At 35.7% G+C, this 42,504-nt stretch carries 29 protein-coding genes and 3 pseudogenes; 7 read left to right on the top strand and 25 right to left on the bottom strand.

The features are described from left to right. Nucleotides 1-1,083: 1,083 nt before the first annotated feature. The 3 genes from F6K54_RS07505 to F6K54_RS07495 all read right to left on the bottom strand — a co-directional run bounded on the left by F6K54_RS07505 (nucleotide 1,084) and on the right by F6K54_RS07495 (nucleotide 4,904). Complete coding sequence (locus tag F6K54_RS07505; protein WP_293076100.1) at nucleotides 1,084-1,392, bottom strand: hypothetical protein; 309 nt, start codon at nucleotides 1,390-1,392, stop codon at nucleotides 1,084-1,086. Nucleotides 1,393-2,070: 678 nt separating this feature from the next. Further along, nucleotides 2,071-3,471, bottom strand: coding sequence for a serine hydrolase (locus F6K54_RS07500; protein WP_293076098.1), 1,401 nt, complete (start codon nucleotides 3,469-3,471; stop codon nucleotides 2,071-2,073). A gap of 743 nt (nucleotides 3,472-4,214) precedes the next feature. Beyond that, nucleotides 4,215-4,904 (bottom strand): RNA methyltransferase, encoded by a 690-nt coding sequence (locus tag F6K54_RS07495; protein ID WP_375341957.1) that lies wholly within the window; start codon nucleotides 4,902-4,904, stop codon nucleotides 4,215-4,217. On the opposite strand from F6K54_RS07495, the gene F6K54_RS07490 reads away from it, so the two are divergent. Continuing rightward, complete coding sequence (locus F6K54_RS07490) at nucleotides 4,882-5,052, top strand: hypothetical protein (protein WP_293076104.1); 171 nt, start codon at nucleotides 4,882-4,884, stop codon at nucleotides 5,050-5,052. The genes F6K54_RS07495 and F6K54_RS07490 overlap by 23 nt on opposite strands. Before the next feature lie 441 nt (nucleotides 5,053-5,493). Here F6K54_RS07490 and F6K54_RS07485 read toward each other — a convergent pair whose 3' ends face one another. The 5 genes from F6K54_RS07485 to F6K54_RS07465 form a co-directional block, all read right to left on the bottom strand. Continuing rightward, entirely contained in the window at nucleotides 5,494-6,270 is a 777-nt protein-coding gene (locus tag F6K54_RS07485) for an amino acid ABC transporter ATP-binding protein (RefSeq protein ID WP_293076096.1), read from the bottom strand. A gap of 95 nt (nucleotides 6,271-6,365) precedes the next feature. Continuing rightward, nucleotides 6,366-7,631: a transposase gene (locus tag F6K54_RS07480; protein WP_293076094.1), complete on the bottom strand. Its 1,266-nt coding sequence runs from the start codon at nucleotides 7,629-7,631 to the stop codon at nucleotides 6,366-6,368. Nucleotides 7,632-7,716: 85 nt separating this feature from the next. Further along, nucleotides 7,717-8,928: an amino acid ABC transporter permease gene (locus tag F6K54_RS07475; RefSeq protein WP_293076092.1), complete on the bottom strand. Its 1,212-nt coding sequence runs from the start codon at nucleotides 8,926-8,928 to the stop codon at nucleotides 7,717-7,719. 518 nt (nucleotides 8,929-9,446) lie between these two features. Further along, entirely contained in the window at nucleotides 9,447-9,623 is a 177-nt protein-coding gene (locus F6K54_RS07470; protein ID WP_293076091.1) for a hypothetical protein, read from the bottom strand. Between the two features lie 323 nt (nucleotides 9,624-9,946). Further along, entirely contained in the window at nucleotides 9,947-11,113 is a 1,167-nt protein-coding gene (locus F6K54_RS07465) for an amino acid ABC transporter permease (RefSeq protein ID WP_293076089.1), read from the bottom strand. 768 nt (nucleotides 11,114-11,881) lie between these two features. Here F6K54_RS07465 and F6K54_RS07460 point away from each other — a divergent pair. The 3 genes and pseudogenes from F6K54_RS07460 to F6K54_RS07450 all read left to right on the top strand — a co-directional run. After that, nucleotides 11,882-12,284 (top strand): annotated as a pseudogene (locus F6K54_RS07460) (IS5 family transposase); the annotation flags it as partial. 936 nt (nucleotides 12,285-13,220) lie between these two features. Further along, nucleotides 13,221-13,583: pseudogene (locus tag F6K54_RS07455) on the top strand (transposase); the annotation flags it as partial. 53 nt (nucleotides 13,584-13,636) lie between these two features. Further along, the gene (locus F6K54_RS07450; RefSeq protein ID WP_293076087.1) at nucleotides 13,637-14,035 is read left to right on the top strand and encodes an IS200/IS605 family accessory protein TnpB-related protein; all 399 of its coding nucleotides are present in this window, start codon (nucleotides 13,637-13,639) and stop codon (nucleotides 14,033-14,035) included. 384 nt (nucleotides 14,036-14,419) lie between these two features. Here the strand turns inward: F6K54_RS07450 and F6K54_RS07445 are convergent, their stop codons facing one another. The 17 genes from F6K54_RS07445 to F6K54_RS07365 form a co-directional block, all read right to left on the bottom strand. Then, nucleotides 14,420-15,457 carry an amino acid ABC transporter substrate-binding protein gene (locus tag F6K54_RS07445; protein WP_293076085.1) on the bottom strand — a complete coding sequence of 346 codons (1,038 nt, stop codon included), beginning with the start codon at nucleotides 15,455-15,457 and terminating at the stop codon, nucleotides 14,420-14,422. A 375-nt stretch (nucleotides 15,458-15,832) separates the two neighbouring features. Next, complete coding sequence (locus tag F6K54_RS07440; protein WP_293076083.1) at nucleotides 15,833-16,069, bottom strand: hypothetical protein; 237 nt, start codon at nucleotides 16,067-16,069, stop codon at nucleotides 15,833-15,835. 462 nt (nucleotides 16,070-16,531) lie between these two features. After that, nucleotides 16,532-17,242 carry an HAD family phosphatase gene (locus tag F6K54_RS07435; RefSeq protein ID WP_293076081.1) on the bottom strand — a complete coding sequence of 237 codons (711 nt, stop codon included), beginning with the start codon at nucleotides 17,240-17,242 and terminating at the stop codon, nucleotides 16,532-16,534. Nucleotides 17,243-19,002: 1,760 nt separating this feature from the next. Then, a complete protein-coding gene (locus tag F6K54_RS07430) occupies nucleotides 19,003-19,725 on the bottom strand; it encodes a TVP38/TMEM64 family protein (protein ID WP_293076079.1) in 723 nt (240 codons plus the stop codon). Nucleotides 19,726-20,299: 574 nt separating this feature from the next. Next, nucleotides 20,300-21,103, bottom strand: a complete 804-nt coding sequence (locus tag F6K54_RS07425) for a DUF928 domain-containing protein (protein WP_293076077.1) — start codon at nucleotides 21,101-21,103, stop codon at nucleotides 20,300-20,302. Nucleotides 21,104-22,078: 975 nt separating this feature from the next. Then, the gene (locus F6K54_RS07420; RefSeq protein ID WP_293076075.1) at nucleotides 22,079-24,007 is read right to left on the bottom strand and encodes an adenylate/guanylate cyclase domain-containing protein; all 1,929 of its coding nucleotides are present in this window, start codon (nucleotides 24,005-24,007) and stop codon (nucleotides 22,079-22,081) included. 193 nt (nucleotides 24,008-24,200) lie between these two features. After that, nucleotides 24,201-24,641 carry a pentapeptide repeat-containing protein gene (locus F6K54_RS07415; RefSeq protein WP_293076073.1) on the bottom strand — a complete coding sequence of 147 codons (441 nt, stop codon included), beginning with the start codon at nucleotides 24,639-24,641 and terminating at the stop codon, nucleotides 24,201-24,203. A 1,092-nt stretch (nucleotides 24,642-25,733) separates the two neighbouring features. Then, on the bottom strand, nucleotides 25,734-26,063 hold the full coding sequence (locus F6K54_RS07410; protein WP_293076071.1) for a helix-turn-helix transcriptional regulator: 330 nt from the start codon (nucleotides 26,061-26,063) through the stop codon (nucleotides 25,734-25,736). A gap of 328 nt (nucleotides 26,064-26,391) precedes the next feature. Then, on the bottom strand, nucleotides 26,392-27,378 hold the full coding sequence (gene arsS, locus F6K54_RS07405) for an arsenosugar biosynthesis radical SAM (seleno)protein ArsS (protein ID WP_293076069.1): 987 nt from the start codon (nucleotides 27,376-27,378) through the stop codon (nucleotides 26,392-26,394). A gap of 1,639 nt (nucleotides 27,379-29,017) precedes the next feature. Continuing rightward, nucleotides 29,018-29,479 (bottom strand): DUF2267 domain-containing protein, encoded by a 462-nt coding sequence (locus F6K54_RS07400; RefSeq protein ID WP_293076067.1) that lies wholly within the window; start codon nucleotides 29,477-29,479, stop codon nucleotides 29,018-29,020. Between the two features lie 488 nt (nucleotides 29,480-29,967). After that, entirely contained in the window at nucleotides 29,968-30,216 is a 249-nt protein-coding gene (locus tag F6K54_RS07395) for a hypothetical protein (RefSeq protein WP_293076066.1), read from the bottom strand. Between the two features lie 933 nt (nucleotides 30,217-31,149). Next, entirely contained in the window at nucleotides 31,150-31,284 is a 135-nt protein-coding gene (locus F6K54_RS07390) for a hypothetical protein (protein WP_293076065.1), read from the bottom strand. A 304-nt stretch (nucleotides 31,285-31,588) separates the two neighbouring features. Next, nucleotides 31,589-32,785 carry a methyltransferase domain-containing protein gene (locus F6K54_RS07385; RefSeq protein WP_293076064.1) on the bottom strand — a complete coding sequence of 399 codons (1,197 nt, stop codon included), beginning with the start codon at nucleotides 32,783-32,785 and terminating at the stop codon, nucleotides 31,589-31,591. 1,074 nt (nucleotides 32,786-33,859) lie between these two features. Continuing rightward, entirely contained in the window at nucleotides 33,860-35,242 is a 1,383-nt protein-coding gene (locus F6K54_RS07380) for a hypothetical protein (protein WP_293076063.1), read from the bottom strand. Nucleotides 35,243-35,388: 146 nt separating this feature from the next. Then, complete coding sequence (locus F6K54_RS07375; RefSeq protein WP_293076062.1) at nucleotides 35,389-35,862, bottom strand: hypothetical protein; 474 nt, start codon at nucleotides 35,860-35,862, stop codon at nucleotides 35,389-35,391. After that, nucleotides 35,859-36,383, bottom strand: coding sequence for a DUF3368 domain-containing protein (locus F6K54_RS07370; protein WP_293076061.1), 525 nt, complete (start codon nucleotides 36,381-36,383; stop codon nucleotides 35,859-35,861). The genes F6K54_RS07375 and F6K54_RS07370 overlap by 4 nt, the downstream gene beginning before the upstream one ends. A gap of 168 nt (nucleotides 36,384-36,551) precedes the next feature. Then, entirely contained in the window at nucleotides 36,552-36,797 is a 246-nt protein-coding gene (locus F6K54_RS07365; protein WP_293076060.1) for a UPF0175 family protein, read from the bottom strand. 65 nt (nucleotides 36,798-36,862) lie between these two features. Here F6K54_RS07365 and F6K54_RS07360 point away from each other — a divergent pair, with 65 nt between their 5' ends. The 3 genes and pseudogenes from F6K54_RS07360 to F6K54_RS07350 all read left to right on the top strand — a co-directional run bounded on the left by F6K54_RS07360 (nucleotide 36,863) and on the right by F6K54_RS07350 (nucleotide 42,000). Next, entirely contained in the window at nucleotides 36,863-37,084 is a 222-nt protein-coding gene (locus F6K54_RS07360; protein WP_293076059.1) for a hypothetical protein, read from the top strand. Between the two features lie 116 nt (nucleotides 37,085-37,200). Continuing rightward, nucleotides 37,201-37,302 (top strand): annotated as a pseudogene (locus tag F6K54_RS07355) (nucleotidyltransferase family protein); the annotation flags it as partial. A gap of 90 nt (nucleotides 37,303-37,392) precedes the next feature. Beyond that, nucleotides 37,393-42,000, top strand: a complete 4,608-nt coding sequence (locus tag F6K54_RS07350) for a caspase family protein (protein ID WP_293076058.1) — start codon at nucleotides 37,393-37,395, stop codon at nucleotides 41,998-42,000. The last annotated feature ends 504 nt before the right edge of the window (nucleotides 42,001-42,504 follow it).

The raw sequence follows: 42,504 nt of genomic DNA, 5'->3' as shown, positions 1-42,504 counted from the left end.
TAGACTTGGGCCTGGGATAATTTTTCCTTTGTATGTCTTCTACAACCCCTGATTCCTCTTGACTCTTGAGTTTTCACTACTCCCTACTCCCTACTCCCTACTCCCTGTCGAGCGCAAAAAGACTTTTTCAGCAAACCCTAATTATTTAATTATTAATTATTCGGTAATATCAAATCCTCTTGAATACTTATTATTATAATGGGGAGAGATAGAGAGATGGGGAGGTTAAATATTAAAGTGTGGATAGAATTATCAACATATATTGTATAACTGGATTCTATATTAATTTAGCAGTTCTAAATTAATTACCGAAAAGCGACGTTGAAAGCCCCCGTGTTTTAACCGGGGGATGAAAACAAGCGAGTCGTTTAGACTAGACAACTTTAGTTGTCCTGTGCTATTATCTGGATATACAAAAGTCAGCAGAAAGCTAGGTTTATACTTAAGCCGACTGTGTAAGGGCACTTTGACTTGTCCCCAAATAATATATCTTTGGTCAGAATCATGAGAAACGAAGTAACAAGGATTTATCCTGTTGTGTAGTATCAACTTAGAATCCCCTCGGCAAAAGCTGCGGGGAGTAGTCAAAGAGATTTAGACAGATACGTGATGTGCCACTTTCTACGAAATAATCAAGGTTTCTGGATCTTTAGCAGAAAGTCTAGTTCTCAAAACTCCCTAAATCTCGTCGGTTGAAAAAAGTTGCACACGGCGTACAGATAGATATAAGCAGGACTTACGCATAACCGCCATATATAGTAGGGGCGAATGTCATTCGCTCCTTATGGATAGCGTATTGTCTAATAATTTGCGTAAGTCCTGATAAGAACTAATATCATGTTCCCCCTCCAGGGGAGCTACGCTAACGGATAATCAGTTATAAAAACCTTATCTCTTTGAACCAATATTCCCTTTTGCCTTCTGCCTTCTGCCCTCTGCTTTCTTTATCTCCAAAATATTAAGTATTTAACCGAACATGATATAACCTATCAAAACAGCGATCGCTCTATCTTTATGTTCTGGAAAATAAGCGATCGCCAAAGTTTTAAAAAGAAAATGGTAATATTGAATATCAATACCAACTCAAGCCAAACGCATCTTTCTTGCTAACTTGAGGTTATGTATCCAAGGCTGATGAGATAATTCTGTAACTGCTTCTGCTGAAAGCCTGGCTGTAAAAGTACACCGCTGATGATTTAGCCCTCTAACCCCTAGTTCTTTTAAAAAACTCGCCTCTTTTTTATTTGGAACTTCCGTTGTGCGAACAAACACTTCAACTGGCTGTTTATGCGATCCAGGCATTTTATTCAGGACATTTACTAAGCCTGGATCTAACTTCCGATATTCCATCATGTTTTCCATTTTTCCATCACACTCCTTGAGTTTTTTCAATTATTAATTAGTTTTAACTACTTATCTTCTGCCCTATTAATCTTTATTAGGACCTATTTTTGGCAATTTACTTAAACTTTGGCTTGATTATTATATCCGTAGTTTAGCATTTTAATTTTGCTTGGTCAATAATTTTAGCTACTCTTAAAAATAGTTAATCAATGTCAAGCTAGCTTTGACTAAGAGATATAGTACTATTCCAATTCTGACGACAAGTTACTTGAGTCGAAAAGGAACATACACAAAGAGAGAGAATGTTGACCTTTCCCCGGCTTAAAAGCACGGGGATTCCCAACTGTTGCTACAATATGGGCATTAGCAACATATCGTAGCTTTTTTAGTTTTGGTTTCCCAGATATAAAACCTGGTAGCAAGGGTCAAAACTTGCCTACAGACCTTGACTAGGTTTAGACCTAATTGTGCCTCTACTTTACGGAGTATATTCGCTGCACCATTTAAGGGGGCTTTTAACGTCCCGCTAGTTCTTTTGTAAAATATCCTAACCTGTATTCACAGTGTTCTACTTAGTTTTTATACTAAATTTCCTAAATAATTCCATAATATTAATTTAAGCAGGACTTACGCAAAGGCACTATTTATAGAGTGTAAATTCTATTGGACAATAGTTTTAAGCGCTATATATAGCGTATCTGCGTAAATCCTATTAATAACAAACAACTACTGCTCTGAAGATTCAAGATATTGATAAGTTTTTTTAGATACATCACGAATCAAGTTTATGGCTGTTTGTTCCTCATCTGGACGCTTCACAAGTACAGCTAATAAATAGCGTTTGCCATTGAGTAAGTCAATCATACCCACATCTGCTAATACAGACTTTAGGTTGCCTGTTTTGTGAGCAATAATACTACCCCTATCTATACCCCGAGGTAACAATGAATCATTTTTAGTCCTCTCCATAATTCTAAACAAGCGATCGCGAGACTTTAGAGATACCAACCCCCCTTGATTTACCTGTGAAATTAAATCGATCAAATCCTTGGGACTTGTTGTATTAGTGCCAGAGAGGTCTGGTAAGGAGTCATTAATAATAGTATTCTTCAAACCCCAACTCTGAAATAACTGATTCAAAACTTCAGATCCGCCAAGTGCTTCAATCAACATATTGGTTGCAGTATTATCGCTAATCACGATCATTTTTGTCGCTGTTTGCAAAGCCGTATATTTAGTACCTGGTCTGCGGAACTGCATATCTCCCGAACCCTCAGCTACATGAGATTCCTCCATTGTCAACATATCATCTAGCTTGATGCGGCCTTGATCCACAGCTTGAAAAAAAGCTACTAAGATTGGCACTTTAATCGTACTAGCTGCTGCAATAGCAACATTTCCATTAATATCTAGATAAGCACCAGTATCAACATCAATCAGAAATATTCCTGGCGTGAGTTTTGGATATTCTGCGATGACTGTATCTAGCTCTGTTTTCAAAGCTGTAATTTCTCTAGTTTGTTGTACTGCTAAAGGTACAATGGATGGTGATTTCCATTCTTGATTTGATTCTACATCTGCTGCTTGAGAAAGGAGACTAGAACTACTTCCAGGCTTCAACATTGATAACAATGTTCCACTAATTACCGCTATTCCCATACCCAAAATTAACATCCGAGTTGCGTACAACACTACAGAAGAAGACAAAGAGCGTTTACGACTTGTGAGTGGGGACTTTTGTTGCAGTGGTGGCTGAGAAATAAAAGATTGAGCTTTTTCTGGCCGTTTTTGGGGTCGAGTAGATGGTTTGGGTTGTTGTTCTGCAATGGACCTTAATCTAGCCAGTTCGTCTCTTCGGCTACGTTTAGCTCTGTGAGATTGAAATTTAGGAATTTCTGTTTTTAGTGCTCTAGATGCAACAAATTTCTTTTTTGGGGGGACTGGCCTTAAATGAGGTTCCTCAGAGGGTGGCAGAGGAAATTTAGCTACATTGCGCCTTCTTTTTAGGGGTAGCTGGGGTTGCACGGGATGATTCTGTCTACTACTAGATTGCTTCGATTGAGAGTCTGGCCTAGTAGGGGATGATACTACTGAAAGAATTGATGGACTAGGAAATCTCTGAACCACTCCAAACACCTTAATTTATAACTATAATTTTGTTTATCGAACAGAAGTAAATCAAAATCAACAAAAATTGACTATTTCTGCATAAAAATTTATTGGACTTTCAGTTTTGTAAGAGGTATATTTATTTATTCCATTTCACAAAAATAAAAAGTCATATCAGGAACAAACAATCGAGCAAAAAATTTCAATACTAAGAGAAAATACAGATAATTATTTGATTTCTCATAGGTTGTGACATGATTAATATTATTAATAATATTGACTTAGATGGGTTAGTACTAAAAAACTAACTTCATCAAGTATTAACTTTGCTCGATCGCCTATGATTTAGGTAAGTTATCTATATCTATTACTTTAGCGCAAGTAGTAACTATTTTTACCTATTCTAGACAAAAAAACACTTTACAGATAAATCCAGAAGATTTTTACAAGCTTCTGTAACTTGGACTCAGATATTTCCATTCAGCCATTTATATATGAACAGAATACCCAGGAAAAATAGATTAATTAGGGTTTGCTGATTAATTATCAAAGCATTGCCAAATAAAGGCTAAAGCATTTTTTGGGTCGAAAAAAGTTAAAGCTTTTAGGTTGCTCAAGTTCAAAAAGGAGTGCATTTTCAGGAAACAAGGGCGAAAAAATTAAGGGGCAATTCTTTCTCCTATCTCCTCTATAGTTCCCCGTTCCTCCTGTCTCCTGTCTCCTGTCTCCTACCTTCACCCATAAGACTTTTTCAGCAAACCCTAATTATCATTTTCACAATGACTAGAAAGTGCCCAATTCGTTTGCCTAATCATTCCGCGTAACATTGCTACTTCTTCAGTAGAGGGATAGGCACGGTTGAATAGACGACGAATTTTTTCCATCCTACTAGATGCTGTATGGGGATAAAGATAACCTATTTTCAGTAGCAGGGTTTCTAGATCCTGATAATATGCTTCTATTAAATCTATTGGAGCTTCTAAGTTAGGAGCGGGGATGGGTGGACTATCCTGATTTTGTTGGTCGTTCAGTGCTATGGTTTGCAACTGATATAGCTCATAACAACAGATAGCTACTGCTTGAGCTAGATTTAGTGAAGGATAGGTATCATCTGATGGAATACGGACAAATCTTTGGGCATAGTTTAATTCTACATTAGTTAAGCCTCGGTCTTCTCTTCCAAATATTAAGGCTGCTGGATATCCTAATAGCCAAGGTAGGGTATGTCGGGGGTTTTCTAGCTGGGTGGGTAATGAACGGTCTAGGGATGTTGTGGCGATCGCTCTTTGACATCCTTTTAGTGCTTCAGGTAATGTTTGAACTATGGTGGCTGTTTCTAAGATTTCTGGGGCATGAACTGCCATTTTTCTGGCTTCTAGTCCATGGGGGTCGCATTGAGGATTAACTAAAACTAGGTGATGGAAGCCCATGTTTTTCATAATCCGGGCTATAGAACCAACATTTAGTGGTCCGGCTGGCTCTACTAATACTATTCTTATTTGTGTTGATTGTTGTTTAGGCATTAAGGGAAGAAGGAAGAGGGAAGAAGGAAGAGGGAAAAATATTGCTTTGTCTGAGTTTGACAGCGCAATTGATTGATATTTGGTTTTTGCTCTGTTTTTTTAGTTGAATAAAAAGTCATGTGTAGGGGCGAACGCACCCCAATATATAATTCTTCTCTTAGATTATCACGATTTTTTCTGAAATACAACCCTCATCTTTTTTTGCGCTTCAGAAAATGAACAGGGAACAAGGAAAAAGGAAAATCTAGCGTTATCTAAGTTTGACAGCGCAATTGATTATATTTGGTTGTGGCTCTGTTTTTTTTAGTTGAATAAAAAGTCATGCGTAGGGGCGAACACACCCCAATATATAATTCTATTCTCAGATTATCACCATTTTTTCCGAGATACAACCCTTATATTTTTTGAGCTTCATAAAATGAAATTGATGATTAAATCAAATCCATTCCATTTCTTCTGCGCTTCTGAAGGCGAGAGTGCTAAAAGGCATATTTTCTCAATTCCAGCTTTTTGAAACCTACAAAATCTGTGACAAAAATTGGCGCGTGCGCTCTTCCTTCGGGTTTTGAAAAAATTCTTCTGGGGTCGCCTCCTCTACCAATAACCCATCAGCCATTAACACGATCCGGTCTGCCACCTCCCTGGCAAACCCTACTTCGTGAGTCACAACCACCATTGTCATTCCCGAATCTGCTAAATTTCGCATTACATCCAAAACTTCTCGCACCATCTCTGGATCTAATGCAGAAGTCGGTTCATCAAACAACATAATTTTTGGCTGCATAGCTAAAGCACGGGCGATCGCCACCCTTTGCTGCTGACCGCCAGAAAGTTGACCGGGAAATTTTTTTGCCTGTTCCAAAATACCCACTCTTTCCAAAAGTTGCATTGCCACTTCTTCCGCTTTAACTTTTGGCCATCGACGCACCCATATTGGGGCTAAGGTAACATTTTGCAAAACTGTGAGATGTGGAAATAAATTAAACTGCTGAAATACCATTCCTACATCTCGCCTAATTGCCTCAATATTTTTCAAGTCGTGGGATAAACTGATGTCATCAATAATAATGCTACCTTTTTGATATTCTTCTAAAGCATTAAAAGTACGGATAAAAGTAGATTTACCTGAGCCACTTGGCCCCATAATTACTACTACTTCTCCACGTTTTACTGTGAGACTTACTCCACGGAGGACGTGAAAATTATTGCTGTACCACTTTTGAACATCTCTAGCAACTATTGCTAAATCAGAATTTATTTGTGCTTCAGTTTGTTTGGTTTTTGTTTCTGTCATAGAAGGGAATAGGGAATAGGGAACAGGGAACAGTAGGAAAAATATTTCCCTGTCTAAAGAGCATTATCAGTGTGACATCCTCTCGACGCTGACCTCTAGGAGGTACAGCGCGAGCTTCCAACATCGCTGTTAGACATTGCTGCCCTGCGCCACTTGTCTAGACAAAAAGTCCCCGACAGCCCGACTTGACAGCCCATTTCTTGCCCCCAGAGTCCCTGGGTACTAAGTTGCTCATAACCTCGGTTACATATTTCCTGTGCTGAAGCTACGTCTCTATCAGCCTCATATTTGCATTCTGGACAGCTATGCCATCTATTAGAGAGTTCTTTTCTGACTAGACTACGGCAGTTTGGGCAAGTTTGAGAAGTACCTTTGTGGTCTACTTGAGCAACGTATACTCCCCGCTGTTTCCCAACATAAAATAAAATACTCCTAAACTGTCCAAAACCTGCATCAACAGTATGTTTGCCCAAGAAACCTTTAGCCATGGTTCTAAAATCTATGTCTTCAACGAAGATAGTCTCAGCCATGTTGCATAATTGATGGGCTAATTTGAACTGATAGTCTTTGCGTCTGAATGCAATATGATTATGCTGTTTCTCTACTTTAATCCTGGCTTTCTCGTAGTTAGCAGAACGTTTCTTTTTCTTAGACAATCTGCGTTGTAGCACTTTCAGCCGACTATGCTCTGTCTGGAAAAATTTTCGTCCAGGTTCTACGAAGCCATCACTGGTCGCCAGGTATTTATCCAGTCCTACATCTACCCCGACGAAATGCCTGTGGGGTAGGGGTTCTGGAATAGAAATATCAGATTGAATAGTAATTACAGCGAACCACCCCATTGCCTTCTTTAGTATCCTGACCTGCTTGACAATAAAACCTTCAGGTATTGGACGATGCAAGTTGATTTGGACTTTTCCTAATTTAGGGAGTTTGAGAAGCCATCCTGTAATCGGATTGACTTTAAATTGAGGAAACAACATGGACTTCATTTGTCCGTACTTTTTGAAGCGAGGAAATCCATAACCTCTGTTCTGGAAAAAGTCCCAAGCATCGTGCAATCTTCGGATAGTTGTCTGCAATACCTGAGAAGGAACTGCAGCTAGTCGCGGAAACTCTTTCTTAGCCTTGGGGAGATTGTTTTGCTGTTGCTGATATCCAGGGAATGGGTAATCAGCATTCATAATATACTCACTGTCCAAACTACACTTATCTATTGGACATTTTCTGGAAGCAATCCAATCCTTAAGTTCTCTAAGAGCATAGTTATAGGCACTACGACAAGTTTTGAGCCATTCATTCAATAACTCGACTTGTTTTTGGTCGGGATAAATTCGATAAGTGTAGTTGAGTAGGATCATAGTTTGAACTATACCACAAAGCGCAATTGCTGTAAATGCTGATTTGAAGGGATCGATAGATAACTTTTGACTACTTTTGTTTTTGTTAATGATCGGTATTTAATGTTTTTTCTAACTGCCGACTACCAATTGACATGGCATAACAAATAATCCAAAAAAGTATGCCGTTAAATAAATAAACTTCTGCATAATCTCCTAAAAATTGTGGTTGAGCTAAGATTGAACGACTCATGCGTAACAATTCTGATAATCCGACAATTGATAATAAAGTTGTATCCTGAAATAGACTAATAAACTGACCTACAATTGACGGAATAGCAACTTTTAATGCTTGAGGTAACACAATTAATCCTAATACTAATGGAGTGTTGAAACCTAATGCTTTGGCTGCTTCTGTTTGACCTCTAGGTACAGACTGTAAACCACCTCTAATATTTTCTGCTAGGTAAGCTGAACTAAATAAAGTTAATCCTAATATTGCTCGTAAAATTCTATCTGGTCGCATTCCATCTGGTAGAAATAGGGGAATCATAATTTGCCCCATAAATAAGATTGAGATTAAAGGTAGTCCTCGGATAATTTCAATATAACCAATAGAAAATATTTTTATTACTGGTAATTTACTTTGTCTGCCTAAAGCTAATAAAATTCCTAGAGGAAAAGATAGAAAAATGCTAACTATAGCCATTAGTATAGTTAACATTAAACCTCCCCAGTCATTTGTAGGTACAGATTTTAAACCTAATCCTCCTCCGATTAACCAGATAGTTAAGATAAAGGCTATAAACCAAATAAAAGATATAGATTTACCTATATTTGGATTTTTTTTGCTTAATTTTTTTCCTACCCAAGCAGTACTAATAACTAAAATAACTGTTCCTATTAGTAATAGTTTGAATGGGGTTGTTACTGGAATCAATAACAATATGGCAGGTATAACAGCTAGAAAAATTAATACTGGTTGGGAAAATAATGTGGCTGAATTTCTGGCAATAATTCCCCAAGAAAAACCAGATAAACTAGAAATTATACCAACTATTAACCAGATGCGCCAATATTGGTCTTTAGGATATCTACCTACCATTAATAATGGCAAGTTAACTTTGATTACTTCCCATTCTGCTTGAGTTATTGCCCAGGAGATAAAACCTGTTATTCCCTTGGTAATAATGCTGAGTAAGATGATAGTTAATAAGGTGTTGTACCAGGTACTAAAAAAGTTTTGTTTTAGCCATTCTATAGGGTTATTTTCCTGAAATGGGGGTGCTGATAATTTATGAGTATTAATTGTTTTCATATAATTAGGGTATACCGAATAATGAATAATTAATAATTAATAATTAATAATTAGGGCTTGCTGATTAAATATAGAAGCATTGAATGATATTGGTTTTAGGGTTTTGAGGTATCAAAAAGTGCGAACTTTTGGACTACTGAGGTTCAAAAATTGAGCATTTTTGGCTCTATGATGATAGAAAAATCATTTTTACTCTTTTTGTGGCCAACTCCTCTTTCACTCCTATCTCTCTTAACTCCTAACTACTCCCTACTCCCTACCTCTACAAAAAGACTTTTTCAGCAAACCCTAATTAAGAGTTGATAGTTAATAATTATTAATTCAACAATTCACGCCTTGAAGCCTTCCCTTGGATAGGGGACAAAATAAAAAAAATCATTTTAGTCAATCCTATCCATTTTAATAAGAAGTAATTATTAATTATTAATTGTTAATTGTTAATTGCTGAACGATCGAATCTCAAAGCATTGACTGATATTGGCTAAAGCCTTTTTAGGGTTGAAAAAACTGCCTGGTTTTCAGTCCAAAATCTTCAAGGGGAATGGAGGAGTTAGGGAGATGGGAGGATTTTTCGGTAGTGGTGCATTGCCATTATTATTGTGAGGTAAGGAGAGTTCAATAATTGATAATTGATAATTGATAATTAGGGCTTGCTGATTAAATCTAAAAGTCTTTATAGATAAAGGTTTTAGCATTTTTAAGTATCAAAAAGTGCGAAGTTTTAAGTGGTAATAGTTCAAAATTTAGGATTTTGGTCAAGATTTGGGCAGAAAAATTAAGGGGCAATTCTTACTCCTACCTCCTCGCTCATTCCCCGTTTCTCCTGTCTCCTACTCCTACTAAAAGACTTTTTCAGCAGACCCTAATTACCTCTTCCTTTTAGAGAGAGGATTGAATAAAAGGAAAATTTTTTCTTGTTTCTCCTTTAAAGGAAAGGCTTTAAACCTTAATTATTCGGTAATAATTAATAATTAATTATTAATTATTAATTATTAATTATTAATTATTAATTGTTTTGTTATCTTTCTTTGAGTTGAACGCTTTTATTTAAGAAATTCATAGACAATGAAATTATCAAATTTATAGAAAGGTAAACTGCCATAATGAGGATAAATACTTCTACTGGACGACCTGTTTGATTATAAGTAGTATTAGCAACGGAATATAAATCTGGATAACCAATAGCTATTGCTAAACTAGAGTTTTTTGCTAAGTTCATATATTGGCTATTTAATGGTGGAATCATTACCCTTAATGCTTGGGGAAAAATCACCAATCTCATTACTAAACTTGATTTTAATCCTAAAGACCTTGCTGCTTCCCATTGTCCTTTTGGCACTGCTTGAATACCGGAACGAACAATTTCAGCAATAAATGCACCTGTATAAAATACTAATCCTACCAGTAAAGCTGACAGTTCTAATGTTAAATTTAATCCCCCTTCTGTTGCTCCTGTTTCTGTTGCTGTAGGTGCTTGCCAACCTAGAGCAAATATAACAATTAATAATTCGATAATTCCAATACTAATTACAGCGATAAGTTGAGGTTGACCAGAGGTAGCTTTTTCCGTCATTAACTTATTGCGCCACTGCCAAATAAATATAGTAGCGATCGCTCCCACAACTAATACTATTAACCATAACCAGACATTCTGAGTATTTTCCGGCCAAGGAATAGATATTCCTCGTTTACTCATAAATATTGGTCCTGGTAATTCTAATTTTTCTTCTGGTTTAGGGAGAGTGAAAAAAACTGCAAAATACCAGAAAAACAACTGTAATAGTAGAGGGGTATTTCTAACAACTTCTACATAAACTCGATTCAAATTTCGCAGCAACCAGTTTTCGGAAAAGCTAGTAATTCCTGCTAATATTCCGACTATTGTTGTGAAGAAAATTCCCAAAATCATTACTCGCAGGGAATTAATAAAACCTGCTAATAATACTTGAGTATAGGGGTCTTTTGCTTTGTAGGGAATAAGACTTTCACTAATACTAAATCCAGCTTCGTTTCCTAGAAAACTAAATCCAAATTTTGTACCTTGTTGTACTAAATTACGGTTAAGATTGCTAATCATTATAGCTACAACCGCAACAAAAATTACTATAGCAATAACTTGTAAGGCAATGCGCCAAAATCTTTCATCTCGCCATAGTGGAATTTTTTGATTTTCCTCGTCAATCATTTCAGTTATCAGTTATCAGTTATCAGTTATCAGTTATCAGTTATCAGTACCTCTAATACCAATTTGATAAATGTTTGTTACAAATGGTAGGGACGTTGCATGCAACGTCCCTGCGAAATAAGGAAGAAGGGATAAATATTTAAAAAAAATGGAAAAACGATATAAATAACTATCTAAAATGAACTAGACTCGCTATTTTTAAGCATATCTGATCGAGGTCTACCTTTTTGTAGCATTCTTTTTTCAAATTGGTATAATACCAATTCCTAAAAGTAACGCTATACTTGGGTAAGAGCTGATTTATAAAGTAAATCTTAAGACGCTGAATCACCTGCTATAACTAGCTTACAGGATTTTTGTCAATTAAATTCCTAATTGCTAAAAGCTAGGTAATATAAGACTTTGGGCGAAGTTTATAAATCAGCTCTAAGACTTCAGTTATTAATTAATCAAAACAGGTAGAGTTACTTTTTTGCTAATAATAGCCCAGTTAATGTTAATTGTTTAGGACTTACGCAGATACGCTATATATAGTACCCATAACTATTGTCCAATAGTTAAATGACACTATACATAGTGTCGTTGCTTAAGTCCTGTTGTTCTTACTTTTTACTTCTCCCTGTGCGGATGTTGAATGCAACGTCCCTACCCACTCCCCTAGTTCCCCTCCTGGGAGGGGGAGGGGCGAGGGGTGGGTCCCCTGCTCAATAGAGGTATAGTATGCTTAATGAAGAATAATTACAGGAATAACAAAAAAGGACTCTTTCAATGACCAGACGTTATGGCTTGCGGGACGATCAATGGGAACGGATTCAAAATTTACTACCAGGGCGCGAAGGGACCGCAGGAAGGACAGCATGCATACAATCGCCTCTTTGTGGAAGCTGTTTTATACAGATATAGAGCAGGAATTCCTTGGAGAGACTTACCAGGAAGATTTGGGGACTTCCGGGTTATCCATACCCGTTTTAGTCGTTGGAGCCACTCAGGGGTTTGGGAAACAGTATTTCATGCTTTAGCTGAGGATGCAGATAATGAATATGCCATGATCGATTCCACTATTGTTCGTGCTCATCAGCATAGTGCAGGAGCGAAAGAAAGTAGTGCACAACAGGAACATATTGGCCGTAGCAAAGGAGGATTGAGTACAAAAATACATGGAGTAGTAGAGTGCGACTCGTTCCTATTAGGAGCCTCTAGCAACTAGAGGGGTATGAATAGGGCAAATACGAGGCCACAGCGGAAGAGCCTGCAATAAGCGAGGCCACCAAAGAAGAGCCTGTTAGATAACTGAGTTACGGATGCTGGTGAGAATCCAGCCCGTTAGGGGACAACGGACTCCCGACCTGGCCACGCCGAGTCAGACCTTTTCACTGACAGAGCGAAGCTGGCATCAGGCCCCAACCAGAGCGTATAGTGATAGGCACACTGGGGGTAATGGGGAGACGGCATGGGTACATTACGGAATGTCCTGAAAAAGCGTCTTACCCCACGGCAAGGAGTCACTCCAAAAATCTCCTGACCGCACACGAGCATTCCCGCGTTAAATTCTACTGTTAGACGCATCCCTGGGGATCGTGTAGGCGAAATGGACAGCCCTAAACCGTCATCACAATCTGTAACTCGGAACGAGGAAAAACGATACGCAAGTCTGACCAAAGCAGGTTAGTTGGTCCGTAGGAGGAAAGCTCGGAAACCTTGCTATCGGGTAGGATGGGGGAACGAAATTACCCCCGGCAATCTAGAAACCACAAAGGAAGGGTGATGAAGCTTAGACACCTGAGAGTGAAGCACCCAACCTATGCGTACAGGGTAAAAACCTTTAGCCTGAAATTGCCCAGGCGAAAGTCGAGTGCAAGACGACACAGAGGTAAGTAACTCCAAGGCGGTAGGCTAAAGGCACTCCCTGACTGAGACGGTGGAAGATTAGGATCAGCTAAACCTTGACCTGGTTTAGTCCTAGTCAACGGATTTTGTCTCTAACTGAGATGTTACCACAGATTGCTAGGAGCCGTGATGCGGTGAAAGTCGCACGTCCGGTTCTGAAGTAGAGGTGCGGAGGATAATACCTCCCATCGACTATAACTGCTCTGGGTAATCCCACTAATTTTTTTTAACTCCAGGCCAAGCCAGTGACTTAGATGGAGCAGATGTTTTACTACCGATGGTAGAAGCTGAAGCAGTTTTGGCTGATAAAGCTTATGATGCTCACGATAGAGTGATTGAGCCTTTAACTCACAGAGGAATAGAAGTAGTAATTCCCCCGAAAAAAAACCGAAAAGAACTCCGTAACTACGATGAGATATTGTACAAAGCACGTCATCTGATCGAAAATTTTTTCGCCAAACTTAAACAGTATCGAGCGTTGGCGGAGCCTAGCGGCAGCTATATCGCTACTAGATACGATAAACGTTCGGTTAACTTCCTGGGAGGGATTTATTTGGTAGCCTCAGTCATTTTATTAGCATAGCGATCGCCATTGACGTAGACCATACAATACCAATTTTGTCAATTTTTTAATTGATGACACGCCCTAGCAGGTATATTATTAATCGTCTGATCGTAAATCAGATAGGAATTTTAGTAATAGGAAATAATCCTAACTGGAAACAAGGCATAAATCTTGGTCGAAAAAATAATCAAAATTTTGTTCAAATTCCTTTTTTTAAGTTAATTGAACAACTAAAATACAAAGGCAAATTAGTAGGCATAAAAGTAATAATTAATGAAGAAAGTTATACATCAAAAGCTAGTTTTTTAGACTGGGACGACTTACCAGTTTATCAAAAAGGTGTAAAACACAGATTTAGTGGTAAACGAGTCAAAAGAGGACTTTATAAAGCTTCAAATGGTGTCAAATACAATGCTGATGTCAATGGAAGTTTAAACACCGATGCGAAAAGTAGTCCCAAACGCTTTTAGCAATGGGATAGAGGGTGTTGTAGTTCACCCCATTAAGGTAACACTTAATTAAAACACTTGTCTAGGAATATTTTTCTATAGATTTAGTAACTATAACTAAGATTTATCGGAGGTTATCCTATCACAACGTCCTTCTGCTTTTTTCTTCTTCCTTCTACGATAAAAAGTTTTTTTCTTTTTTTCCTTGGTAGGGCGACATCCCGTGGGACATTAGAAAAGTTTTAAATCTTAATTATTCGGTAAAGACTTTCTGTGGAACATCCCTACATTATTTTTTTTCACTCCTTCCTCCTTCCTTCTTCCTTCTTCCTTCTAGTATAAAGATTTGGGAAAAAGTGTAGATTAATTCCCAAATCTTTAATCGTTTTTTACGGCTATTAATTTTTAACGGAATGGAGGAGAATAAAGTAATCCACCATTTGTCCATAAATTATTTTGACCGCGAGGTAACTTAAATTGAGATTGTTCTCCTAAGTTACGGCCATAAATTTCACCATAGTTGCCTACTTGCTTAATAACTCTATAAGCAAAATCATTACTCAAACCCAAACCTTCGCCCAGGTCTCCCTCTACTCCTAAAAACCGTTTGATTGTAGGGTCCTCAGAATTTTGCTTTAGGTCATCTACATTTGCTTGGGTAATACCTAACTCTTCTGCTTCTATCAAAGCGTAAGTTACCCACTTAACCACGTCAAACCAAGCTGAATCATTATTTTTCGTCACAGGACCCAAAGGTTCCTTGGACATAGTAACATCTAGAATGGTATGAGTACCTGGATTAGGTAAAGTACTACGACGACCCAATAACTGAGATTTATCAGAAGTCATTCCATCACAACGCCCTTCTGCATAAGCAGCATAAGCTGGATCTGCTTGTTGAAATGTTAAAGTCTCAGCTTCGATGTTTCGTTTACGGAGATTGTCTGTTAAGTTTAGTTCTGTTGTTGTACCTGCTTCGACACAAATTGATTTGCCTTGCAAACCCTCTAAAGAATTAATCCCACTATCAGTACGAACCATCATCCCTTGACCATCATAAAATGTTGTGGGGGCAAACTCTAGACCTACAGTGGTATCTCGACTTACTGTCCAAGTAGTGTTTCGAGAAAGCATATCTACTTCTCCACCATTAAGAGCTGTGAAACGCTCAGTTGAATCTAGGTTACGATATTCCACAGCATTTGGATCATTAAATAAAGCTGCTGCTACTGCCTTGCAGATATCCACATCTATCCCTGAGTAATTGCCATTTTGGTCTACAAAGCTAAATCCTGGTATAGCTCCTTCTACCCCACAGTTTAATTGACCACGCTCTTTGACTATATCTAGACGGCTGGTGGCTTGTTGACTTTCTTCTTCACAGGCTGTTAATGGTAGTACCATCAACACAGTTGCTATTAACAGAGATAAGGACTTTTTCATAGTTAATTATGATTTTTTTGATCTGGGAAAAATAACCTATTCAAAAGTACCATAAGGTTTAACTTGGCGATCGCTTCTGGAGGACTTCAAGCAAATACTTTCGACATTTAGCAGGGAACAGGCAACAGGCAACAGGCAAAAGTTGGAAAAACATTTTCTAGTCTAAGATTTGTCATTAGTCTATGCCCTAAGCAATTATTTCTTAGCTATAGTCATTCCAGTTTAAGATTGAGACCAGGGTTTCTTACCTTGAAAGAGTTTCAGCTAAAAAGGTGTTCCAGTCTTATTCAGAATGACTATATATTTAGCTAAATAGTTTCTACTTATATTTGACATTATTTGAATATATAAGACTATATTTCTGTAGAACTTTGACTATACCGATGGTGAAGGTTCGCTGCCCAAACGTTCTTCAGCTAAATCCCTAATTAAAGATAGCCGAGACTGGATATATTCGTTAATTAAATCTGCTTCCCTGCCATTTAGGGAATTTCTAGTTTTCAACTGTTTGATTAACCACTGAACCAGGGTCGCATCATCTAGAGATATTAAGGTTGTAGCTTGGGAGTTTTCTATTAAAGACCAAACCTGACGCAACATTGTGGGAGTCATAGAATCTCCTTATTAGTATAAATAATCATCTTTTTGGCAGATTGGTACAGGCTAGTTAGTAATCTGGACGTAGCCCAAAGCACATATATTCCCAATCTTATGCTTTCTTAACTATTCTTTTATATTTAATTAAATAGTAACTGAAATCTACTAATATCAGAGGCAGTTCAACACAATAAGTTACAATTATTACCAATCTCTTTACAAACCGATGTTGTTCTTTACTTATTTTTGATGGGACTCAAAAGGTTTCATGGCTATTTGATCGGAACGAAAATTAAAGTTAAGTTGATTGACATATTTTTGGGCGAAGTTAGTGATATTTCGTCTAAAAAAACAGTATTCTTCTATACAAATATCTAAGAATTATAGGACTTACGCAGATACCCTATATATAGTACTCAAAACTATTGTCCAATAGTTACTGGACCCTATAAATAGTGCCTTTGCGTAAGTCCTGAATTAATAAGAATTAATTTGTTGATAAATTTTTTGTATTCTGTCCAATTCAAGGTCGGATAGATAATCTACACACCAGTTGGCCAAACGCTGGAGCATATGAAAAGGATAAGTATGGGCGACACCAACTACAGACATTCCTGCGAGTTTAGCTGCTTCAATTCCGGCAAAAGTATCTTCTATTACTAAACATTCTGAAGGATGTAGATTCATGTCTGGATATTGTTGATTTAGAATATTTACTGCCAACAAATAAGCATCGGGTTTTGGCTTACTAGCTTTTACATCATCTCCAGCAATAATTGTCTTAAAAAAATCAATTAAATTAGCTTTATTTAAGACTAATTCTACTTCGGATCGAAGAGCGCCACTAACTACAGCCATTTTCAGATTAGCTTGAGCGACCTGAGAAATAAAATCTATCGTATCTGAATAAATTGGCAACTCTTCAAGACTTTCTAATTGTTGTTGATAAGCTAGAGCTTTACGTTTAATTAGCTGGTCTAAATATCCTTCATTAATATATCTACCTCTTTCTGTAAGTATTCCTTCTAAACAAGCACTATCGCTTCTTCCTAAACAGAATTGGTTGTATTCTCCTGGTCTAAGTAACAAATTTTCATCAATTAATACTTGTTCTATTAATTTTTCATGGAGAAATTCATCATTAATAATTACACCATTAAAATCGAATAAAATAGCTTTGAGAGTCATTTCAGTTATCAGTTATCAGTTATCAGTTATAGCAATTATCATATTAGTGAGGTACGCGCATTCGTTTGTTTTAGGGAGTAGGGAGTAGGGAGTAGGGAGTAGTAATTCGAGAAACAGGGGATAGAAAAAAAGAAAAACAACTGTATCTCACGCTTTTTGAGAAACGCTATATCAGTTATCAGTACCGACTGCTGAAGTTTACTTTCTCTTAGTCGATTATATTGCTCCAAAAACTCCCCATCCCTCGACCGCTTTTCATCCCCTTGTAAAGTAGAGCGACAGCTCGCGCCACATCAAGAAATAGTATTTACCGAATAATTAAGGTAAAAATCCTCTTCTTTAAAGGAGAAACAAGCTGTCGAGGGATGGCGAGGTCTCTTCGCCATATCCAATCAACCAAGAGAGAAAAAATTTTCCTTTTATTCAATCCTCTTCCTTTTAGGGCTATGCTTTATAAACATCTTTACTTAACATAAAACTTGACAAAAATATCATTTGATGAATTAGAGTCTGAAAGCTCCTAGTGTCGTTACGATCGCAACGACAAAAAACAACTTTTAGGAGTACACAAGTTAGTCAATTTGTCAAAGCTTGTAAAACCAACAAAATGCTCGTAAGCTTTTGATAATAGGCATTATCCACTTTTGTAAAGAATTTTGCTTATAATGGATAGCTTTTAGGGAGAGGTAATTATCAATTATCAATTATTGAACCTATTCTTTGGTCATAAATTATAGCGATTTATAATTCAATTAATTAGGGTTTGCGCTCAAAAGTCTGATGGTGATGATAGGCAACAGCTCCGAAAGGCAACAGGCAACAGTTGAGACTATCTACTACGGCCAAATTTTCTGATAGTCAGGGGAAAAATATTAGCATTTTTAGACTAATTGAGCCAAAAAATGCTACAACTTATATTAGTCAATGCTTTGATATTTAATCAGCAAGCTCTAAGTATTTATACTATATAAATGATCTTCATTTACCGAAAAATTGTGGTCTAAAGTCTCCCCTTTTAAGCCCACATTCCGCACTTCAATTTGTAACCCACATTCCGCACGTCAATTTGTAACATTAAAAGTAGTATGTAATTTCTATTATTGGTAAATATTTATATAGTATAAATTACTTCTCAAAAGTCAAATTCTCAGTTAAATATTAAGCATAAATACTTACTGAATTATTGATTCCTATTGACCACTATAATTTTCTTATTACTTCTTACTTCTTATCTTATTACTTCTTACTTATTACTTCTTACTTCTTACTTATTACTTCTTACTTCTTACTTTTGACTTATATTTTTATGCTACGTTTTGTCGTGCGGAATGTATGTTTAAGGGGATAAAAAAAAGAACATATTCCTTATGTCAAGCCTCTTGCTTCAACTAGAGGTACTGATAACTGATAACTGAAATGACCTTGATCGGGAGCCAAATTCTCAGTTAAATATTAATAATAAATAGGGCTTGCTGATTAAATATCAAAGCATTGACTGATATTGGTATTGGCCTTTTTAGGTCTTGAAAAAGTACAAGGTTTTCGTCTTCCGGCAGCTCAAAAAGGAGCGGATTTTGGACTGACTATGGCAGAAAAATTAAGGGATAATTCTTCCTACTGCCTCCTCTACATTCCCCATTTCTCCTGTCCCCCTCCTGGGAGGGGCGAGGGGTGGGTTGTCTCCTGTCTCCTACCCCAGTAAAAAAACTTTCCATACGCAAACCCTAAATACTTACTGAATCGTTGACTCCTATTGACAACTATAATTTCTTTTGTAGAGCTTTTTTAGCAATTTTTGTCACATAAAGAGTTACTGCAACTGTAGCTATTAAACCTACTCCATAAAGAATCCATTCTTCTTTAGTGCGCGTTCTTCCTTCTGTGCCCAAAGTTGCTAAACTGCTAGCTAGGGAACCAAGATATACATACATTACTGTTCCTGGCATCATCCCAATCCAAGAAGCGAAAAAATAATCTGGTAAAGATACTTGGGTTAGGCCAAAAGCATAGTTGAGTAGGTTAAAAGGAAAAATAGGAGATAAGCGAGTTAGTCCAACGATTTTCCATCCCTCGTCAGCTACTGCTTCATCAATGGCCTTAAAGTTTTCATTTCCTTCTATCTGCTGAGAAACCCAACCTCGCGCCAGATAGCGACCTACTAGGAAGGCACAAGTTGCACCAATAGTGGAAGCAACAGAAACGTAGATAGAACCGAAAATCGGGCCGAATAAAAAACCTGCGCCCAAGGTTAGTAGTGAGCCTGGAAGGAATAAAACTGTGGCCAGGATATAAATAATGATAAAAGCTATGGGACCCCAAGGGCCAAGAGTTTTGATCCAATCTAAGGCATCGATCAAGAGTTGTTGAGCGTTAAATTTATGAGCAATAACAAGGAGAGTTGCAACTACAAAAACTATTAAGAGTGGTTTGAGTAGCTTGTTTAATTTTGGCTTTTTTTTTGTTTCTTGTTCTAGGTTATTCATCTATATACAGAGTTTACAATAATCGTTGGTATTAATTTATATGATACTTGTATATAGAGGTACAAACCTTGATTTTAATCGTAGTCTTATCAGATTTTTATCTAATTTTCATTTAACATCGATTATGACTACGGAGTGTTTTGGGATGATTTTTTTGAGTGTTTATTAGGCATCTTTGATACTTATGTTTAACTTAGTTGCTTGATTCATAGAGATGCTTGATAAACATTTAAAATTGAATGACTGTTAGAAAAAGGTTTTAATTAAATTTAGATGTGATACCTAGTTTTCTAACAGATATTTTTCTAGTAATTCCAAAATATTTATCCTTATCCATACCTGATACTAATTACCAAAAGTAATACTATACTTAGGTGGCGCTTCAATATATTAAGTAAATAATATGAGAAAAATCACCTTTTTGATAATTAGAACCCTAGAGCGCATTAATTATTATGATGTCTACTTCTACCCTAATCCCCTACTCAATAAAATGTAGAAAAGTTTTTGAGAAATGGTATTATTTGTTGAGTTATTGGGTTATCTGACTAATTAGAACTATGGAATTAATTTGCTAATTAGTTGAATTTAATGGCTCTGTAGCTACATCATTTAAACCTACTGAATTGAGCAGATTTTGCCATTCTGATTTAAGTTTTTTATCGTTTGGATTAGAACTAATTTTTTCTGCTAAGGCATCCAGTTTTTCGTGCCATATACCTGTGTCCGAATAAATTAACCAGCGGTCGCTCTCTGATTTTTGCTGTAGTTCTTGTGTCAAATTTGGGTTGGGATTAACTCTTTTAATTGAGCTTTGAACAACAGTTCCATAACCACTTCCTTCGCAGCTTAAAGAGAATGTCAAGTTATAATTTTCGCCTACTTTTAATTCTGGTTGATTTTTGGGAATTTTAATAGGTATAATGCCCTGACTATTTGACACTGGTATTAGCTTTTCATAAACTATTTTTTGACTAGAGTCTTTCAAGATAAATTCTCCAGCTATAGCTGTGTTTTCTGGCACATACATATAAATTGTTGGATGTGAGGCTAAGGTTACTAGGGTTAATTCTTGTCTTTGATTTATCTTGGGAATTAGAGGAGTTAGAGGTTTTTGATTTTCATCTATACAATTATCTTGTCCTCGCGATCCTCCACCATAAGTACCTGTTGAACCGCCTTCGACTCTAGGAGTAATATTTGCTAAGGTATTTTTCAAAATACCTAGAGTAGTATCTGCTTTACCATTAGTTGAACTAGCAGAGTTAGTAGGATTTGCCGATGTACTGCTGGGAAAAGAAGTAGTAAATAATCCTAAAACTAATGTCAAAACCATAGTTTTGAGAGTAATAGAAAAACGGAAATTTTGTAGATACATATTCTGAATTCCTTTTTTGTTTTGGGTAAATGTTTTAATTACTTAATTACTATTATAGTTTATCTATTTATGAATTGTATCAGTAGCTATTGCAAGAAGGTATAATACCAATTTTAAAAAAGAGGGATAAAAAGACTTTATAGAAGATGTCCCTTTGGCTAATAAGATAAGTTATAAACTAAGAAATGGCATCGAAGCTATTTATTCTGACTCCTGACTTCTCCTCCTGGGAGCAGTTAGGGGTGGGTTGACTCCTAAGAAATACCCTAGCTATTTGTAGTAAACATTTATTAATTTTTTATAATGGAGGAACCAGAAGGGAATAAAGCTTGTAGGTAAGCATTCAGCCGTCAGCCAGCCTCCTACCAGAGGAACTGCGGACTTCAGCTATCAGCTATTGCTTTTAGTTTAGGATAAAAGCAATATTTAATTGTCTTACTACAAAAGTTGACTCCCTTGTCCTTAAAGTCTATTTCAATTTAGACACTGTCCTTAAGGAGAGAGTCTTGTTGCTGATAGCTAACAGCTAATAGCTGAATACTTACGCTTGTAGAATCAACTTTTTAACATGATTTTAACTGATTATTGAAGTAGGTAAGTGAAATTAAATCTAAAATTTCCGAAGCGAGGTATGTTTGCAGAGTAAGCCAGGAAAATAATCCCATAGTTACGATTGCTTTCCTCACAACTTGCTCCCAAATATTCCTAGTTCGGATGCAGTATATTACATTTATTTCTACTCATATACTTACTTATGCAATTCTGCACTAGAGTGTTGATCAATAGACATCTCCAGAAAAGAGGGAATTGTTATAACTCCTGAATTCTGTTTGCGAAGCATGACCGGAAATTCTGACTCCTACCCTTACCACTCATACTTTATTCAGCAAGCCCTAATATATTTTTTTGGTTGTAGAAAAATAGCAACATTGATAAGGAGTGAAAATTTTAAATTATTTGTTGTTTATGGTTAATTTAAAAATAGTTTTTCCCAGTAACTAAGTATACATTTACTGGTATTTTTTTTCCTTTTAAATTTAAATCCCCCCAGGGTTCTACTGAAAATCTTTTATCTAAATATTCCAAAGTTTCCTGAGCAATCAAAATGCGACAAATTCCTGGATGACGTTCTTTATCAAAACTTTCTAAGCGAGAAGCAATATTGACACCATCCCCAATTACTCCATATTCTAAGCGATTTTTTCCACCTAAACTACCAACTGTGACAGTTCCAGTATAAATTCCTACACGCATTTTTAATTCTGGAGAATTTTGTTGTTGCCATTTTTGATTTAATTGTGATAGATGTTGACTCATTGCTAAAGCACAATTAACTGCATTTTGTGCATCTATAGCAATCTCTTCAACGCTGGTACGAGGTACTGGTATTCCAAATACTGCCATAACTCCATCTCCAGTAAATTTGTTGACTATTCCGTGATGATTTATGACAATATCTGTCATGGCACTCAGATATTCATTCAACCAATTCATTAAAGCTTCTGAAGTTTTTTTTTCAGAGATAGTACTAAAGTTTTTTAGGTCAGTAAATAAAATTGTTGCTGTAACTGTTTTTGGAGGTAAAATTCCACTATTAATCAGATATGAACGTTCTTGCCAAAGAGCATGAGCAATCTCTGGAGAAGTTTGTTGACCTAATAATTTCATCACCATATTTTGTTGTTGCCATGATTCCTGAATTTTGTAGACTATTACTACCCCACTTGTCATAACTATTCCTAATATTGGTGCTACTACAGGTATCCATCCCATATTGATAAAAATGCCATAACTAATAGCTACTAAAACTCCTAAAACTAGATAATTAACTAGCAGCAAAATTAAAGGTCGTCTGATATACCAAGCAATACTACCACCAACCATTGACCAACTGAAAATCCATAGTATTTCCGTTGATTCATCCCAGTACCAAAATAGCTTTTGCTCGTCAAGAACTGCACTAATAATTTGACTGGTAGCTTGGGCATGAATTTCTACTCCTGACATCTTTGACTTTAACAAGTCTAACTGAGCAAAACTGTAAGGAGTAAAAGAAAAGTCGTTGCTACTAGGAGCCGTATTACCAATTATCACAATTTTGTTTTTAACTAATTCGGGGTCAAAATTACCTAATAAAACATCTTTGATTGTAATTTTTGGAGCTATAGATTGAGAATTACGATAATTAATTAAAATTGGATATCCTTGAGCGTCGATGTGTTGATATCCTCCAGAGTTTGGTTGTAATTTTTTAAATATTGCGTCACCTAATTGGTATTCGTTATTTTCAGTTATCTGAGGAATTATTTCATATTTTTGGAGATAAGCGAGGGCTAAATGTAAAGCAAACGCTACCATTGTTTCTTCATCATTATTAATAAATAATGAATAGCGACGAACTACACCATCTGGATCAAGAGGAATATTATTAAAGCCTATTCTTTCCTTTGGGATACTAGGAGGTGGCGGTATTGTACTCACAGATCGATCGCCAATAAAAGTAATACCAAAAACATTTGGTTTCTGTAGCTGTTCTACTAATTTTGTATAACCAGGATATTTAGGAACATCTCGGTATAAATCTACACCTATTACTTTTGGTTGATGCTCTTGTAGAGAGGCTAAAACATCTGCTAAATTTCTATCGGATATTGGCCACTGTCCTAAATGCTGTATATCTTCTTCAGTAAGCTCTACTATTAATAATCTGGGGTCAGAAACTTCATCAGGCCCCAGACGCACCATCCCATCAAATACAAATAGCTCTAGTCGCTGTAATGCTCCTAAGTACCTGAAAAATAATAAACTCAGAATTGCTCCACCAGAAACTAAAATTACTGATATTGGTATTCTGTAAGAATGGACTTTTTTATATATCCACTTAACAAAATGTATAGGATGCATAATTTTGAAGGCCATTCATCCTGATTAGATTTAGGATGAAGCAAGTATTCTCCACACTCTTGCTCAAATTAAACAAAAACAAGCATGAGAATTACTAAACTTCAGATACATTAAGCCCGACAATTCCCGGCAAAAGTAGGGAAAACCATTCATAGCAACGTGACAGCAGAACCATCCACGCACCTAATTTCACTTACTCATGTCTTGCGCCATCTGGCATAATTGCACCACTGAGGAGTGCCCCTTCTATACTAGCTCCTTCAAGGTTTGCTCCTCCTAAATTGGCACCTTCTAGATTTGCTCCTGCTAAATTGGCACCTTCCAAGTAAGCTCCTCCTAAGTTCGCTCCTCCTAAGTAAGCTCCTTCTAAATTGGCACCTTCCAAGTAAGCTCCTCCTAAGTTCGCTCCTCCTAAGTAAGCTCCTCCTAAGTAAGCTCCTCCTAGGTTAGCTCCTCCTAGGTTAGCTCCTCCTAACTTTGCTCCTGCTAGGTTAGCTACTGGTAATTTTGCTTCTCCAAGATTGGCCCCTCCTAGATTTACGCCTCCAAGTCTGGCTCCTTCTAGGTAACAATTTGGACATTCGCGAGTTTCGAGTAAAAGTCTAATGTTTCGTTCTATTTGTTGGTTAGTCATTTCAGTTATCAGTTAACAGTTATCATTTATTAGTACCTGCTCCTGGAATAGGGAGGCTTGAAAATATAGCAATGTGCGCTGGCATATTTACAAATTACAGGAGGTGTCCAATAGCTAAAATCTTATATGATTCCTACGGAATGCTTACGCAAACGGTTTTTTATTCCCCCTGTTGCCTGGGCACAGTACTATACTGAATTTTCTTTTCTGTTGGTCAATTGGATATGGCGTTCCTTTTAGGACTGTAGGAAAAGAAAACCTGTTCTTATAGAGCTGCTCCGCCGTCTCATCCCACCCTACGGGAAGTTCCAAACTTTTTATCCCTTTGTAAAGCGACAGCTCGTGGCGCAGCTAAGGGGATGCTATTGACCAGAAAATCAGGTCATTATTTGGAATAATAAAACCCACATTCCGCACGACAAAATGTAGCATAAAAATCTAAGTCAAAATTCAAAAATTAAAAGTTAAAAGTCAAAAGTAAGAAGAAAATTATAGTGGTCAATAGAAGTCAAGGATTTAGTAAGTATTTATGCTTAATATTTAACTGGGAATTTGACTCCCGATCAAGGTAAATGAAAACAATTTATATAGTATAAATACCTAAGCAAGCTACGGATTTTATACTAATTTTCATGTTACAAATTGAAGTGCGGAATGTGGAATAAAATATAATCTAGCTATCTATACTTATAGTGCTATATTGACTACTCCAACGTCGCTTTTCGGTAATTTCATTTGAGCTGCTTCGGTCGTGAAAACCTATTCCCTTTTCCCTGTTAAGTGTTCCCTACTATGGGCAAAAAGTCTATATCTTTTTCAACTGATGTCTAATTTTTATTCTTAGAGCGTAGAATCATCAATGATGAGAATCCCCCATTGCGTTACTGTGATTTGATGCCGGGAGTATGTCAAGCATGAGACTTAGTATAGACTATGGGAAACAATAAAATAGAGAAAAGGTAAAAATAGGATAGGATAGAGTGTTTTTTGGTTGTTAATTGTTAATTGTTAATTGTTAATTAAACGGATAATGATATTAGTATTGCTATGATTTTCAGACCGGATACAAAGTATTTTTACCAGGTATTGCGGTTAACCATTATTGGCACAAGGGTTAGCTGCTAAAGGGCTAAATTTTTTATATTCTGATAGGTACTTTTCTAAATTTTCAAATTGAGATAAATTAAGACTGTAATATATCCAACGACCATCCTGGCGACTTTTAACTAAAGAAGCTTCTTTGAGATTTTTGAGATGAAAAGACAATTTGGACTGAGAAACTTGGAGGCGATCGCATATATCACATACACATAGCTCTTGTTTAAGCAACAGTTCTAATATTTTAATTCTTAATGGGTCAGAAAGTGCCTGAAAGCTTGCTGCCATAGAGATAGGGGATAAGTTTAGTGATGTTTCTAGCATTTATTTATGTCAATTTTTGTCAATAAGTAATACATATTATAGCTCATTTATATCCCACGTTCCGCACGACAAACATACTACAACAGTATTTTTTACGAAGAAGGTGGATTACAGCCTCTGTTATTAACAAGAACTGTCAATAGTCTATGTAATATGTATTTTTACTTATAAAATTTATGGTTATTGCCAGACAAGGTTTTCGACGGCTAGCCTGAAATACTACATTTTGACGTGCGGAATGTAGGTTATATATGACCATAATTTGAAATTCAGAAAATTTAACACCTTGAAATTAATCCTCAAGCTACTATTCAAGGGTTAGTTTAAACTAGATTAATGATCCACTACAACTAGAGCCACAACCTGCTGTACAGCCGTAACAATAATTTGCTGTCTGCACTTGTTCAATTATGTCTAAACTATTAGCTTCTAATAACTTAGCTACTGTGATTTTTTCAATTTTGTTAGTTTGAGCTGGGATATTTTCCATCTGATTAAAGTCACAGTCATAGACATTACCTAAATAATCAATTGATAATTCATTTCGACACATTAAATTTTCTACAGTCTCAGAATTAAAATTCGACTCTAAAAAATCTAGATAAGGCTGATATATTTTTCTATTTTGCAGATATAGTTTAGTTCTACCTATGGGTAAATTAGTAATTGTAAATAGTTGGTTAAAGTTGATGTTAAAATTTTCTTTTAAATATTTTTTATAGTCTTCTTCTAGATTTTTTTGATTAGGAGGAAGGGTGAATTGATTTTTACTTGGAACGGGAGGATTATAAACTAAATCTAAGACCAGATTTGGATTTTTTCCATATCCTAGTTTGTTTAACCATTGCAATGCTTTAATTGATTGACTATAAACGCCATAACCGCGCATTTTATCGACATTATCTTCTAAATAACAAGGCAATGATGCGACAATTTTCAGTTGATTTTCAGCACAATATTCTGGAATATCTGCAAATCCTTTGACAAAATAAATCGTTAAGTTAGAACGAACAATTACTTCTTTTTTATTTGTTCTAGCAGCTTTAACTAATTGTTTAAATCCATAATTCATTTCCGGCGCACCGCCAGTTAAGTCAACTGTTTGAATTTGAGGAAATTTATTAATTAGTTCAATTAATTGTTCGCAGATTTCTGGGGAAAGTTCTTCTGTTCGTTTTGGGCTCGCTTCGACATGACAATGGGTACAGGCAAGATTACAACGTTTGCCAAGATTAATTTGTAAAACAGTAATTTTTTTCTTGGTTAGGGTTTTATTAAGTTTGGCTTTGAAAGGTTTAAAAGCTGTATTAACCATTTTTAGAAGTTGATAATAATAATTATACTTTTAGCGAAAAATTTTGGTCTAAAGCTTCCCTTTTTAAGGAGATAAAAAAGAGAATATTCCTGATGTCAATCCCAATGCTTTCCTACAGAATGCTGCACAAACAGCTAGAAGTACTGATAACTGATAACTGAAATGACCAGTAAATAAATTTGTACCAGGGTAAGAATTTTGGGCGATCGCTCCACTTGTATTAGTATTTGATTTAATAGTTGAATTAGAGTTAAGGAAATAACCAGTAGTTATTCCTCAACTTAGATATAGCAGTATAGCAGTAATGGCAAATTTATGAAAATAGTGATGTTTGATAAAAATCAATACATTTAATTTTGAATTTAATTATTCATTAAAGACATTTATCATTAAATCTAAGTAAACTGAATCTAACCTGAGAAATAATTAAGAAATAGGCGAGGAACTATAAGTATCTGTACTTTAAGTTAGGGAGTCAAGAGTCGGCATCAAAGCAAATTATTGAATAGTTTTGCAGGTAATTTTGTCGAATAATTCAAGGTTTTAAACCTCTCCTTGACTTTGCCACAAGTTGTCGGACTACAGGGTAAAAAATTCTTTTAGTAAATCTTCTTCTTTTCAAGAAAGGTAATTATTAATTGTTAATTTTTGAATGTCAGTATTTTTTTTGAATTTTATATCCCACATTCTGCACGTCAATTTGTAATATTAAAAATAGTATAACCCCCCTTTATTGGCAAGTATTTATACTATATAAATTATATTCATTTACCGTAAGTATTCAGCTATTAGTAGTCAGCTATCAGCAATAATACTCTGCTTTTAATGACATAGTTTAAATGAATATAGACTTTAACGACTTTTGTAGTAAGATTAATTCTGGCTCAATTAATACAGCTTTAAAGCCACACGAAAAGCAATAGTTGTTAACGCAGTTCCGACCATAGGAGGCTAGCTGATAACGCAGTTCCTCCGACAGGAGGCTAGCTGACGGCTGTTTGCGCAGCATTCCGGAGGAAATGCTTACTATTTACCTTGATCGTAAGTCAAATTCTCAGTTAAATATTAAGCATAAATATTTACCGAATTATTAATTATTAATTATTAATTATTAAATAATTCTGGTTTAAAGCCTCCCCTTTTAAGGGGAAAAAAGCGGTCTCCGGATGGCGAAGTCCCCTCGCCATATCCAATCAACCAAGAGAAGAAATAATATTTCCTTATATTCAATTCCGTAACGGTTTTAACCAGAGTTAATTATCAATTATCCATTATCAATTATCAATTAATGAATGAATCGTTGACTACTATTGAGTACTATAATTTACTTCTTACTTCTTACTTCTTACTTCTTACTTCTTACTTCTTACTTCTTACTTCTTACTTCTTACTTCTTACTTCTTACTTTTGACTTGATATATAGCTGTCCTAAATAGATTTTGAACAAATTTTAGTTATCTAAATATTGAGGGTTATTTCTCTTGATATATAGCTAATGTTCATATTCTATCTAGGATGACTATAAGAGTGCTGAAAATCCCAAAAAATATTTTCTCTTCCTTCTTTATTGCTCCTTGCTTAAAAAATTAGATACTAAAAAAACCTAGTTATGTTAAAGAGCAGAAAAAATATTAATTTCCTAAGCTTCGTTCCACATAACTTTAACTTTATCTGGCATAAAATCAGCTATTTCTTGAATTCTTTCTGGAGAAAGTTCTTCCTTTGTCGCGGAAAAAACAGCTTTAATTACAGTTTCCGGTGCTATTCCTTTAGGAACACCTGATTCTTGATTGATTCGGAAAATAAAAGTATCACCATCAAATTTAAGTGGTGGTCTAATTTTACTGAGAAAAGCAACAAGTGGATTATTATCTTTCCATAGTTCTGCTATTTCATCTGGATCTGTTTTTTCACTACCAGAACTTAAATCTGAGGCTACCTGATTAGATGCTTCTGTTGTCATTAAATCGCGCATTGTACGAAATACAATAACACTAATATCTCTGGCATCGTAAATATCTGGTAATCCTGCTTGAGTTTGAACTTTCTGAAGAAAAGGCAGAAATTTTTCATCTACAGGAACTTGTTGAGAATCTGTCATAATTAAATCCTTAAATATTATTAGGTGTTTAGATATTATCACATAGTTCAACAATTAATAATTAGGGTTTGCTGAATAAAGTATTTTGATAGGGGTATGAATTAGAAGTCAGGAGTCAGAATAAATGGGAATTATAGAGAAGGTAGTCGAAAAAATTTTCCCTTAATTTTTCTGCCATAATCGTCCCAAAATACTAGCTTTATGTAGCTCTTTCCACCAAAAAGCTGACACTTTTTTAGACCTAAAAATTCTACAACCAATATCAGTCAATGCTTTGATATTTAATCAGCAAACCCTAATTATTAATGATTAATGATTAATGATTAATTACCTCAGAGCAGTCCCTTTTTAGTTTCCTAAATCTATTTGTTGTTGACTGGGGGGAGTTGTAAATCCAGTTTTATCAAGAATATAAACTACTCCAACTGATAAAATTGCTCCTGGGATTAATCCAATTGCTATTAATACTAAAATAGAGCAGTCCCTTTTTAGTTTCCTAAATCTATTTGTTGTTGACTGGGAGGAGTTGTAAATCCAGTTTTATCAAGAATATAAACAACTCCAACCGATAAAATTGCTCCTACGATTAATCCAATTGCTATTAATACTAAAATAAACCGCTCCAGCATTACCTTAGTTTCAGGATTATAAGATTCTATGACTTCCATTTGGTCATTTTTATTTTCTTCTGACTCAACTGAATAATTATCTAAAGGTTGAAAATTTGAATTAGGCATTTTATTCATTCAGAGGTAATTGGTAATTGGTAATAGCTCAAACAGCCTCAAAATTTATGCAATAGTAGGTTTGTAGAACTGGATATAGTTATAACATTTTATCATAACTGATTAGAAGAAGTTAAGAGGGAAGAAGTAAGAAGTAAGAAGCAAGAAGTAAGAAGTTAAGAGGGAAGAAGTAAGAAGCAAGAAGTAAGAAGTTAAGAGGGAAGAAGTAAGAAGCAAGAAGTAAGAAGCAAGAAGTAAGAAGTAATACCAAATTCAAAAAAGGTAGTTACATCTTAATTTGTGATTTATTCCTAAAAGAAAAAATCATAAATTCCATAAATTCTAAAGTTTTCACTTTTTTTCCTCTTTGTTATTATGTTTTTCTTTCCCTGTTACCTGTTGCTTGTTGCCTGTTGCCTGTTGCCTGTGTCGTTACTGTAACAATATTTTATGAAATTGATATTAAGAGGGAAGAAGTAACACCATTTCTCAAAAATTTTTCTACATTTTATTGAGTGGGGGACCCACCCCTACTGGCAGTAGGGGGGAGTGGGTAGGGACGTTGCACAACGTCCGTACAGAGAAATAAATATAGCAATCAGGAATCAGATGTGAGAATTGAGGTGTTCCTTGTAAAGTATAGGATATAACAGTTATCTTATTCTTATATGTTCGTTTCTTCCCTATTCCCTATTCCCTATTCCCTCCATACCTAAAGCAAAAGTCTCCAATATCTCACAACTAAAATCATATTGCTATATAAGAATAATTAACGCTAAATAACGTGCCAATTATCAAAGCTGAAAACTGAGAAAACGCCAGATTTTTCCTTCTACCTTCTGCCTTCTGATACACAAAAAAATACAGTAGAAATTAATCTCTCGTTTCTACTGTATTTAAATTGACATCCTCCCCGGCCTGAAGGCACGGGGATTCCTGCCGAGCCTAAGCTCCTCGGTGGGTTGACGTTTCATTGGCTGCTGCTGCCTTGGCGGTAGTCTTACGCTTGCCTCCACGTCCGTTTAGAGTTTCCGAGTGCCCCCCGGCAACTAATAACAGTTTAGCATATATCCAATTCACTTGCATGCTCAAATAAAAAGTCGCCCTACAAGGGCAAGGCTTTAAACCCAATTTTTCGGTAAGCATTCAGCCGTCAGCTATGAGCTAGCCTCCTAGGTCGGAACTGCGGACTTCAGCTATTAATTTTGGATAAGATAAAAGCAACCTTTGAAATTGAGAAAGAATAAAAATTTACTGCCAAAGTCCCTTTTTTAAACCTGAGAAGTAATGAATAATTACTTATTGCTGATAGCTGACTGCTAATAGCTGAATGCTTACATTAGAATTACCCCAGTCTTTAATTTAAGACTATTTTTAATTTTATTCAACCACAATCTGAAGGACTACAACAGTCAGTATTATCATTAATACTTGTAACTCGATAATCTAAACCTTTAGTTTCTTTCGGATGCCTATTTTTAGAACGTCGGCAATCAAATTGTTTTGCTGAACTTAATGGAATATCTGTATAAGGTTCAACAGGTAAAAAATCTTGATAATAAGGACCATTTTGGTCTGTATAAATTTTGAAAGTTTTATCACAAACAGCCATTCTTTGACCTCTGTGCAAAGTATGACCATCATCATCAACTACCTTTTTCCAAGGACCTTTGTAAATTACAGCCTGATTCCTTTCTAAACATTCTCCTTCTTTTCCTTTAAAAGCACGAACTGTCACAGAATTAAATTCAATTCCATCTATTATTTGCCATGGTTTTTCTTGACGTTTAAGAATTTCAACTCCATAAAAACCAGCCTCTTCAAACATTTTCAGAAAAACATCTTCTCGAAATGCTCCAGCAATACAACCACTCCATAATTCCGGGTCATTAAGAATGTTTGGAGTGGGGTCTTCATCGCAGACAATATCAGAAATAACTGCTTTACCACCTCGCTTTAAAACTCTATAAATTTCACTAAATAGTTTTTCTTTATCTTGGGGGCGAACTAAATTCAACACACAATTAGAAATTACTACATCAACACTATTATCTGGAATTAAAGGTTGTTCTTTGCGGAGGGCATTACATTCTGATTCAAAAGCTGCTAGAGCATCAATAGAAGTAATTGGATTTGCGGTAAGCCACTGTTCAACTATGTCTAAATCAAGGGCTAAATCCTGAATTTTGCCTTTGACAAATTTGGTATTTTTGTATCCAATTTTAGTAGCTATTTCATCTTGATATTTTCGAGCTAATCCTAACATATCATCATTAAAATCTACTCCTATTACTTGCCCTTCAGCGCCAACCTTTTGAGCAATAATATAGCAATTTTTTCCAGCACCCGAACCTAAATCTACAACTGTTTCTCCAGATTTAATATAAATAGTAGGATCGCCACAACCATAATCTTTTTGAATAATTTCTTGAGGCAAAATATCTAGATGATTTTCCTCATATTCAGTCGGACAACATAGAGCTGGTTGTACTTGTTGAGCGCCTGCTTGATAACGTTCTAAAACTGCATTTTCAATATTATAGTTAGCAGTCAGTTTTTCATTTGTGGTTGTATTGGTCATTTTAGTTATCAGTTATCAGTTATCAGTTAGCCTCCTATAGGAGGAACTTCGTTAACAGTACCTCTACCTGTTTGCGCAGCATTCCGCAGGAAAGTTAGAGGCTTGAAATATTGAACTTTACTTTTTTTTCATCCCCTTGAAAGGGGAGGCTTCAGACATTATTTTTTGGTCATAGATAAGTCTTGTTCAAATTTTTCCCAATTCATTATATCTACCAAATAATCAAGCTGAAGATGACACGCATTAAGGAAATTTTCACAAAGTATGATTTATATCTTGTGAAAATTTATTTAGTTATATATTTTTATTTAAAACACTTTTAAATGAGTTTTTGCTGAGAAAAAGTAAAGAATAAGAGAATAAATAGATATACATTATTACACCAAAATTTGTTGAAATAATACATTTTACATACTACTCTGATGTCTAGACATCTCTATAAAAGGGGGATTAGGGAGAAATAATTGATAATTTCTTTGCGATAATTGATTTTATTTTTTGTATTTCATATAAAAAATGGTGATTTGTCCTGCATAATAATTGTTAAAGAGATATATATTTTAATTTCTTCCCACACTCTTTTTAGCATTACTATGTCACCAACAAATTGTGCTACTTACAAATCTCCCTATCTCCCCATCTCCCTATAAATCTGTGGTAGCAAACATTAACATATTTCATATTATTATTGGAGATGTCTTAATGTACGAGGAATAATTGATTAAAAGCAAACTAATTTATTTATCAAAATAATTGGGTATAAAACCCCACCTTTTAAGGCGAAATACTTTTGGAGAATTGCTCAAATCCCCTTTACAAAAATAACTTCTAACGTAAGCATTCAGCTATTAGCAGTCAGCTAGCCTCCTGCGGAGGAACTGTGTTAACAGCAACAAGATTCTATCTTTAAGAACAGTGTTTAAATTAACAACTGACTTTAAGGGTAATGGAAGCTACTTTTGCAGTCAGACAATTAATAAAGCTTTTATCATCAACTAAAAGTAATAGCTGATAGCTGATGGCTGACTCCTGAATGCTTACCTTCTAATTTCTGACTTTTGACTTCTGACTTCGTTAAGGTCGCTTTAATATATATCTTCTGACAAACCAAGCTAATAAACTGCCAATAATCACTAATATAAATTTGTACAATAGTGTATTTTGACAAAGAAAAAATTTGTTAGTAAACATAGATTTACATTCTGCTATTACATTAAAACCTGCTAAACTAGCAAAAGCTACTCCTGAACCTACTACCGCAATGAATTCTTGAAAGTCGCGATCGCTCTTGGCTTTTTCTGTTTCTATTTGAGTGTGGATAGCATTAATATTATCTTCTAATAATCTCAATCCTAGCTCAAAACTTTCTAAATCTTTTGTGATTTGCAAGAGATATTTTTCTTCAACTAATTGACTAAAGTTTTCTAAAAAATTGATGTTAGTTTGATTATATACTACTTTTTTTGTGGCTTTTTTAGTAATAGTTTGTAATCTTTTATCGTAATTATTTAAGTTGATTTCTATGGCACCTTGTTGAAATTTGAGATTATTGAGATTGCTGGTATATTGCTTGATAATAACTTGAACTTTACTCAGGATATCGCTAATTTTTTGCAACTTATTAATTTTGGCATTCTCTTGAGTAATATTTTCTTCTATAGATTCAGTTATTGTTTGAATTTCACGAAATTTTTCTTTAGTTTGACTTGTTAAAATACGGCTTTGACCGTAAGCCCAAATAATTTTGTGGTGGTAATAAAATAAGTGCATCCAGTCTGTATAGAATTCGCCTAATTTCTGGAATGTTTCTTGGTCTGGATAGATAGCAATAATAATATGTTGAATTTGAACAACAGTAAAAATTTCTTGATCTTCTAGTTTGACTATTTCTTGTTTTAAACTCTTGTCAGAATATTCAAAAATTCCTGCTCCAATAAATTCACCTTTGCTGTCAAATTCTATTTCTTCTGCATTGGGAAAAATTGCTTTGTAACATTCTTGGGCAATTTTTTCTATTTCTTCTGGAGTTTTTTCTGAGGAGTTGGGTAGGTAGGTAGATAGCATCCAGGTTTGACCTAATGTGGCGATATTTTCTCCTAATTTTTGTTGGATTTTTTCTCTTAATTCGGCAAAATATTCTGGTGTTTTTTTGTCGGGTACAGCAACTTCTAATAATAATCCGTAACTGTCTCCTAGTCGTACCGGATAATAATAACCATTTTCTATGGAAGTATCAGAATCTAAAGGAGCATAAATAGATTTAAGAAGGTGAAGATATTCTACTTCTAGATTTTGGTTGTTATCTTTTCTGTCTTGTTCTAATTTTTCTCGAATATCTGTATGGAATTTTTGATAAAAATATTGGCGTTTTTGTTCTATGTCTTTTTCATCATCACCAAGACTGTTTATCAAGTCATAGAGAAATAAGTCAATGGTGGAATTAATAATATCGGTCATTTCAGTTATTAGTTATTAGTTTTAATATAGTCAAAAAAAATGATTGGTGGGTTAGGGCGGATAACTATATAATATTGTGTGAGTTGATAGAATTATTCCTGCTTGGCCTGACCTACACAAAAGCTGAAAATTTTTGTAATTATGGTTTATTTATTCTCTGACCGATTTGGAAAAATAAAATTTAATAACTGCTCAAGCTTACTAATTTTTTTAGCTGTTTTTGATGGCTCTGGTGATGAGATAATCTGAATAGACATATTTGTAATTTCGTTACTTTTTAAATCTGAAGGATTGAGTTTGATAATAGGACGTTTAAGTGGTTCAATTTTGGTCGGGATAACTGTTGCTAATTCATCTTGACTGGGAATTAAATTTTTGGGAATATTATCAATTTTTTCTAGTTTGGATTTAATTTCTTGAAAAACTGCATTTAAAGGTGGGTTGCTGTAAATTATTTCCATTAAGTTAGATTGAATATCTGTTTCCCAAGCTGTGGGTCTAAGAGATAGTTGTTCAGCAACAATATAGAGACTATTTTTTTCCTCTGCATTTAAGGAAGTGTCTAATTCTCTGATTGCTAGTAACATAGATAATAAAAATTTGTTCATTGAATCATTCATAGTAAGTATCCTTTATTTGTTCTGTATTTTCGGATAATTTTAGTTATTAGCCTTTTTTGGATTCTTGTGCCAACTTTAATACATCTAGATACAATACCCTGATTGATATGAAAACCTGCTTTAGTAATTAAACTATCCATTAATGGCTGAATATTAGTAATTAGTTTTCTTTGTTTAGCAATTAACAATATGCCTAAAACTCCAATGACGTTTAACCCTAAACTAATAATTTTTTTTCGACCTGGGTTTTCATCTATAATTACTCGTTCAGCATCTAAAGAAACTGCTAAAGCTATTGTTTCTGATTCTCCTTGATGTAATTCATTCTCTAACTCTTCCATTAATAACCGATTCTTTAACTCACGTTTTTCTATCCAAGATAAGGTTTGAACTTCAATTGTACCAGGTACTATATAACCTAATTCTGTCATTTCTTCATAGACAGCTACCGGAATAATAATTGTCCCATAAATATCATGGAGTAAGTTAAGATAGCCAATAACTGACAAACTGTCCAACAATTATTAATTATTAATTATTAATTATTAATTATTAATTATTAATTATTAATTACCTTTTCTTTTCAAGGAAAGGATTGACTCAAAGGAAAATTTTTTCTTTTTTCTCCTTTAAAGGAGAGGCTTTAAACCTTAATTATTCGGTAATAGGGGAAGTATTACTGACAATAATCACAATTCACCCAATGTTTTTAATGTTTGTATTTCTTGTTGAAAGTCTAAACTATCATAGTTCACAAAAATATTTCTTTTAGCTAGTTCTTGACGGAATTCAATTAAAGATAAGCTAGCAAAATTAGCTGCTTTTGCACTACTGACTTGATAGTCTCTAAACATGATAATTGCTAGTTCTAATTGTAACAACTTTTCACTTTTTCCTGTTGCTTTTATAATCTCGTTGGGAATTACAATACTCATAGGATGTTAAAATATTTAAGCTAGGGGTAAAATTTTAGCATAAGAAAATTATAAATCAACTTGAGATGCTTGAGCCAGAAGAACTGCAAGAACTTAATCAAACAATTCAAAAATACCTGATTAATAAAAAGGGACTAGATGGACTAGATGCTTTTCATAAATCTTTAATAAATTCTGGGATTATAAAGCAAGTTAAACTTCCATCTTATAAACCAATAACTGAACGACGACTGATTCAAATAGAGGGAAAACCTATTTCTGAAACAATTATTGAGGAACGTCGTTAAATGGTAATTTACTGGATCGTTAATCTGAATTTATTTATCAACTTGGTAAGTCAATAATTAATAGTATGAAATTTGAAAATACATTGGCAAATATTTTGAATAATTATCGTCAATAAATATTGGAATTAGCTAATAAATATGGTGCTTATAATGTGCAAATTTTTGGCTCGGTGGCGCGGGGAGAAGCTGATGCTAATAGTGATATTGATTTCAAAGTCTCAGGTTGAAGGAATTTTGCAACAGATGGATGAACCATTTTAATAAAATACAATTAATTGATTTATTAATCTAGTAAATAATTGATAACTATGAATAGAGAAGCCTTAGTTGTTGGAATTAATCGTTACCCATTTTTGAAAAAAGAAAAGTTGGGAGATTTAAACCTTAAAGCTCCTGTTAAAGATGCTGAAGCTATTACTGATATTTTAGAAAGATATGGTAATTTTCGAGTCCAACGTTTGCCAAAAGGCTATGACGAGGAAGGTAAAGAAAGATTTATTTCTGATGGCTTAGTTAAGATTAATGACCTCCAACAAGCAATTATCAATTTATTTAATCCACCTCTAAAAAAAGAGGTTCCTGATGTAGCTTTACTCTTTTTTGCCGGCCATGGTTATCTAACAACTGAAGGGGGAATTCGAGAAGGATATTTAGTCACCAGTGATGCTCAACTGAATAGAAATATTTATGGTATTTCTTTAGCTTGGTTGAAAAAGTTATTACAAGAGAGTCCGGTTAAAAAACAAATAGTTTGGTTAGACTGTTGTTTTAGTGGTGAATTATTAAATTTTGACCAAGAATTTGACCCTGGAACTGAGGGAAAACAAATAAGTCGTTGTTTGATTACTTCTTGTCGTTCCTTTGAAAAAAGTGTGGAACAATTGAGTGGTGAACATGGTATTTTTACGGCAAAATTACTGGAAGGTTTAAACCCAAATAATCCAAATAATATTGATGGTTGGGTGACTAATTATAAATTGGCAGAATTTATTAAACAAAATATGTCTCAGACATCCCAAGCCCCGATGTTTCATAATTCTGGGTATGCGATTATTCTTACTACTAATACTCCTAACCAACCAATAGATAAACGCTGGAAAAATGTTGCTCCTTATCGGGGTTTATCTTATTTTCAGCAGCAGGAAAATGATGCAGTATTTTTTCATGGCAGAACTCGGTTAACTGATGAATTAATTGACCGAGTAAGAACTAATAATTTTGTCGCTGTTTTGGGAGCTTCGGGAAGTGGTAAATCTTCTTTATTACGGGCGGGTTTGTTATATCAATTGAAGCAGGGGCAGAAAATTTCAGGGAGCGATAGATGGCTTTATATTAATCCTTTTACTCCTACTGCATCTCCTCTGGAAAGTCTGCAACAGGCAATAGAAATTCCTACAGTTATGAGGTACATTGATGATCCCCCTAAATCCCCCTTAGAAAGGGGGACTTTGAAGACTCCAACCTTTTTAAGCTATATGGAGGAGGGAGCTAAAACTATACCTCACCGCCATAATATAGAAGAGGAACAACCAGAGAATTTAACTGAGAAATTAATTGAGTTTATTGAGGTAGCTGAAGTTGAAAAAGTGGTAATGATAATTGACCAGTTTGAAGAAGTTTTTACTCAGTGTCAAGGTCAAGAGCAAAAAGAACAGGAACGACAGAAATTTTTTGATGTTTTTTTAGAAGCGCTGGAAAGACAAGCCGATAAATTTTGTTTGGTATTGGGAATGCGAGCAGATTTTCTCGACCGATGTTCTGAATATGCGGGATTAGCTAATCAAATTAAGCAGCATCAACTATTAGTAACTCCTTTGCAAGAAGAAGAAATAAAAGAAGCAATTAAAAAACCAGCCGAATTAGTAGGAATCCAAGTACAAGATGGATTAATTACTAAAATAACTGAAGATTTTATGCGTAATCCTGGTAGTTTACCTCTCCTGCAATATACCCTTGATGCTCTGTGGAAATCTGCGATTCAAGGGGAAGATAAAAGTCAATATTTAACTCTGGCAACTTATAGAAAGTTGGGTGGAATTAAGAGTACTTTGACTAAGCGAGCTAATGAAGTTTTTGAGAGTTTGAGTAAAAAGGAAAAGTCAGTTGCTAAGAGGATATTTTTAGAATTAGTTCAACCTGGGGAACAGTCAATAAATTCTGGAAAAATAACAGATACTCGCAGAAGAGTAATTTTAGAAAAATTGCCTAATCAACGGCATAGTTTAGAGCTTTTGTCGAAAGTTAGTAATAAGTTAGCCGACAAAAATAATCGGTTAATTACTAAAGATAAGTCAGAGGGAGGAACAGTCTTAGATATTATTCACGAAGATTTAATTAGAAGTTGGAAAACTTTGAGGGAGTGGGTGGAAGAATATCAAGAAGTTTTACCGTTGGAAAGGAAGATTGAAGCTGATGCTGCTGAGTGGGAAAAAGATGGTAAAAAAGATAATTATCTAATGCCTCAAGGCTTGTTAGATAAAGCACAAAAATATCTGATTAAGTATGGTAAAATGGGTTTATTGGATGGAGTAGCTTATGAGTTTATTAACGCCAGCTCTAAACAAGAAAAAAGAAAGAGAAGAAACACTCAAAAGTTAAATCTACTTCTATCATTTATTTCAATTTTTCTGACTTGGGTATCTGCTTTTGCCTGGATGCAGCAAACAATAGCTAAATATAACAGTGAAATATCCCGTGCCCCTCAGTTAGCAGCAGAAACAGAGTTATTGAGAGCTAATAACCTTTACGACACAAGTGTTTTGTTGGGAGTCGAATCAATGCACAAAATCCAAAAACTTAAGGGATGGCCAGACTCTTGGTGGCGGAAAGTGGTCAGGATATTTTTTGGTAGTCAGTTTTCATCTCTACCTCAGAATGCAGTTGATGGAGTTATCCGCAAAGGGCTAACTCAACTGCCAGATCATTTGCATACTTTCAACCACCAGGGCTGGGTAAGAGCAGTAGCTTTTAGCTGTGACGGCAAAACTATTGCTACTGGAAGCAATGACTATACCGCCCGCCTCTGGGATACCGACACTGGAAAAGAATTAGCTATCCTCAACCACCCGAAGGAGGTAAATGTAGTAGCCTTTAGCTGTGACGGCAAAACCATTGCTACTGGAAGTCATGAAACCGCCCACCTCTGGGATGCCAACACCGGGAAAGAATTAGCTACCCTTAAACACAAGGCTCCCAGCCACAATGCCTTGGTAAATGCAGTAGTCTTTAGCCCCGACGGCCAAACCATTGCCACTGCAAGTGATGACTATACTGCCCGCCTCTGGGATGTCAACACTGGCAAAGAAATAGTGATCCTCAATCACCAGAACCCGGTAAATGTAGTAGCCTTTAGCCGTGACGGCCAAACCATTGCTACTGCAAGTAGTGACAATACCGCTCGTCTCTGGGATGCCGATACTGGCAAAGAATTAGCTACTCTCAACCACCAATACATGGTAAGATCAGTAGTCTCTAGCCGTGACGGCAAAATCATTGCTACTGTAAGTAATGATTTTGCCGCTCGTCTCTGGGATGCCCATAACGGCAAAGAATTACCTACCCTCAAGCACCAGAACTCAGTAATAGCAGTGTCCTTTAGCCCCGACGAGGAAATCATTGCTACTGCAACTGATGATAATACTGCTCATTTATGGGATGCCAATACTGGCAAAGAATTAGCCACTCTCAACCACCAGGGTAGGATAAATACAGTAGCCTTTAGCCCCAGCGGCAAAAGCATTGCTACTGGAAGTGATGACAATACCGTCCGCCTCTGGGATACCGATAATGGCAAAGAATTGGCTATTTTCAACCACCAGGGTAGGGTAAATACAGTAGTCTTTAGCCCGGACAGCCAAACCATTGTTACTGCAAGTTATGAAAATACCGCCCGCCTCTGGGCTGCAGACACCCACAAAGAATTAGCTACCCTCAACCACCAGGACAAAGTAAATGCAGTAGCCCTTAGCCCCGACGGGCAAATCATTGCTACTGCAACTGATGATAATACTGCTCATCTATGGGATGCCAATACTGGCAAAGGACTAGCCACTCTCAACCACCAGGGTAGGGTAAGTACAGTAGCCTTTAGCCGTGACGGCAAAACTATTGCTACTGGAAGTTGGGACAATACTGCCCGTCTCTGGGATACTACCACTGGCAAAGAATTAGCTACCCTCAACCACGAGTACTCGGTACATGCGGTAGCCTTTAGCCCCAACGGCAAAACCATTGCTACTGCAAGTAGTGCGACTGCCCGCCTCTGGGATACTACCACTGGCAAAGAATTAGCTACCCTCAAACACAAGTACGGAGTAGATGCAGTAGCCTTTAGCCGTGATGGCAAAACAATTGCTACTGCAAGTAACGACAATATTGCCAGGTTCTGGGATGCCAGGACTGGTAAAGAATTAGCTACCCTCAACTACCATGGCTGGGTAAATGCAATAGCCTTTAGCCCCGATGGCAAAACCATAGCTACTGCTAATAATGACAATACCGCCCGCCTTTGGGATGCAGACACCCGCAAAGAATTAGCTATTCTCAACCACCAGGGTAAAGTAAATACAGTAGTCTTTAGCCCGGACGGTAAAACCGTCGTTACTGTAAGTGATGACAAAACTGCTCGTCTCTGGGATGTAGACACCAAGGAAAGATTAGCTACCTTCAACCACCAGAACTCAGTAATAGCAGTAGCCTTTAGCCGTGACGGCCAAACCATTGCCACTGCAAGTACTGATCAAACCACCCACCTCTGGCGTTGGGCAACACCAAAAGCATTAATTCAAGAAGCTTGTAACCGTCTCAGTCGGAATTTAACAGCAAGGGAATGGCAGCAGTATATCAACAGTGACTTGAAAACATATCGGAAAACTTGCAAAAATCTTCCTGTTCATCCTTCCGTTAATCTTAAGTGAGGAATATGATTATCCTGCTACCGTGCATGAGCGAGACCCTCATACTATCCCTTCCTGAAATATCAAGATCGCTCTGTGTTAAAAAGGAAGGAATATCTAGCCGAAAACTTTACTCAAGCATCCTACAATATTGCGATCGCTTCCCCTGAGTGTATCTAAATTCAACATTACTATTGGACAATAGTTAAAAAAAAATCAATCTGCTGAAAGTTAGCATTCCTAAAGAAGAAATATCTAGCCAAAAATTTTAGTCAAGCACCTAACAACATAGCGATCGCTTTCCCTGACTGTATCTAAATTCAACATTACTATTGGACAATAGTTAAAAAAAATCAATCTGCTCAAAGTTAGCGTTCCTAAAGAAGAAATATCTATAGGACTTACGCAGATACGCTATATATAGTACTCATAACTATTGGACAATAGTTACTGGACTCTATACACAGTGTCTTTGCGTAAGTCCTGATCTAGAATTTTAGTCAAGCACCCTAAAAGATAGCGATC

It is taken from the genome of Okeania sp. SIO3B5 (genome assembly GCF_010692555.1).
Classification (GTDB): domain Bacteria; phylum Cyanobacteriota; class Cyanobacteriia; order Cyanobacteriales; family Microcoleaceae; genus Okeania.
Note: the sequence above shows the minus strand (reverse complement) of the source record. Positions and strands in the feature narration are given on the sequence as shown.

Excerpts from the sequence above, each read along its gene's own strand:
- F6K54_RS07490 (WP_293076104.1), top strand. The coding sequence starts at position 4,882 with ATGTTTTTCATAATCCGGGCTATAGAACCAACATTTAGTGGTCCGGCT.
- F6K54_RS07485 (WP_293076096.1), bottom strand. The coding sequence starts at position 6,270 with ATGACAGAAACAAAAACCAAACAAACTGAAGCACAAATAAATTCTGAT.
- F6K54_RS07480 (WP_293076094.1), bottom strand. The coding sequence starts at position 7,631 with ATGATCCTACTCAACTACACTTATCGAATTTATCCCGACCAAAAACAA.
- F6K54_RS07475 (WP_293076092.1), bottom strand. The coding sequence starts at position 8,928 with ATGAAAACAATTAATACTCATAAATTATCAGCACCCCCATTTCAGGAA.
- F6K54_RS07470 (WP_293076091.1), bottom strand. The coding sequence starts at position 9,623 with ATGCTAAAACCTTTATCTATAAAGACTTTTAGATTTAATCAGCAAGCC.
- F6K54_RS07465 (WP_293076089.1), bottom strand. The coding sequence starts at position 11,113 with ATGATTGACGAGGAAAATCAAAAAATTCCACTATGGCGAGATGAAAGA.
- F6K54_RS07450 (WP_293076087.1), top strand. The coding sequence starts at position 13,637 with ATGACACGCCCTAGCAGGTATATTATTAATCGTCTGATCGTAAATCAG.
- F6K54_RS07445 (WP_293076085.1), bottom strand. The coding sequence starts at position 15,457 with ATGAAAAAGTCCTTATCTCTGTTAATAGCAACTGTGTTGATGGTACTA.
- F6K54_RS07440 (WP_293076083.1), bottom strand. The coding sequence starts at position 16,069 with ATGACTCCCACAATGTTGCGTCAGGTTTGGTCTTTAATAGAAAACTCC.
- F6K54_RS07435 (WP_293076081.1), bottom strand. The coding sequence starts at position 17,242 with ATGACTCTCAAAGCTATTTTATTCGATTTTAATGGTGTAATTATTAAT.
- F6K54_RS07430 (WP_293076079.1), bottom strand. The coding sequence starts at position 19,725 with ATGAATAACCTAGAACAAGAAACAAAAAAAAAGCCAAAATTAAACAAG.
- F6K54_RS07425 (WP_293076077.1), bottom strand. The coding sequence starts at position 21,103 with ATGTATCTACAAAATTTCCGTTTTTCTATTACTCTCAAAACTATGGTT.
- F6K54_RS07420 (WP_293076075.1), bottom strand. The coding sequence starts at position 24,007 with ATGCATCCTATACATTTTGTTAAGTGGATATATAAAAAAGTCCATTCT.
- F6K54_RS07415 (WP_293076073.1), bottom strand. The coding sequence starts at position 24,641 with ATGACTAACCAACAAATAGAACGAAACATTAGACTTTTACTCGAAACT.
- F6K54_RS07410 (WP_293076071.1), bottom strand. The coding sequence starts at position 26,063 with ATGCTAGAAACATCACTAAACTTATCCCCTATCTCTATGGCAGCAAGC.
- arsS (WP_293076069.1), bottom strand. The coding sequence starts at position 27,378 with ATGGTTAATACAGCTTTTAAACCTTTCAAAGCCAAACTTAATAAAACC.
- F6K54_RS07400 (WP_293076067.1), bottom strand. The coding sequence starts at position 29,479 with ATGACAGATTCTCAACAAGTTCCTGTAGATGAAAAATTTCTGCCTTTT.
- F6K54_RS07395 (WP_293076066.1), bottom strand. The coding sequence starts at position 30,216 with ATGCCTAATTCAAATTTTCAACCTTTAGATAATTATTCAGTTGAGTCA.
- F6K54_RS07385 (WP_293076064.1), bottom strand. The coding sequence starts at position 32,785 with ATGACCAATACAACCACAAATGAAAAACTGACTGCTAACTATAATATT.
- F6K54_RS07380 (WP_293076063.1), bottom strand. The coding sequence starts at position 35,242 with ATGACCGATATTATTAATTCCACCATTGACTTATTTCTCTATGACTTG.
- F6K54_RS07375 (WP_293076062.1), bottom strand. The coding sequence starts at position 35,862 with ATGAATGATTCAATGAACAAATTTTTATTATCTATGTTACTAGCAATC.
- F6K54_RS07365 (WP_293076060.1), bottom strand. The coding sequence starts at position 36,797 with ATGAGTATTGTAATTCCCAACGAGATTATAAAAGCAACAGGAAAAAGT.
- F6K54_RS07360 (WP_293076059.1), top strand. The coding sequence starts at position 36,863 with ATGCTTGAGCCAGAAGAACTGCAAGAACTTAATCAAACAATTCAAAAA.
- F6K54_RS07350 (WP_293076058.1), top strand. The coding sequence starts at position 37,393 with ATGAATAGAGAAGCCTTAGTTGTTGGAATTAATCGTTACCCATTTTTG.